Below are 57,377 nucleotides of genomic sequence, written 5' to 3'. Positions count from 1 at the left end.
AAAGCTTTTTTAATTGTTTTTTATCTGTTGCTTTGATTTCGAAATCAAAGTTAGATAAGTATTCTTCAAAGCTAAGTGGCTTCATGTAAGGATTAATCATTTCATTGAAGTCATTCCATAGCTTTTCAGATAATTGATCATTTTTATCTGCATCTGCTTTTTGAGCATCTTTATAAAGTGTTTTTAGTTTAGGCATTGCTTCAGCTGGAATATCTAATTCCATATCTGAAATGTATTCTTCAAATGTTACTGGTGGATATAGTGCATCTAAATAAGGTTGAAGAATCTTCTGGAATTCATCGAATTTTTCTTGTGCTTTTTCTTCTTTACTAGATTTTTCTAGTTTTACCCACTGTTGATAAATATCTTTCAGCTGCTTTTTATCTTTTTCTTTAATAACTATATTTTTTTCACTAAATCCATACTCTTCAATGAATTCTTCAAAGGATACAGGTACCCAGCTAGCTAAAATATATGGCTTTGTGATTTTATCCATTTCACGATTGATTTTATCTAACTCATCATATTTCTCTTCTTTTTCTAACTGCTTCGTTTTATTAAACAATTTTTCTAATTTAGCTAGATCTGCTTTTGTGATTTCTTTAGGTAAGTCTTTTTTATAGACGTCAAACGTGTAGAAATCTGAATAATCTTGTACTAAGCTACCTTCTACAGAGATTTCCTGACCTTCAACTAACTTCATTTTTGCTATTTGCTCATCTGAAAATTTTTGGATTCCAATGTAGTAGTTTTTACCGTCTTTCCCTTTGATTGTCACACTATCTCCGTTAATGCTTTTAACAGTTCCTTTAATTTGTTGCTCAACTTTAATAGTTATTTCATTTGTTGGTTTTACCGATGTAGCTCCAGCTTGATGTGGAGCGAAGACAGCCATTCCAATTGTTAGTGCTGATGCAATCATCCAAGCTTGCTTAGTTGTTTTTTTCATAATCAATTCTCCTCTTTTTTTATGACTCATATTGCTTACACTTAATAAGATAGTGGTTTGTTATGACGACCTTATGAATTCGATATGACTTTTTTGTGACTATTGGAAAAGTTTATCGGTGCATGCAAAAGCAAGCAAATGCGCTTGAATGTTACATACTTTTTGTATTGTCATATAACGTTTACTACATAGACATTTCAAAGAAATTTTCAGATACTATCCAAATGATGATAAAATTGCAAAAAAAAATAATTTAGTGCAACTTTTCCTATTGCTGAAACGAGGATAAGGTGAAAGGTGGGAAGAGATGGACATTGAACAGCTTTATTTGCGTTATATAAACGATATCTATCGTTATTTATATTCCTTATGCAAAAACCCAACATTAGCAGAGGATTTAATGCAGGATACTTTTTATAAAGCGCACATTACATTACTTTCTAATACGGTCCAAGACATTAAACCATGGTTATTTAAAGTAGCTTATTATACCCATATCGATTACATACGAAAAGAGCACCGTGTGGACCTTACGAATAATCTTGAACGATCAACACATATGACACCTGAAACCATTGCGGTAAATGAGGAATCCTTCCATTCGTTAATTTTTTTACTCGATCAGCTATCGCCTTATGAAAAGCAGGCAATTATGTTGTGTGATCTGCACGATTGTACTTATGAGCAAGCGTCAAATATTTTGGATTTAAAATTAAATACGCTCAAAAGTCATTTATTGCGTGGTCGAAAAAAGATGAGAATTTTAATAGAAAAGGAGAGACAACAAAATGGATGATTATGAAAAGTTAATAGCGAACTCAAAAGCAGAAATTGCAAATTCAAATGATCAAAGTAAATATCAAAAAGTCATTAGAAAAACAATTTTCACGTCAAAATGGAAGCTGATTTGTGCAACATTAACGATGATATTATTGTTTGTACCAACGAGCTTTATGATCACATTTATGTATTATGCATTTGGAACAAGTTCTACAACATTAATGGATGTGGCAAGTAAAACGCTTTATGTTACCGAGCCTAATACATCACTGGAAGAAATAGAGTTTGATATGTCTTTCACGCCATTTTCAATGAAGCTTGCATTTGAGCAATATAAACGTATCGGAGAGGAAGACTATAAAGCGAATACGTATGATTTACGTTTTATCCTTGGTAGCTTATCTAAAAAAGAAGTGACAACATCTTTAGAAAGAGTAGCGCCAAAACATCCAACAGAAACTAATCCTTGGTTAATACATCCTGAAAACAAGAATTTGGAGCTGGATACTGGTCGAGAATGGAGGGTGCTTGACGGTTTGCCTGATGAAACTGTTGTGGAAGCTTATATTTCATTTTATGATCTTATGACAGTTAAAGAAGCTAAAGATGCAATGCCTAATGTCGATGTTGTGTGGGCTGCTGTCGATACCGGTGTAGATAAAACAAATTTAAGCAAAGATGGCGACGTTGTTTCACCAATTGGCTACCCTGTGCAACCTGATAATTCTACTTGGTCACCATTTCGAGATGCATCATCAAATGAAGAAGTGTTTATGGATATTTTAAAAAATATCGAGAATCACGAAGAGCTTGCGACAGAGATTTCTAGCGCCAAAAATTTAGCATTGCCAGAACGTATTGCTTATATAGAGAAAAATGGTGTGAAAACATATGGGGTTGTTGTAACAGGGCCGAAAAATGATGTCCTTGCATTAGAAAAAATGAACATTGTACGTACATTAAAAGTAGGAGAGGTGAAATTATGGAACTGGTCACGTTAAAACGTTTTGAGAAAGGGTTCGTCACAGCTGGATGGTTTGGGATGATTGGTGGCTTATGTCTACTTTTATTACTTAATATTTCGATAGTAACGAATACTGATATAACGGATAATAGCTTCTATTTGTTGGTTTATCTGACAGCTCCTTTTAACGTCCTTGCTTTATGTTCTAAAAAAAGTCGTTCATTAGGGCTTTGGGGATTAAGTATTTTATTATTTATCATGATATTTACAGCAACTATTTTCTTATTAGGATGGATGGTAATACCATTCCCTTAAAAGCTTTGTTTCATAATAGGTTTGATTGAATGGGATGAGTAAATAAATATAGAGGTTAAAGTGATGAAGTTATGAGTTGAAAAAGCGTTAAAAGAGAAGGTGAAATGATTGGTCTACCAACATGTTCACCTTCTCTTTAAGTTTCAAGCTAACCATTCGTTTTAGCTATCGCTTTATAGAATGCTCAATTCTATACTGTTTTGGTGTGGTACCAGTGAATTTTTTAAAAATCTTAATGAAGTAGCTTTGATCAGTAAAGTTTAGCAATGATCCAATATCTGAGATTGGATAATTTGTGAAAGTTAATAGCCTCTTTGCTTCATCGATACGTTGCTGTTGAATATATTCACTGATTGAAATGCCGACTTCCTTTTTAAATAGAGATGATAGATAATTGGGGCTTAAATGGCAAATTTCAGCAAGCTGATCCAATGTAACTTCACGATAGATGTGATTATCAATATAATGTTGACAGGTTGTAATTGTCGCAGAGTATTTATCTTTATTTGATTTAGACACGCGATCGGTAAAGTCGTAAATGGCTTCCTCCATTAAGGAAAGTATTGATAATAAGTTACCCTGATCCTCAAGTTTTTGGATATAAAAATCACTTAACGTAAATGCGGTTTCTTCATTTAAACCACCTTCAATGGCTGCACGACAAATAAGAGCAATTCCTGTTATCATCAGATTCTGTACACTTCTAATGTGACTCTGTTTAGACAGTACGCCAAGTTCCGTTTCTCCGACAATTGAGTAGTTAATCAGCTCGTTTAATTTCTCCTTACGTCCATTTTTAACATAGTCTAACAATATTTTTTCATAATAGAGATTTGTATGGACACTAAAATTTCTTCTTGCATTTGAAAGTTCCAGAATCGAATTTTCTTCTTGGGTAATAATCGGTTTTAATTCTTGGTTGTTATGTATAACCATCGATTTGTTTAATTTTTCTCGATATATAAGATAGTAAACGAATAAACTAATCGATAAAAATTGTTGGTAATGGAGAAAAGGGATGGGTTGATCTCCATCATAGAAATATATTTTATCATCAGACATTTCTGAGGAAAGTGAAGGTCCTACTATGATTGAACCTAAAAATTGCTGATCCATTTTCAAATTAATATAGAAAAAATTAAAATCATTGTTAGAGAAAAAAATCGGGAAATCATGTGGCGTAGTATGAAATGGATATGCTCGAATGTGATCTTTTAAGGAAGAAAAATGAGAGCTTTGTTGGAAATGTTTCGAAGTATACTCAAAAGCAATTTCTTCAAATTGGTTGATATAAAAAACAGAAAGATTATGTGTTTCGTATATTAGCTGACATATATATTGAAGATCGGTTGAAGAGATTTTCATCTTTCTAACTCCATTTCTATTTTTGATAATAAAAATGAAAACAGTAATATTTTTGACTAAATACAATGAGAAAATACTATTTTGTGTAGAATAATACAATAAAAATCGTTAATTTGGCAATAAAATAGACACTGTATTAATTATTTCAAGGGGGAATCGAGTATGGATCTTTTAAATAAAATTGCAGTAGTAACTGAAGCTGGAAGTGGTATTGGCAGAGCCAGCAGTATTAAACTTGCTAATAATGGCGCAAAAGTTGTAGTTGTTGATTTCAACAAAGAAACAGGTGAAGAAACTTTAAGCCTGATTAAAGAGCAGGGTGGCGAAGGGATCTTCGTTCAAGCCGATGTATCGAAAAGTGAAGATGTACAGAACTATGTAAATACTGCGATTGAAACATTTGGGCGCATCGATGTATTTTTCAATAATGCAGGAGTTATTCAAAAAATTTCACCACTTACAGAGATTGATGATGCTGAATATGATCGTATTATGTCCATTAATGTAAAAGGTGTATTCCTTGGCTTAAAACATGTTTTAAGAATAATGGAAGGTCAAGGAAGCGGTTCAATCATTAATACAGCCTCAACAGCAGGTATTCGAAGCGAACACAGTATGGCTGTTTATTCAGCAAGTAAACATGCAGTCGTTGGTTTGACTAAATCGGCTTCGTTAGAATACGTTAAAAAAGGTATTCGCATTAATGCTATATGTCCAGGAGGTGTTCAAACAGCGTTAACAAATAGCGTTACGGAAATGTTTGAAACAAATGGCTATGTTCCAGATGAACTCCCAAATATGAGAATGGGCCGTTATGCAGCACCAGAAGAGTTAGCGGAGATGGTTGCTTTCTTAGCATCTGAACGCGCTAGCTATATGACAGGATCAATAGTTCTAGTTGATGGTGGTTTAACTTTATAATAGTTCAATAAGAATAATCCCGAATAATGTCCGTTATTCGGGATTTTTTTTCTTATCTGGTGTTTTTAATTTATCCTAAAGCCTTCTAAGCAATTAATAGATTAATAATTTTAATCAGTTTTCGGTTTAGATATAGGAACAGATCGATTTAAAATACTATTGGCAATCATTCCAATCATGATAATGATCATACCAATTAAAGATAATCCAATAGGCCAAGAACCGTTTAAAAAAACGATTTCACCAAGAACAGTAAATACCATTGTTCCAGCTTGTGTTGCCTCTACTGCCCCTAACAAAGAAAGGTTATTTTTCGCTAAGTCAGTAGCGAAGAAAAATGTCATTGTGGCGATAACACCCGAACATAATGCTAATAAGAAACCTTGTGAGATTTGCCCAGATGTTGGTATGCCAGTTGTAGTCCAACCATAAATCGCTAATATAATACTGACAGGGAGGCTTCCAATTGCCATGCCTAACACGCGTTGAAATGTATCTAAGCGACCATCAACGACTTCCATCATTTTTCTATTACCGAAAGGATATAAGAATGCAGCGATGACTACAGGGAGGAAACCGGTTAAAAATTGAGAAACAGTAATATCTCCAGCTTCAGTTAATTGCATACAAATGACACCTGTTAAAATGAATAAGGAAACGAGTAAGCTTCGCATTGGAATTTTACCGCGAACTCGTTTAACTCCTGACTTTGTCTCCAATGTAATAAAAAATAACGGAGATAATAGCAAACCAGCTAAAATGGTTATTTGCCATGTACCTGCTACGAGCCATGCAGGACTAAATACAGCAGCATAGCTTAATAAGGAATAAAATCCAACCCCGGCTATTGTGCCATAACCAAGCCATGCTAAAGGATGTTTACGCATTTCTACCCATAGTGGACGAAGGTTTTTGCGAAATAGGACGATAAAGAATAAAATGGGTAAAGCGAATAAAAATCGGAAGGAAGCAGTCCAAGCCCAGCTTGTTCCTGATACGTTCATAACTCGATTTATAATAAATGTGGCTGAAAAAAACGCAGATGATAAAATACCTAATAAGATAGCACGCATTTCGTTCGCTCCTTTCTGAATATATATTATAATATAATTATTTATATAAAAAGTAAACTATAATATACCGAAAACGGAGGTTCCTATGAAAGAACAAGAGGATATGCAAACAAAAGAAGTAATACTGCAAGTTGGTCAATTGTTACGACAAATACGCAATGAACAAAAATTAAGTTTAGAAGAGTTAGCAAAAAAAACAGGTGTTAGTAAATTAACGTTAGGGAAAATCGAAAGAGGAGAAACGAATCCTACATTAGGCGTCATTTGGAAGATTACAAAAGGATTATCTATTCCGTTGTCACGGCTTATGGTTATAGAAGATATCGTAAATGTTGCACGCTGCGGAGAAGGATTTATTATAGAAGAAAATCAAATGTGGCGATTAGAAACTATATTTCGATACAAAAAAGAAACAGGATTGGAAATGCATCGTGCTTGTTTGCAACCGAATAGCATATATGAGGCAGAACCTCATCATGAAGGAGCTATCGAATATGTCACAGTAATGAAAGGGACAATTTCGATTCAAGTTGGACAAGAAATATATACATTAAACGAATTTGATTCTATTCAATTTGAAGCAAATAGAAAGCATAGCTATGAAAACACCGGAAATGAAGTTGCAGTTCTCCATTTAACAATGAAATATCTATCTTGAAATAAGTAATTACTCTAGTAGTTTTATCTTTGGATGCTATGTGGGGGGCTTGAGCTGGAAGCGGCCTTGGCGAGCCAAAAGTGGACAGACTCAACAATAATAAAAATCCCGAATAATGTCCGTTATTCGGGATTTTGTTTTTCTAACTTTTTGTTATTAATTTATCCTAAATCAGTATTTATCATGATAATGTGAATTTTTTTAGCTCTACAGTCAACGTATTTGTCATTTCTTGAAGTTCTGAAACCTTTTCACTAATTTTTTCGAATGATCCTAACTGTGCTTGAGTAGAAGCGGATATTTCTTCTGTTCCTGCAGCGGTTTCTTCCGTAATAGCTGAAATGTTTTCAATGGCACTGTTCATTTGCTGGCTCATTTCGCTTGTTTGCTCCATATCCTTCGTAAGGTGCTGTAACTGATCATTCATGTCTAAAACATGAGTTGCAATTGCCTCGAATGACTTTTCTGTATCGGTCATCGATTGTAATTGCTCTGTTGAAAGCTGATGTCCGTGCTCTGCCGTAGAAAGAATGAGCGAAATGCCATCTTGTATATGTGTAACCATAGAAGAGATTAAAGAAGTCGCTTTTTCTGTTTCATGAGATAATTTTTTGACTTCCTCCGCTACAATCGCGAATCCTTTTCCGGCTTCTCCAGCCCGTGCCGCTTCGATTGCTGCATTTAATGCTAAAAGATTTGTTTGATCAGCAATCGTGTGAACTGCATTAGCAGCACCTTCAATTTCTGTTGTGAATTGAGAGAATTGAGTAACTGCCTCTTTGATGTTAATCGAAGTGGATGAAATATCCTGCGCGATAGTGGATTGCTTTTCTAATGAACTACGACCAGTTTGAACAGCAGATAGTGCCTGGTTTCCGTTTACTGCTGATTGTTCACTTGTCTGCTGAACAGTAGTAAATTGATCTGCCATCGTATTCATAAGAATAACAGTTGACTGGATATCTTCTGAAATAGTTAAGCTTCCCTTTGCCAATTCGTCGGTTGATGTAGCAATTTGTTTGCTGCCTTCGTTAACGCTTTCAATATAGCTTGTGACATCTTTTGTAAATAGGCCAACATTTTTACCTACATTATCAATGGATTGTACAGTGCTTTTTAAACTAACAATCATTTTGGAAAAGTTCTCAGTCAGTTGATCAACTTCATTTCGACTGTCTTTCTTATAGGGAAGGGAAGCAGTGTCAATTGTCAAATTCCCAGCAGCCACCAATTGTGCACAATCTACGATACGGTTAATCGGATTTGTAATTCTCTTCGTTGCGACATAAGAAAAAATGATGGTAGCAATAATTAGAAGGATACTTCCTATTATTGTTGTTGTAGTAATAAAAGAAATTTTTTGCTTCGCTAAATCATTCATTTCTTTATACCATTCATTTGTTTCTTTTTTCAGTAGATACATATCGTTTAATATACCGGATATTCTTATTGCTTGTTTTTTTATCTCAGCGCGATTGTAAGCAAGAAATCCTGCCTCTGAAGCTTTTGCTAACTCGTCGTATTTACCCTCAATTTTTTTGATGATTGCTTTATGCTCAGATATTTTTGCAATTGTTGAGAGTTTTTCTAAATTTGCTTTCGTTTCTTTTAAAATTGAAAGAGCTTCATTTTTATTGGCCTCACTATCTAAATAAGTGTAATTATTTAATGATTGGCTCGCTACAACTAAACTTTGTTCAAGTTCTTTCACTGCCAGTAATAGTTCTGTATCATCTTGTGCAGTTGTTTGTAAATCAAATGTTTGAACGATAATAAAAACAATCATAGCCATTGCGAGGACAATTGGAATAAGTATGTTAGTAAATAATTTTTTTCGTAGTGTCACTGGCTGTTCCCCTTTTCTGCAGTAACTTTTATTTTACCCGAGACAATATCTTCTTTTGCTTTTTCAATGGCCTTCTGTTGCTCAGGCGTAAGTTTAATAATACGTATATCCGCAAGGCCCACACCATTATCAGCTAGACCGAATGACAACGATTTGTCTGAAATTTTTCCGTCCTCAACTAATGTTTTAGCAATTTTAAAAACAGCTTGGTCGACATTTTTTAACATAGATGTCACGACAGTTTTTTCTGCAATGTAAAATTGATCAATATCAACTCCGGCCGCATAAATGCCCAATTCTTCTGCTTTCTTAATGGCACCAAAGCCTGTGAAGCCCGCTGCGTGATAAATGAAATCTACTTTGTTCTTTATGTAACGTTCTGCGATTGCGGCACCTGCCTCGGTATCATCAAATGAGCCAACATATTCACTAATAATTTCGATATTTGGATTATAATATTTAGCTCCCTCAATAAAGCCGTTTTCAAAGTGATGGATAACCGGAACATCTGCACCACCAATAAATCCTATTTTTCCAGTTTTACTCGTCATTGCAGCAACCATTCCAAGTAAAAAGCTCCCTTCCTGCTCTTTAAAGGTTATGGAAGTGATATTGGCAACATCTGATTGCCCATCAATCAGGACGAATTGTTGATCAGGATATTTCTTCGCAGTCTTTTCCAATGCTTCCTGTACAGAGAAGCCAAGACCAATAATGACGTTATACTTTTCTGCGACTAGTTCTTCTAGCTTCTCTTCGTACTTACCATCAGGCGCCTCTTTATAATCAAACAAAATACCTAGCTCATCTCGTGCTTTCTCAAGCCCTTTAAAAGCTGAGTCATTAAATGATTCATCACCAAGCCCTGCGTCGGAGAGTAAGATACCAATTTTATAATTATCTTTCGCTTTTTCTGGTGGAGCTGTTGAACAGCCTGCTATTAATAAAACGATTAAACAAAAGCCAATCATTAATTTTTTCAATATGAGTACCTCCAATTGTATGTATTATTTATATCGGTAAAAGTTTTTCTAAGTCAGATGTCAGACGACGTTTTTTGTTTTACCATTAAATATTATCAAACTTTTTACAATTTACTACAGGGAAATGGGTTCAAATCATCCTCGCAAATTTTAAATCACTAGTTATTTAGTTGGTTATCCGATGAATTATCTCTATATTTATAGTGAAAAAGATGGAAATATCGCGATATAAGTACTATTGGCATATTAAAAAAGCCTCGCAAAGAGTTTGCGAGACCCATAGTTTAAATTAAACTGCACCAAATAATTTCAATACATTTATTATAATAATTCCTACAATGCCGAAGTCTGAATCGCCAAATGTAGTTCCCTCGTAGCCGATATCACCCATAAAGATAAGTAGGATCGCGGGGATAAAGCTAATAATTAATCCGTTGGCAAATGCTCCTACCATGGCACCGATTCTACCACCAGTTGCATTACCAAATACTCCTGCAGCCGCACCCGTGAAGAAATGTGGTACAAGCCCAGGAACAATCACTTTTAGCCCTATGAGGGGAAGTATAAACATGGATACTAGGCCTGCCACAAAGCTAAACAGGAAACCGATAATCACTGCATTTGGAGCGAATGGAAAAATTGTTGGGCAGTCTAATGCAGGCTTTGTGTTTGGCACGAGCTTATCTGCAATCCCTTTAAAAGCAGGAATTATTTCGGCGATCAGCATCCGCACTCCAGCCAAAATGATATAGACACCAGCGGCAAAGGTAATAGCTTGAATAATGGCAAAGACGATAAAGTTTGAACCGCCAGATAATTGTGCCTCAATATAGGATTGACCTGCGAATAGAGCAACGATAATAAAAAATAGACTCATAGTTAAGGAAACAGCTACAGATGTATCTCTTAAAAAACCTAGGGATTTTGGAACTTTTATGTCTTCCGTTGATTTAGCTTTGTTTCCAAAGAGCTTTCCAATTTTAGCAGATACATAATATCCAACACTGCCAAAATGACCAACAGCAAAATCATCACTGCCGGTTATTTGCCGAACAGTTGGTTGTAAAATGGCAGGGAATACGACCATACATAGACCAAGTATAATGGAGCCAACGATTATAAGAGGTGTGCCACTCATACCACCGACTGAAAGTGATGCTGCTATTAAACACGCCATAAATAATGTATGATGACCAGTTAAAAATATATATTTTAAGGGTGTAAATCGAGCAAATAAAATGTTCATAATCATACCGAAAACCATGATCATAGCAGTAGCTGTTCCGAAACTAGTTTGGGCGGCTGCTACAATCGCTTCATTATTGGGGATAACCCCTTGGACATTAAATGCATGATCAAACATTTTACTAAAGTGATTTAAAGAACCAATTAAAACGGTTGCACCTGCACCGAGAATAACAAAGCCCATAACGGTTTTTAGCGTACCAGAAAGAACTGTTGAAGCTGACTTTTTTTGGATTAATAATCCGACAAATGCGAATAGGCCGACTAATATAGCTGGTGTTCCTAAAATGTCATTCATAATAACATCTAACATATTAACACCTCATCCTATCCAATTTTTAATGAAGTTCAATTCAATCCTTTATAGCAGAGATTTAAGCTTTAATTTAATTTCTGAAATACTCATCATATTAACTATACTAACGATGTGACCTCTTTCTTCGGGTAATTGATTGACAATATCCTCTGCACCAATATAAATATCCGCTTTTTCTGCCTTGGCAGATGCTAAATCTGTATGAGTTACTTCTGCAACTTTTCCAAGTTCAGTTAACGCTTTTTTTACATTCAATTCCATAATAAAGCTACTACCTAAGCCATTCCCGCACACTACTAAAATTTTCATCAAGATTACTCCTTCGCCACAATTTGTTGAATTTCTTTAATAATATTGTCTTTATGCTGGCAGGCGATGATGCTGTCAATTTGATTTGGTTCTTGCAAAATCTTTGTTAAGTCAGCTAATGCCTGCAGATGCGACACACTATCGGTCGCAGCTAAGACAATAATTAAGAAAACAGGCTTTTCTGGTCCAAACATAACAGGCTTTTGTAAGCTTAATAGGCTCATGGCTAGTTCGTTAACTCCTTCTGTGTGCCGAGCATGTGGAATCGCTACTTTTGGTGTAATGACTACATAAGGTCCGTGTTTTTCAATGGAATGAATCATTGCCTCAATATAGCGTTTTTCGATTTTATTATCCTTTAATAGTGGACTAGCAGCTAAATGAATAGCTTCCTGCCAAGTATTTACAAAATTTGCGAGTTGTATAGTATCTTTTGTCAGTAACTCAGTTAGCAAGTACAACCCTCCCTTCGTAGGGATAAACAGTCCCCATTCCATGTTATTATTGCTGACTATGGAATTATGTCATATGAGGATATTTTTTGTTTGGAAAAATCAAAAAATGAAGTTTTTACATTAAAATTCATTTTGCTGTTTAGACAAGATTTAGGATGAAAATGCCGAATCTTTCTTTCTTAAGTGTCGCACGGTGGAAGTTCTATTTGATCAAAAGTTCAATATGATGAGCAATTACTTTAAAATTCATTAGCAAAGCTTTGGGAAACTTTAGCGCATTGTTCTTTTTGGTGTGAAGTAGAATAGAAGGTAAATAAAACAAAGAAAAATTTGTTCTAACTTTTTTAATTTAGCTTACACTTACTATAGGACGAACTTAGTGTTGAACAAGGGAGGAAATGACATAGCGAAAAAAATGGGAATTGTCGCGCTACTTTTATTCGGTGTTTATGTGCTGTGTATGTATTGGTATATATTCCACAGCGGTGGTGGTACAATACCACGAGCGATGCAGGGGACAGCTGCAGATCCAGTGATGTTTATGTCTGAAAAGGAACTATACTTAAGTGGTGAATATTCTAAAATACGGAACTTCCTATTCTTTGTTGCTACACCTTTGGAATGGCTAATCTATTTCATGATATTAATTATGGGTGTATCACGTTATTTCGAAAAAGTTGCGACATCACAAACAAAATGGAAGCTGTTACAAAATGCAAGTTACCTATTCTTATTATCACTTTTACTATATGTTGTACTATTTCCACTCAATTATTATCGTTACAATTTAAGCAAAACGTACGGTATTAGTACACAAGGGTTCTCGTCATGGATGCGAGATGGCATTCTTGATTTTTGGGTCAACTTTGGCATGAGTTTTATTATCGTGACTGTCCTTTATTGGCTCATCAAAAAAAGTGCCAAAAGATGGTGGCTATATGCATGGTTTCTAACGATTCCATTTACAATATTTGTTATGTTCATTCAACCTGTAGTCATTGATCCTTTATATAATGATTTTTATCCGTTAAAAAATAAAGAGCTAGAGGCGAAAATTTTGTCAATTGCTTCACAGGCGAATATACCAGCAGAGCACGTATATGAAGTCAATATGGCAGAAAAAACAAATGCCTTAAATGCCTATGTAACGGGTATTGGCAGTAATTCGAGAATTGTGCTATGGGATACAACTTTAAACCGTTTAACGGATAATGAAATATTATTTATCATGGCACATGAAATGGGACACTATGTTGAAAAGCATATTTATTTTGGCATTGCTGGATATCTTCTGTTGACATTAATAGGCTTATGGCTCACAGCGAAATGTTTGAGGTGGTTGATTGGACGTTACGGACAGGTATTAAAAATTAAAAAGGTCGGTGACATAGGTTCTTATCCATTGTTTTTACTCCTAACATCTGTTTTATTATTTGCTTCAAGCCCTCTGTCGAACTATGTTTCAAGGTATCAAGAAACGAGAGCTGATCAATATGCGATTTCACTGACGGGTGATCGAGAGTCTGCAGTTACTGCATTCCAGAAGCTAACGATATCTGGTTTAAGTGAGGTAAATCCACAGTTACTCGTAAAGTGGTTCCGTTATACACATCCGCCTATGCTTGAACGTATTTATAAGGTAGCAGATAAAGTAGAAGAGAATAAAGATGAGCCGTTAAAAGAAGTGCCGATAAAAGAAGAGCAGAAAAAAGAATATCAGAAGAAATAAATATCGTTGTTTTAACTACGTTAGTGCAATACTCTAGGTTTTTTGAACGAATAACTTGGGTATTCTAAGGGGAAGAAGTATAAAACTCGTTCGTAAATGATAGGGGAATTGTTATGCGAAATATTGTCGTTATTACACTTTCATCGATATTAGTCGCCCTTGCCTATAATCTTTTGTTAATTCCACATGAGATTTTAAGTGGAGGATTAAGCGGGATTGCTATCATGCTTGGTATTATTACACCCTTGAATACAGGGGTTTTAAATTTACTATTGAATTTGCCTCTGCTTATTATAGGGGTCTTGAAGCTAGGGAAGCGGTTCATTGGATATACCATTCTTTCAGTAGTTGTCTTGTCAGTAAGCTTGTATATTATTCCGGTTTATAAAGCTACACAAGATCCAATTCTTGCCTCATTATTTGGTGGTGTTATTGTGGGCTTAGGGTTGGGTATGATTTTTCGTGCGGCAGGTTCTTCTGGTGGTTTTGATATTATAGCGATGCTGCTAAGTCGCAAACGAGATTTTCCACTTGGTACATTAATCTCTGCGATGAATGGTATCGTTGTAGCTATCTCCGGATTCGTTTTTAGCTGGGATGCGGCATTACTGACGCTCGTATCAATTTATGCTACTGGGAAGGTTGTCGACACTATTCATACGAGTCATATTAAATTGACAATGATGATTATTACGAGCAAGGGCGAGGAAGTAAAACAGCAGTTACTGGAAAAGCTTCATAGAGGTGTAACTATTATGGATGCGAAGGGTGCTTATTCAGGCGAAGGGCGAAAAGTTTTAATTACCGTCATTACACGCTATCAGCTTGCCGATGTTAAAGCAATGATCAAGGAAGCGGATGCCAAAGCTTTTGTCAATATATTACAAACTACCGAGGTCATCGGCGTATTTGATAGAGGTATAAAGTAATGGATGTCCTTTAATAACGAGTTATGGTTGACGCTTAGCTCTCTCATTGTTGCTAAGAGGCTCAGTAGACGATTTAAAATAAATATATATTTCCTCTTCACACGTTATTGATTATAATTAAAATAATCGAACGTGTGTTTTTTTATTTTGATATGAAATGGGGTTAAATAATGAACAAAGAAACAATTCACGCATTTTGCCTAAAGCTTCATGGAACAACGCATGATTACAAAGAAGAGTGGGGAGCGGATCGCTATCATATTGGTGGTAAAATGTATGGAATGATGGGCGGAGACGCGACTGGAAGACCGGTACTTACATTAAAATGTGAACCTAATCGGGCTGAAGAGTTGAGAGAAGCCTATGAAGGTATTATTCCAGGCTACTATATGAATAAAACACATTGGAACTCAATCTATATGGATGTAGATGACGTGCCTATTGATTTAGTCGAAAATTTAATCAAGCATTCGTATGAGCTAGTTTTCGGAAAGCTAACAAAAAAAGCTCAACAGGAAATTAAGAAATGAAGTGAGAGGACGAACCCACGCAAAGAAGTGGGGTTGGCCAACGAAGAAATACTCGGGTGCAACTGCTCGAGTTAACCAAAGAACTGCTCTGGTGCAACTGGTTTTGTTCTACCTACGAAAAGGAATACCTTAGAAGCAGTGAATCCCTACGCGAAACAACACAATATATGAAATTAAAAAAGAATCTGCAAGTTTCTCCATCTAAATCGCGGAGAAAACAGATTCTTTTTTTGTAGCTCTCATGCTTTACCTAGTTATATCCACGTTCACCAAATGGCTGAAGCTTGTCGAGCCATTTTTGTTCCAGCTTTTCTAGCTCTTTTTTGGCATCGAAATAGCCTTCTTCTTTTTTCTTCAAATATTCCACAACTTCAATATCGAAGGCATCCTTGCCGAATGTGTTGTAATCGGCTTGTAGCTTTTTATTAGTATGTGTATCTGTTTTTAATGAAAATTGAAAGCCGTTTAAGCGTTTTAAATTATTGAAGCTGCCAACAAACACTTTACCATTTTGTTGATTGGTCATTGTAAAAACACCAGCTTCGATTTTTATTTCTTTATACATTTCTTTTAATTCTTTTTTATGGTCCATCGGAAATCCTTCTTTCTTATTTTTTTATCCAGTAAGCACTGCCATCCTCTTGTCGATCCATGAAGCCGTATTCGATTAAATAGCGACGTATTTGCACATAGTCCTCATATATCGGCTGAATCATTTCGTTTAATTCTTTTTCTGAATACTGTTTTGTTTCATCGAAAAGCTTTGTGATTGCACGGAGTACCACAATTTTATGTTTCTCACGTATTGGGAAGCGGACAAGCTCTTTCCCAATACCGTTTGGAAAGTACTTTTCAAGTAATTGCTGCTCTTCAGAAATCGTAATATTATAGCGATCGTCGACCATCGTAGCTGTTTTGTGAATGGGTACAAAGTTATCTTTCTTTTGGTCCTGTTCTTTTAATAGCTCCATCATCGCAAGAAAAGTTTTCGCTTGTCGTTCCTTTTCTTTAAGGGTAAAGCGATGGTGACGTATCGTTGTTGCACTACCAATTTCCAGCTCTTCTTTAATTTCTTGATCGGTTTTTCCTTCATAAAATAAGCTTAAAATATGACTTTGATGATCAGTTAGTCCTGTCATTTTTTTATTAAGGCCATTTAAATAATGAAATACAGATTGATGAGCAGCAGTAATATGATGTTGCATAAATTTTTCTGCCTCGTAGAGAACGCCTTCATGTGGATAAATAATTCCTTTTTCAATCTTTTCTCCACAAAGTAGACAAGTGAAGTGTGTTGCTTCATCGTTGTAACCCTTTTTTATGTCATGGATTGACGCTTGCCAGAATAATTCATTTACATCCATTGGATATCCTCCTGAAAAACAAACGATAAAACATTTTGTTTGCTTATTTATTATTAAAATAACAAATTGTTTGGATAAAATCAATAAAAAACACATCGTTTTATAAACGATGTGCGAAAGTGTTTATTTACTTTTCTTTTTAAAAATAATGATAGATAAGATTGATAGCACAATAATAGTTACGACAATAATGATAATGCTTGTTGAGGAACTTAGTATATTTCCATGAAGGTCATAGACAATACCATACATTTTTTTGTATTCTTCTACCTGTGAAGCAGGCGCACCTTCGAAAACCTTGGAAATTGAGCTCTCCATAAAAGCATTGCGTAATAGTAAAGTTGTATGACTGATAGGGAAATACATAATAAGGTTTTGAGCAAAACTTGGAAGTGCACCAACAGGTACATAAACGCCACATAAGAAACCGAGTGCTGTACCGACGATTGTACTGAGAGTTGAAAATGAATGTTGGCTGTTAGCAAGTAACACAAGGAAGAGATTAAAAACACTGGCAAGTAACACAGATAAAAATAATAAGCCTACTACTTTCATGAAATCCCCAAAGCTTAGTAGTTGACCGCCAGTTGATGCGATAAAAATTTCACAGCCAATAAGGGCGATAAAGGAAAAAATACAGCCAATGATAAAGGCATTTAATACATAGCTAAATTGAATAGTTGCTCTCGAGATGGGCGCAGTTAGAAAATCAGCTTGCGCTTTTGATTCAAGATCCCTAACAGCAATGCCATACGCAGCAAGTGTAGAAGAAACAGCGATCATAGAGAGTAAACCAGCGACAATCCATTCATTGACCATTGTTATCACAGCTGGAGTAGCCTTTGTCACTTCTTCAATGGCATTGACCTGCATTTTTTGAAGAAATACTGCGTAAAGGACAATGACAATAATGACAGCAAGCAGTGAGTAGAAGACTTGTGTTTTATCACGTCTAAAAACCTTGTTATTTCGCTGTACTAAACTAAATAATGCTTCCATAAGCTGCGCCTCCCTCGGCCATAATATGAAGAAAGACATCATCCATCGTACCTTTGATGACTTCAAACGAAGCAATAAGCGGCTCCGCTTTTTTTAATAGCGTTAAAGCATGAAGTGTCGAGTCGACTCGGATGGAGAAAATGCCTAGATTTTCTGTATAGGAGATGGCATTTTCCTCGAGCCACTGTATCCCTTCAGAACTATTATGAAAAACAATTGCCATTGAATCATAAGCGTATTTTGTTTTAAGAGCATCTGGTGTCCCTTCAGCAACAATTTCTCCTTCTTTTAAGACGATGACTTGATGAGCGACTGCCGCTTCCTCCATATAATGAGTTGTTAAAAAAACAGTCATGTTTGTCTCTAGCTGAAGTTGTTTAATGGCTTGCCAAACGAATTGACGCGTTTGTGGATCAAGCCCAGTTGTCGGTTCATCTAAAAACAATATATTTGGTCGATGGATAAGGGCTCGAGCAATATCAGCACGCCTTTTTTGACCACCTGATAACGTTCCATATTTGCGCTTTTCTATATCAGCTAAATGCAAGTATGTTGAAACGAATTGATAATTATCGGTCAATTGTTTTTTCGATAAGCCATATGTTTTACCACGGTGAAGTATATTTTCCCGCACCGTTAATCGTTCATCTAGTAAACTTTGCTGGAATACGACACCAATGGATTTTCGAATTTCCGCATTGTCATTGCTTGCATCAAGTGTATAGCCATTAATTTTTACAGTACCGCTTGATTTTTTTAATAATGTACAGAGTATTTCAATGGTCGTTGATTTCCCTGCACCATTCGCACCTAAAAAGGCGAAGAGGGAGCCTTGCTCAACCGTAAATGAAATACCCTTTACGGCCTGATGATCGCCATATTGCTTACATAGATTTTCAACTTGTATAGCAAAAGTCATATTGTTTATTCCTTTCTTTTTTGAATTTCATAATTTATTTTTTCAATATCATTTTTTTGAAGTACATAAAGGATGCACCAAACTATTAAGTAAATAATAGCTTCACTTATAAGAACATACTTAATGCCGGAATGTTCAAACCAACGCCCGAAATAGCCTGCAATCATAACACACAGAGTAACTGCAATTAAATGTAGAATAAGCTGAATAATAAAAGGTAAACGCTCGATATCAAAAATGATGGACAGCAAACCAATTACAGCTCCAAGTATGGCTGCGATGATAATTTGTTCAAGTAATTCCGATCCTGACATTACAGCGTTATTAGATATGACGCTTAATGTCACTAAAACGTAGGAAGAGCTAAGTGATATGAGTAGTCCGATAATCATCATGCGAATAAATTTCATATTATGAGTCCCTCCCAATACCTAAGTGGTGTTTTAATTCTTTTAAATATTTGCGACTAACATGGATGGACACATCGTTTTCTAAAATCAGTTCTGTTGTACCGATTTTACCCATTTGAATAGAGGCAATTTTGTTAATATTGACTAGTGTCGATTTGCTGACTCGGGCAAAGTCTTTCGCTAATTGTGCTTCCAGCTCATATAATTTACGTTTCGTTTCGAATTCCTGTTCCTCGGTCTGCAAAAATACTTTTGCACCCTCTGCGTAAATGGAGTAAATATCTGAAATTTTTAGCATATGAATTTCCTGTTGAAAGTAGCCATCTAACATTGTCGTTTGTGAAGTTTGTAGTTGCTTCATCAGTCGCTCAATTTGCTCGTTATATTCCTTTGCATGTATATGAACCTCAGTTTCTTCTAATGCACTATTGATTGTTAAATGAATTTTCATTTCATAGGAGGCCTCCTTTACATATCTCCGCTATGGAGAAACACTGAATCAGGTAATAATAATGTAGCATAGAAAATTTTGGCTTGGAGAAAATCTTGGATAAGAGGTTAAATTTTATAGATAAGAGGTTAAATTTTAGCGATATATGACCTTGCAAAAAAGTGATGAAGTAGAAAAACAAGGAGGTTCACGGCATAATAGAATCATACAGTCACGAGGGGTTGCTTCTATGTTTATTTTTGACAAGCACATGTTAATTACATTATGTATTGGTTTAACAGGTGCGATTTTATTTAATGTATTACATATTCCAATGCCGTGGTTACTTGGAGCTATAGCAGCGGTGCTTATTGTTCAATTATCGACGAAAGTACAATTGAAATGGCATAAATATTTCCGTAATTTTGGTTTAATCGTTGCGGGTTATTCCATTGGTTTTGCGTTTACACCTGAAGCGGTGCAGGATATTAAACAATTTATAGGAAGTATGATTGTTATAAACGTATTATTTATTGTATTGTTTTTTGGTATTAGTTATTTAGTTGCAAAACGTGCAGATTTAGATTTTGCGACCGCATTGACATGCTGTGTACCTGGTGGCATGTCACAGGTTATTGCCTTTGCCGAGGAGCAGGGGGATATGGATATGGTCGTCATTACGTTCTTCCAAATATTACGGGTTCTTTTAATTGTCGGTTTTGTGCCATTAATGGTGTCAAGCTCTGGAGGAACGGGTGCAGTTGTCAACGGAGCGTATACATGGAGTCTAATAGGGTTACTTACTGTGTGTGGAGCAGCAGGGTGGCTAGCGCAAAAGGCAAAAATTCCGACAGGCTATATGCTTGGTCCAGTGTTTTTATTGATGGGCATAAATATAGCAGGGATTGATGTTCCGAAATTGCCATTGTCACTACTTCATATTGCGCAACTAATGCTTGGCATTTACATCGGACTATTATTGAAAAAAGAGGATTTACATTTATCGAAGAAGCATGTATTTTACGCTTTTGTATCAGCGGGTATCTTTGTTGGCGCAGCTTATGGGTTAACATTTGTGATGAAGAATTTTTACAGCCTTGATTTCCGAACAGGCTTTTTAAGTATCGTACCAGGCGGGCTTGATCAAATGGGGATTATCGCCGCTTCTGTTCATGCAAATGTGACAATCGTTACTGCATTTCAGTTATTCAGAGTGCTAGTCGTATCTATTTTCCTCGTACCGTTTGTTAAAATGTTTGTGAGAAAAGTGAAAACATAAAGAGGCTGATGATTTTATCAGCCTCTTTAAATTAGGAAATAAAATGATATGAACAAGCTTTAATATTTAAACTGATGGATTAAATCTTGTAGTGTCTCTGCATTATAAGTAAGCTGTGAGGCTGCTGTTTTGATATCCTCCATGGATTCAAGATTTGCTTCTGCAATTTGTGTAACTACTTTTGATTGCTCTCGTGCGTCTACTGCAATTTCAGCCATAATTTGTGTGGAAGCATTAGCTTGTTCGATTCGTGCATAGAGCTCTTCGGCAATACTTGAAACCTCTTGAATTTTATTTGTTACTTGTAAAACCTTGGATGTAATGTCTTCAAAAGCGATACTTGTTGTATGAACAATTTCTGCACTTGAAGCGGCTTCTTGTTCACTTTGTTGCATATGCTCACTTGCTTCCTTTGTTAGCTGCTGCATCGTATGAATGGTGTCGGTAATTTCTGCCGCTGATGTTTTCGATTGCTCCGCTAGTTTACGAACTTCTTCAGCTACAACCGCAAAGCCTTTACCATGTTCTCCAGCACGTGCTGCCTCTATGGATGCATTCAGCGCAAGTAAATTAGTTTGGTCAGCTATTGCGTGAATAACCTCAACAATATCGCCAATTTTGTTGGCATATGAATCAAGAGACGTGATAGAATTTGCACTGTCCTGCACGGCCGCTGTCATAGCACGCATTTGTACTTGCATCTTCTGCGCCGTTTCCTCACCGTGCTTAGCGGTAACAAAGGCATCAGATGCATAAGATGAAACCTCGCTATTTGTTTCAGTTACTAGTTGAATACCTCCTGCTATATCCTGCATAGCTTCCACATTTTCATTAGCACTATGTTTTTGTGTGCTTGCTCCACTCGCTAGTTCTTGCATATTGGCCGTTAAATTTTCAGTTGTTGATGTTGTAGAGCCCGCTGTTGCAGATAATTCAGCTGATGAGGCAGATACTTGATTCGCTGTTTTATCCACTTGCTGCATCATTTTACGTAATGTGGCGAGCATAGCATTGAAGGAATTTGCGAGTTCACCGATTTCATCCTTAGACTTGACAACAAGCTCCTGTGTTAAATCACCCTTCCCAGCTGAAATTGTTTCGAGCTGAGTGTTTAAATGCTTTAAAGGCTTAACAATCCCTCGTACGAATAAAATACCTGCAAAAACAGCGATAATGGCTGCGATAATTGTAAGGAAACCCATTTTAAGTAGCATTTTTTGAGCCACTGCATCAATTTCAGAAGAAGGCACTCCTGCAAATATCATACCAATTGTTTCCCCACCCGCATTTTTAATTGGCTCATATTTTGTTAAATAGGGTTCGCCGACAACTTCAGCAGTACCTGTATAACTTTTTCCTTGCGTTAACACAGTTTCTGCTACTATAGGATCAGCGGTTGTCCCAATCGCACGCTTTCCATCCACTACAATATTTGTATTAATGCGTGTATCATGAGCAAAAATAGTGATTGCTGCTTGAGATAATTCACCTAATTTATCAATGATAGCTGTTTCGTTAGCTACTTTAGCATCTCCCTTGTAAAGATCTCCATTTTTTAAATGCCATTTGCCTGGCAATGTTTGATCCAAATTATGTACGCTTAAATCAAAAATTTGAGTGAGACGAGTATTATATTCTGCTTGCAATGTTGTTTTCATTTCGTTTGTATTGACTAGACCGATTGCAATAATTACGAATGCAATGATTGCGACAATTAATAAGCTCATTTTGTTTTGCATACTTAATTTTTTCATAAATGTTCCTCCGTATTTTTACCCTCATAATATAAAGTAAGACTAATATACCATGAAAATTTTTCGTATATCCGCGAGAAAATGACTAATTAACGAAATTATTTATGAAAATATTTCTATTTTTATATTAGTTTATAGCTAGTACGAGTTTTGTATATTCATAAAAATTTGAAAGTGAAAAATTTTCCCTTTTCCAAATTCACTGAATTATGGTAATATAAATTTAACTATATTGAACGGAGGTGAAAAGGAATGAATAAAAACGCTACGAAAACATGTGTAAAAGTGGATACAGCTATGTATTTTGCACGTGTGATTACTTTCGATTTTGCGAACAACGGGATAGGTCTGTCCATTTTTAAGCAAAATCAAATAACAAACGTAGCGAATTAACCATTCTTTTTCACAAACTAATGAGGAAAAGACTGCTTGTTAATCGAGCAGTCTTTTTTGTGTCTATAGATGTTTTTCGCACGTTTCATTGGAGGAAAAAACGATGCAAATTAAGGCTGAACAAATACAAAAAATTATTGGTGGAAGCGTATTATTTGAAGGGCTTCAATTAGAAGTAAATACAGGCGAGCATGTTGCCATTGTTGGCGTGAATGGCAGTGGGAAAACGACTTTATTACAGTTACTAGCTGGGTTGGATACGCCAGATAAGGGACGAATCATAAAAAGTAAAGAAGCAACGATTGGTTATTTACATCAAATTCCGGATTATCCTATGCTCTCAGTAAAGGAAGTGCTGGAGGAAGCATTTGCGGAAATCTATGCACTAAAGGCAACAATGACAAAGCTTGAGCAAGAGATGCAGTTGGCTGTAACAGATAAAATACTTCAGCAATATGGTCATGTGCAGGAACAGTTTATGCTCCAGGGTGGCTATGAAATTGATGCGCAATTAGCGATGATTGCCAATGGTTTAGGTATTACGCCATTGCTTGAGCAACCATTTACTAGTTTAAGTGGTGGGGAGAAAACAAAGGTGATGCTTGGGCAAATTCTTTTAAGTAATCCTTCAATTTTACTATTAGATGAACCAACGAATCATTTAGATATGCAGGCAATTGAATGGTTAGAAAACTATGTCCGAAACTTTGCAGGAATTGTTATTGTCGTATCACATGATCGTCATTTTATGAATCAAATGGCTCAAAAAATAATTGAAATTGAAGATGGAGAAGCATTTGCGTATAGTGGCAATTACGATGCATTTGTTGAACAAAAAGAAGTTAAGGTTGAACAACAATTTACTCAATACGAAGAACAGCAAAAGAAAATTAAAAAAATGCAGGAAACAATAAAGCGCCTAAAGCAATGGGCAAATGAAGCGAATCCGCCAAATGCTGGCTTACATCGACGTGCTAAAAGTATGGAAAAAGCACTAGCACGGATAGAGCGTGTGAAGAAGCCTTTAACGAAAAAGAAAATGAATTTAGCCTTAATGATGGCTGAACGTAGTGGTAAAGAGGTTGTGCAAATGAAGGGTATTAGCCATGCATTTGAGAAACCATTATTTAAGGAAAGTAATTTAGCGGTTTACTTCGGAGAACGACTAGCGATTGTGGGTGGTAATGGAAGTGGAAAATCAACGTTATTAAAAATGATGTTAGGTGAGGTTGAACCTAATGAAGGTGCTTGCCATGTCGGCAACAGTGTAGAAATTGGCTATCTTTCGCAGCAATTTGAGCATAAAAATCCTGCTATTCGTTTAATAGATGCCTTCCGTGAGAGTGTCTCTGTGTCAGAGGCTGAGGCACGCCATATTCTTGCTCAGTTTTTATTTTATGGCTATGACGTTTTCAAAAAAGTGAAGGATTTAAGTGGAGGTGAAAAAATGCGCTTACGTCTAGCACAGTTAATGCATGAGGATATTAATTTATTAATGCTAGATGAGCCGACCAATCATTTAGACATTGAAGCGAGAGAGGTATTGGAGGATACACTGGAATCCTTTGAAGGAACCATTATTGGTGTCTCACATGACCGTTATTTTTTACAAAAGATATTTACAAAAGTTGCATGGATTGAGCATGAATCGATTCAAGTATTTGAAGGTGATTATGAATGGGCAAGACAAAAACGCTTAGAAATAGTAAAAGAACCAGTTATAAAAGAAGTGCCTGAAAAGTCCTATACTGCTAAAAAAGAGATTCCGATTGAAGAACAAATTGAAAAGCTCGAAATGAAATTAAAAGAGCCTGCACTTGCCAAAGAGCAACGTCAAAAGTTTGAACAGCAGCTAGAGGATTTATATGAAAAATGGATTGAGGGAGGAACAGAGCATGCATAAAATAGAGCACATCATGCAGTTAGATATTGATTATATTAAAAGTTTTAGTGAGATGGAAACATGTCACGAAGGAGTATTATTTTATAATAAGGAAATGCCAACATATTACGACGCTAATCATGCACACATTTGGAAGAAGATTACCGAGCCAGATATGTTTTTAAAGAAAATCAAGGATTTCTATCAATCAAAATCTCTCATCCCAAGATTGTATTTATACAATGTGGAGGAAAATCAGTCATGTATAGAAGTATTAGAGAATCATGGCTTTCAATTTGAAAGTTTTACTGATGATGTACAGTGTTGGAATGGTGAATACTCGCAAATATCACATAATCCAGCCATACAAATTGAACTTGTAACAGATGCCAATATGGAGGAAGCATTAGCTGTAGAAATGAGCATTTCTACATTTGGGGAGCCTGCATTAATTAAACAAGCTTTTGAGCAAACATATCATTCACCACAGTTTACGTATTATTTATTAAGATTAGATGGCAAAGCCTGCTGTACTGCCAATATTTTTGTCTCAGGAAATCAAGGGAGAGTTGAGAGTGTAGCCACACTTGAAAGCCATCGAGGACGAGGATTGATTGGATATATTCTGCAGCATATTCAGCAAGAGTCGGTAAAGCAGGGGTTAGAATATCTCTGGATTTTACCTATCAATGAACAGGTTGCCAAGGTCTATGACAAGGCAAATTTCAAATCAGTAGGTAAAATAAAATCAATTCATGCCTTTACTGAAGGAAAAAGCATAAATCAAATACGACAAGATTCCTAATTAGGATGAAAGATAAAAAATTTCGCTATACTCCAGAGGGACAGCAATCCTTATAGGAGCATAACGAAATTTTTTTTATTAAAAGCTAGAACGTTATTTGCCAATTGTTATTACATGTTGCATGAATGGATGGATGTTTTAAAATATAATCGGCAATAAGCTCCGTCATATCAATTTGTATTTCCTTTACAACAGGACGACTTGTTAAAAAGTCAAAATTTCCTGCCCCAGTTGCACGATAACTACTCATAACGACTTCAAATTCTTCATCCATTTTCATAGGTACATTATTAATAGTAAGCTTAGTTACACGCTCACCATTAGGCTTTGAAATATCGAGAATATATTCGATACCCTCCCACATGTCATAATTATAAGGTTGCGCCTTTGGATAAAGAAAAGACTCGGCAACGTTCAGCTCGCCCGCCTCTACAGTAAAATAGGTTGCCGATTGTTCAAGGGCGAGTAAGATGTCAAGACCTGTTAGACGAAGCACTTTTAATGTATTTGCGTAAATATAGTTTGTTACGATATCACGCATCGTTACCTCATGTTTTAAGCCGCCACGCTCATCGTGAAAGATCGCTGTACAAGAAATAGAAGCTCCAGATACTTCCATTTGAATACGATTAATAAATTCGATATATGGATGCTCTTGAACGCGGGCTAGAAATGAATCCTCAATTTGCATATTTCCATGAATGATTCCAATCGCTTCATCTAACCATACATCTGTTTTTTCAAAAGTAGCCGAGATGATGTTGGAAACGGATGTCTTAGATGTAGTATCTTCCGTAACATATATTAGTGATGGTGTATGGGTAATAGAGTGAATATTCTCTTGGTTGTCCATAATAATTTTTAGTTCAATACTAGCTAAACAAGTCCCTTTAGTACCAGGCTGAACTACTGATTTCCCCATGATTGTTGTGCTAATTTCACGATGTTGATGGCCGGAAATGACAATATCCACTTCTTCAATTTCTGTACACATACGATATCCTTGATTTTCCCCGTCCTCTGTTTCGAGTAATTCTCCAGTTTCAAGGCTTCGCTCAAATCCTCCGTGGTAGCAAAGAATAAGGACATCAATTTGTTCATTTGCACGTATCCATTTAGCCCAATAGCTTGCACTCGAAAAAGCATCTTCAAAACGAAGCCCATGAATATGCTTTGGCTCCTCCCATTTTGTTACAAAATGTGTCGTCACACCTAATATAGCTATGCGAATATCTTCTATTTCTTTGATGATATAGGGCTTCGTAAAATGCTTGCCATCATCCGTTAAAATGTTAGCGCCAAGCCATAGGAATTGGGACTGACTTATAACAGATTGTAACGCAGGAAGCCCGTAATTAAATTCGTGATTGCCAAATACCATCGCATCATATTGAAGATTATTGGCAACTTGTATTAATGGATTAGGCTTCTGAGCTTGAAATTTTTGATGATAAAAGGTCATCGGACTTCCTTGAATAAAATCTCCGTTATCAATTAAAATTGTTGGCCCTTCAAGTCGTTTTTCCTGGATGATTGTTGCTAGTTTGGCTAAACCAAGTGCTTCATTTCGGTCGTTCCGGAAAGTGGTTGGCATAATATATCCATGAATATCACTAGTAGCAAGTATTTGTATCGTTTTTTCATTCATAAGAGGTCCTCCGTTAGTTAGTATATCCATAGTATATAAAGTTATTTTTGATAATTTAACGAGTTTACGATATCAAAATATTGTTTTACAAAATAGAAACATATATTTACCAGTTATTAACACCAGGAAAATATTTACTGTTTATACTGAGGAAGCATTTCAAAAATGAGGAGGAAAACAACTTGAAGAAATTACTATTTTTTGGTCTAACATTCATGCTTTCAATGCTCTTAATGGCATGTGGAAATGAGGCTTCCAAAACATCTAAAGATGATACAGCTGTTGAAGTGTCCTCAGAAGCAAGTGGCAATGAATCTATAAAAAAATTAACGATTGGCTTCGTGCCCTCACGTGATCCTAATGAAATTATAACGGCGACGGAGCCTTTAAAAGGTTTACTGAAGGACGAGCTTGCAAGTTTAGGCTTTGATGTAGGCGAAATCGATATTACAGTAGGTACAAACTTTGAAGCAGTTGGCGAAGCATTATCTGCAGGCACAACCGATATTGGTCTAATTCCAGGGGGGACATATGTCCTTTATGATGATGGTGCCGAAGTAATTTTAACGGCTACACGCGCAGGTTTAAATAATGATTCAGATAATCCAGTCGATTGGAATAAAAACAAGCCGACAGCACCAACAACAACACAAACGACATCTTATCGAGCGATTTTAGTTGCGGGGCCATCGGAAAAAGGAAAAGCATTAGCGGCGAAAGTAAATAACGGAGAGGAATTAACTTTCGAGGATTTAAATAATGTCACTTGGAATGTTATGTCTTCCTCCTCACCAGCAGGTTATATTTACCCAATATTATGGTTACATGAGAAATTTAATAAAACAATTCCAGATTTAGCACAGGTTGTCCAGGCTGATTCCTACGGTAATGCCTTTGCACGATTAGCTGCTGGCCAAACGGATGTATTGGTTACGTATGCAGATGCACGTAGAGATTATGAGGAGAGCTGGCAAGGTGAATTTAATCGCTCTGCTTCTATTTGGGAGGAAACAGATTTAATCGGTGTTATGCCAGCGATTTATAACGACACAATAAGCGTAAGTAAGAATTCAAAGGTTATGAATGACGATTTAAAAAAGGCTATCCAACAAGCATTTATTAATATTGGCAACTCTGAAAAGGGTAAGGAAGTTATTGCTATCTATAGCCATGAAGGCTATCAACCGGCAAAGGATAGTGATTATGACAATGAACGTAAGGCACAGGAGCTAGTGCAAAATCTTGGTTCTAAGTAAATAAAACGTACTAAAAGTTGGTCATGTAAAGAGGTTAGTAAAGAATCTGCGAGGCTTGCGGCTTATCCGCAGAAAGCTTGCAGATTCTTGTTTTTTATACAGACTCATTTTCAGAAATGGAGCGGTTCAATGATTGAGTTTAAAGAGGTAGAGAAACGATATCCGAATGGATTTCTTGCATTAAATCATATTAACCTACAAATTGAGCAAGGCGAGTTTGTTGCCATCATAGGCTTGTCAGGTGCAGGGAAATCAACCTTACTGCGCTGCATTAATAAAATGCATGATATTACAGAAGGATCATTACATGTAAATTCAGTTGACGTACACCAGTTAAAGGGAAAGGGAATAAGATATCTACGCCGTAATATTGGCATGATTTTTCAATCATTTAACCTTGTAACACGTGTCTCTGTATTGAAAAATGTCCTCGTTTCTTTTGTGCCCAATATGCCGTTTTGGAGAAAAATGCTCGGCATCTTTACGAAAGAAGAGAAGCTTAAAGCATTAATGGCACTCGATCAGGTAGGCATTTTAGATAAAGCATATGTACGTGTAGATCAGTTATCTGGTGGTCAACAACAGCGTGTAGCTTTAGCGCGTACCCTTGCGCAAAATCCACAAATTATTTTAGCGGATGAGCCTGTTGCTTCACTTGATCCCGTAACTGCGAAGCAAGTCATGGACGATTTTAAACGTATAAATCGGGAATTAAATATGACGATCATTATCAATATCCATCACGTCGATTTAGCATTGACTTATGCAACACGAGTTATTGGTGTAAGAAGCGGTGAAATTGTTTTTGATGGGCGAGCAAACGAGGTAGATGAGGAAATTCTCTCGTACATCTATAACAATGCGAATGAAGGGAATGGGGCGACTAATCATGCAATGGAATCTGCTATCCCAGAAAAAAATAGTATTGCCTAATGGTAAAGAAGTGCAGGAGAAACGCTCGATAATGCCAATGATATGGATTATCCTGCTTCTATTGGCTTTCCTTTCATTTCGCATAACGGGCTTTAGCCTAGAGGTTATCATCCGTCGAATCAGTCAGTTTTTTGTCATCGTACAACAAATGATTCCTCCAAATTGGACATATTTATCGAAGCTTTGGCAGCCGTTATTCGATACGATTAAAATGTCATTGTTCGGTTCAATACTAGGTGCTATTTGTGCCTTACCAATTGCAATGCTTGCTGCGACAAATATTACAAAAAATAAATGGATCGCGATGTCGAGCAAAATTATTTTAAGCTTGCTTCGGACATTGCCTACTTTGATTGTCGCACTTATAGCAACATTTATATTTGGGTTAGGTACGATGGCTGGCACGGTTGCTATTTTTTTATTTACGATTGCGTATGTAGGGAAGTTGTTATATGAGCAAATTGAAAATGTCGATATGGGGGCATATGAGGCAATGCATTCGATGGGACTAACAACGATTCAAGCATTTCGTTATGCGATTATGCCACAGATTCTTCCTAATTACTTATCGACATCTTTATTTTGCTTTGAAGGAAATGTTCGTTATGCGTCTATTCTAGGTTATGTAGGTGCTGGTGGGATTGGTTTGCTTCTTAACGAAAGTCTTGGTTGGAGAAGCTATGCGAATGTGGGCATGATTTTACTAATGCTTGTTTGTACTGTATTTATCATTGAATCTTCTAGCGAATATCTTCGCAAGAAATTAAAATAGGGGTGATGCTATGAATGCTATAGAAAAGCAATTGCAATTACAACCAAATAGACGCATGTCATACATCATAACAATCTTCATTTTAAGTATGTTATTTGTGTGGTCTGTGTCAACGATCCATTTCGAAAATGTATCGTTGAATGGTACGAAGATTGCTAAAAATATATTCGTAGGGTTGCTGAATCCTGATTGGTCATTAATCTTTAATGTTACTACAGGTGGTATCCCTTATTTATTAATTGAAACAATGGCAATTGCCTTTCTTGGTACGATTTTAGGTGCGTTGTTGGCAATACCTTTAGCCTTTTTATCGGCTTCAAACATTGTACCAACGCCTATTGCATTTATAGTTCGTTTGCTGTTAATCGTTATTCGCACTATTCCGGCCATTGTTTACGGACTTATGTTCATAAGGGTAACAGGTCCTGGTCCATTTGCTGGTGTACTGACAATGTCGTTGACGTCCATCGGGATGCTATCAAAGCTATATGTAGATGTTATTGAGGATTTAGATAAAAGTGTACTAGAGTCAATGGAGGCTATCGGCTGCACTTTAATGGAGAAAATCCGATTTGGAATATTGCCACAGCTAACGGCTTTATTTTTATCGATTGTGATCTATCGTTTTGATATGAATTTGCGTGATGCAACAGTACTTGGTCTAGTTGGAGCTGGTGGAATAGGAGCGCCACTTATTTTTGCTATGAATGGCTATAAGTGGTCAGAGGTAGGAGCAATTTTATTGGGTCTAATATTGCTTATTTTAGTCGTAGAGTATGTTTCAAACCGTATACGAACAAAGCTTGTCAGAGGATAAAGTGGTAAAAATCTTTATTATGATAAAAGAGACAATCCTGAATAGTATCGACTATTCGGGATTTTTGAATTATTGTTCAAAAGAAGGATTTTCAATCTTTAAAAGTTTTTTACTTGAAAAAATTGCGTATTCGATTTATTGTCTTTAGAGATACTTGTTTAATGGACTTGGAGGATATGGAATGCACGGAATTTATATACGCTATAATGTCACAGATGAAACCCCAGTAGCACAATGGCCCAAAAAAATGGATGCATTTGCGTATGTTCAACGAGGAAAGCCACAACAAGACAATGACAACTTGCTGTCGATGGAAGAGCTAAAAAGCCATGCCATTCGCTATATTAAAAGTTTAAAAGACAATGCAAGTGATCATTTAGTAGAGCAACGCAATGGTGAAATTGAGCACTTTGATCGACGCTATATGGAATCTTTAAAGCTAAAGGAAAGCATCGATTCACAGCTTATTAATCTAGAAGAAATTCGTTTACTTTTACAGTTAATGAATGTATTGAATTTATCGCATGGTTTCGGAGAAAATGCTGGCAAGCTACTACGTCAAATTACCCCATATGCAAAAGAGGTAGAGCACCCAACATTCCAAACAACTCGTGTTGAGCGACACTTTTATTCTGAACTAATTGAACAAATTGAAGTAGTATATGCACGAATTATGCGTCAACACAACCCATCAACAACTGAAATGCAGCAATCAGAAAAAATATGGACAGCAGTTTGTGAGCAAGCCATTGAAAAGGTAGAATCGCGCATTGAACGCTTGTCTTCTATCAAATTAAAGCATGAGAAAAATTTGCTAGAGTTTAGTCAATTAAAACAGCAAAATATGGATGCAAAGGAACGCCTAGATATTGCTGTCAATGATCTTGATGTAATTTTAAATGTACTAGAATCTTAAAGGCTATGTTAAAGCCTATATAATGCGCTTTGAGTGGGGTTTAGCTATGAGCTAGCCCCACTTTTAGCCCCATTTCCAATAGCGCGGTCAAATATGTCGATAATTTTATCTTCCATTTCTCTCAATACATGCCCGTATGTTGTATGGATTATTTCGGGGGTATTCCCTAATCGTTCGGCAATGGCTTTCACAGGAATATCATTATTCATCAAAATTGTAGCGTGTGTGTGCCGTAAACCGTGTATAGTGGTAGCTGGCAACCCAACTGCAGCTACAATACGATTAAAAGTGGCATTTAATCCTGTAGAAGCAAAAGGTTCGATAGTATTAGGTGATATAAAAATAAAGGAATCATCTTTCGTAATATCGTCATGTAATTTCCGACCATGCGACAGCAACAGCGCTTTAACAGCTGTTCGATAACTCTTCAACTGCAGCAAAACAACTTCATCTATTTTTATGGTACGCTCACTATTCTTTGTTTTCGTGGAGTCTACACCATTACTACCTCTATGACGCTCAATGGTAATCGTTTGATTGGTAAAGTCGATATTCTGCCATTGAAGCCCCAATGCCTCACCTTTACGCATACCAGTATAAGCAATCGTTAAAAATAAACTGTAATAGGCAATATCTTCGTGTTGTTTGATATGATTTAGTAATAAACTTAACTGCTCAGGTGTAAGATAATTTTTATCTGCTTCTTTTCCTCTTAGAGAAGGCAAGACAGTTCCATGAAATTTATTCCGTGTTAAGATTTCTTCTTCTACCGCTGCATTGATAGCAATTTTAAATAAATCGTGAAGTAATCTGACCGTACTAGGTTTATATTTCTTTTCTAATTCATTAATGTAATGTTTTTGATAGATCGCTTTTGTTAGTTGTTGTAGTTTAAAATGACCGATTAATGGCTTCATTTGTAAACGAATAGCCATTTCGCGTTGTTTCTGTGAAGCAATTTTCCATTTTTTTAGATTGGTTTCATACCACATATCTAGCCATTGTCCGACAGTTAGGTTATCATTTTCTATATGTTTAGTTTCACCTCGCAGCGTTGAAGCCTTCAATTCCAGTAGGGCTTTCAATGCTGCTTTTTCTGTTTTAAAGCCACTTTTCTTCTTCTCTTTTCGTTTTCCGGTAGCATCATAATACTTATGTCGAAACATCCACAATTTTTCTTTATTTGCATTGAAATAGTGATATATTTCAGGTTCTTTTGCTGATTTATATAATTTCACCTTGTCCATTCCTTTCATGCTTGGGCGAAGCGTGTGTACAGGAATAGGTAGGTGATTTGAAAAGGTTTAGTGATTATTCACATTCTTTTCTAAATTTCTGATTTCATCTTTTGCATTCTCGATTATAAAAGTTATTTTTTCATATAACTCATAGTTTAAACCTTCTTTAATATTGTCGTCTTTCAGATAATAAAAGTAGTTTACAGGAAGATCTTCAACCCTAAAATAGTCTGTGATTTGGTTTTTGTAAAGAGAATTCAATGCATCATAAGCAAAATTAATTGCATTCTCATTAGAGTAAGGTTTGTACTTGTGTTCTAATTGCGTTTTATCTAGATATACTTCTAACAATTCCTTTGTATAACTTTTAATTCCAATATCAGTTAAACCATCAAAGTTATAATGTTTTACTAAATACTCTACAGTTTGTTTTTTAAACGTAGGATCATATAACAACTTATACTTTTGTGACTGATGTTCTCTTATTTCTAGCGTCATTATTTCATCTGTATATAATGTGACCTTTTCTTTTAACTCCTCATTTAGTCTGTTTAATACCTCCCTGGTCATATCCTCATAGCCAGCTTTAATCAAAAGTTCACCTAATGGTATCTCTAATTCGGAACTAATTTTTTTTAGCACTTCAGGAGATGGGTTTTTCTTTCGATTATTTTCTAAATGAGAAATATAGCCTTGAGATAAATCAACAATTTCCGCTAATTGCGTTGTTGTTAATCCCTTCTTTTGTCTAGCTATTCTTATCAATTCGCCTAATTGTGTCAACATTTCACATCCTAAAAATTCATCTATATATTCACAAAAATAATACCAATAGAATTAAAAACTTGCAAATTATTTAATAATGGTTTAAATTAATTCTATCGGTATTAATACTGACAGGCATATTCAGGAGGTGTTAATTTTATGGAAAAAGTGACTTTATCAGTAAATGAAGTTGCTGAATTAATCGGTGTAAGTGCAGCAACTATTTATACGATGGTTCGATTGAATGAAATTCCCTGTAAAAAAATTCGTGGTCGTATCATTTTCCATCGTGAAACTATTGATAAATGGCTAGCAATACCAACTGTAAAATAAGGGGGCTATGAGATGTTACCAGCAAATATCGAATTGCAATTGGACAAACAAGCCATTCGGCAATACATAGAGAAACGGCTTGATGAGGAAATAAGAGAACTATTGTGGTGGATTGATTTAAACAAAATGGCAGAACTAACGAACATGTCACCAAGATTTTTAGAAAGTGAACTTGTATGTGATGTACGTATGCGAGCCATTGAGGTTAAGAAAAATCGTAAACGCTGGTGGCCAGCGAGACAGGCTTTTGAAGTAATAAGTGAAATTACAAGTGAATGGTAATTAAAAATATGCTTGGGCGAAGCGTGTGTACAGGATTGAGTGTCAGATTGACACATATAAAATTCAAGGTGGGGAAATAGATGAATGAAGAATATTTAATTGGACGTATAACTGTGCATTTTGGCATTGATATTGTTTCCTTATTGCACAAAGTAAATGGCCGTTTTTCGTACATGGATTTAGTGGAAGGTGATCATATCGAAGTAAAAGAGGATGACCAATACAAAGCTATTACTATTAAAGATATATTAGATACACTTGTTGAACACGATTCAAGTCAGGTATGGAATCGTGGTTCATCAGTTTATGAAGGTGCTCAAGTAAGGGTGAAGCTAGACCCTCAAGGAAACAAACTAGCAGTTTTAACGGAAAAAAGCCTAAAAATAAGTAAAGTAATGTTTGCCCTTAAACAAGGGTTCATAACTCATGAGCAAGCTACACAAGCATTTTTGCAGCTTGAATTAGAAAATGAAGAATAAAAGAGCAGCTGCACAGTTTAAGCAACATAGGCATTGACAAGGTGGTGGTGACGATGTCTGATAATTTCTTTTTTCCAGTTTTCACGGGTCTACTCGAGCCAGAACATGTCGAAAAAATTGGTTCGGCTTTATGGGAGTTTTTGTGGTTAATATCTAAAGTTACAAAAGAAGTCGTCGAAAATGATGAAACTATCGGCATTGTTCTTGGTGGTAGGCCTGTTAAAAATATTGAAATGTCCGAATCGTTAGGTTACAGTCTGGCGAAAGTTGAAAGAAATATTTCAACTTTAAAAAAACACGGATATATAACCACAAAGCGAACCCCCTATGGAAATATTTTTAAAGTGAAAAACTCAAAGAAATTCTATAAAAATAGAACCCTCAAAAATGACGGTTCTGAAAGTAGAGAACCCTCAGATTTGGAGAGAGAACCCTCAAATTTGGTGGAGAGAACCCTCAGATTTGAGGGATGTAATAAAGATATAAAAGATATAAAAGATATAAATACTACTCGTCAAAAAAAATATGACGAGGATAACACCTATTTCAAAATGGCAATGTACTTTCATGAGAAAGTTTCAGCAGTTGCAAATGAAGCTGGAATATCTCATTTGATTAAAAAGTCCAATATGCAAACCTGGGCTGATGATATGCGTAAATTAATCGAGCTTGATGGAGTAGATAAACATCTAGCGAAGCAAGTAATGGATTGGGTAACACAAGATTCATTTTGGAAAACAAATGTACTATCATCCAAAAAGCTTCGTGAGAGATTTATGGAGCTAGCTATCAAAATGAATGCAGATAAAAAACCTTCTCAACCAAAACAAAAACCGCAATATGATCCTAGAGATAAAGAAATAGAGTTCCAACGCTGGATACAAGACGGGAGTGATCCAAATGATTTTGATTGGAGTGATTGAAATATAGGTTGTCAAAAGTAAGGAGCGAGGATGATACCAATGGAACTATTAAAACACTTAACTAGAGTAGAGAAAGTGAAAATTCGTAAAGCTGTTGTAGAGGAATTGGCACGATATCGAATTTCTAAAATTACTGATCCAGATAATGATAATGTTGCCTTTCACCAAATGATTGAACGAGCTATTGAGAGATTACCGACACCAGAACGCTTTCTAATTGAAGCAAGGTATTTGTCAGCTAATAGTGAATACTTGACAGATTATCACGTCTACAATTTAAAGTTTGATCCACCAATAAGTGCAATGACATATACAAAGATTAGAGATGCAGCCATGATAAAGATTTCATTGTATTTAAATCTTGATACAGGTGTGAAAATTGAGTATTTAATTCAAACAAACTATCCGGTTAGGTTTAGTTGAAAGGAGGATGTGCTGCATGAATCAAACCACAATTTCAGAAGACTTCGGTGAACAATTAGCACTTATTACAGCTGACACACCTTATGAAATTGAAAGTGATTCAGATACTTTTGTTTCAGAACTAGAACAAAAAGTAAGGAAGTATATGTATTCATTGTGGATGGATGCCCAGGCCAACAAACTAGCAAACTATTTGGAGAAAAGACAAGCAGCACACTTTGCTCAGCTGTACGAATTTAGTTATGGCGTGTCTATTTATGATAATGAACAATCTATTTCGAGTAGGTCGGATATTCTAGCATTTATGATTATTGACGAGAAGGCATCTTACAAGAAACGGCTAGAACGTATTAGGCTTCAATACAAGCGATTCAAGGAGATATGCGAACTAATTAGTGTGGAAGATAAAGAACTGTTTATACGCTATTTTGAGCAGTCTCAGAAGGTAGACTATGAGACTTTAAGGAATGCTGTCATAAACAATCTAACATTAATTGGTGAACGTTATTGGCGTGATGAAAAAATGAAAGAGCAGCACACGCGTAATTCTCTTAATACTTAAAAGATAATGAGGTGACTTTATGAAAGAACTACGATGCACAAAATGCGGAAAGTTATTATTAAAAGCTTCGAGTGAATATGAAGCTGGTGCTACACTTACCCAGTGTGTTTTAGAAGTACAATGCACACGATGTAAAGCAATCAATCGTTACAAGTTAAATAATAATAGAGACTCATGAAGTCCAGTAACTGCACAGCGATGTGTATGTTATTGGGCTTTTCTTTATTAGGGGGTGTGGTTTTTGATTTCAATCCGGAGTCCAGCCAGTTTGCGTAGGTTCTTATAGGACTCTTGTTGCATGCGGGGCTTGCGAGCCCCAAAAGTCATCTATTTTTATTCCAAAAATTTTACTTTCGCTTTCGCTTGTGGGAGTTGAAAGTTACAACTTTGAAAAAAATCCTTCATCTTATGTTTTGGAAAATGAAGCAAGGATATAAGCCTGAAAGCGAAAGTGAGGTGTGTATACAAAACGAAAGTAAAGAAAGGATTTGAGAACAAATGAATATTAATATACGTGGTCCAATAATTTCAGATAGCGAGCAACAGATTTACGATTATTTCAATATACCTGCGACTAGTCCAGGTAATATCAACAAACAATTAGATTCTGCTAAAAAAACAAAGTCTACGAAAGTGAACGTTTTAATAAACAGTGGAGGTGGCTCTGTTTTTAGTGCCTCTGAAATATATACAGCACTAAAATCATTTTCTGGAGAAGTAACCGTTCAAATTGTGGGTTTAGCTGCATCAGCAGCAAGTGTAATTGCCATGGCCGGTAGCCGCGTTGAAATGTCTCCTACAGCTCAATTAATGATTCATAACGCAAGCGTTTCTGCACAGGGCGATTATCGCACAATGAATCATAGAAGTGAATTTCTTCAAAACATTAACAAGTCTATTGTGAATGCTTATACTGCCAAAACTGGTTTGAGTGAAACAAAACTAAAGGACATGATGGATAAAGAAACCTGGATGAACGCACAGAAAGCTAAAGAGTTAGGTTTTATCGATACAATCATGTTTGAACAGGAAGTAGCCGCTGTTGCGAGTTTTGATATTCCATTGTTAACAAATGGCGCTTTGCCACAGGCTGTAATTGATAAGATGCGTCAGGAGTTAGCGCAAAAGAGTAATCAGGTAGGAACAAATAGCAGTGCCATTCCGCCACAAAATAGAGATTTGCAATTATTGAAAGCGCATGAAAAGCAGCTAGAAAGTACCGCAATATTTAAACGTGGTAATTCTTCACCTTCGTTTACAAAAGAGGAGGGAGAGTATGCAATCAACGTTGTTAAAGCGATGAAAAATTTGAATGCAAGAGGGATCGATACTAATAATCTTTCTACAGATGAAGTTTTAGAAGTACAAGGACTTATTGAAGCATTTGTAACTCAAAGTTAACTGAGATGTATCATAAAAAATTATTTCTTTAAAAAGAAAGGTGATTATTCATGTCTAAAAAAACAGAAGCAATAGAGGTTGTAAAAAGCACATTAAACAATTTTTTTGATGGAACTATGAACACAATAACTGCAGAAAAACAGCGTTATAGAAATGCTGAAAATAAAGTTATTAATGAAATTAAAGATTTATTAAAGAATGCGACGGCTGCTACGTTTCATCTTAGAAATAAAGTAGATGATATTAAGGAGAATATTGAAGTATTATCAGAGCAACAGCAATCGTTAGCACAGGATTTAGCTATACAAGAAATTGAGGGAGATCATAAGAGAGCCGCTGATTTAGAAGAGGAGTTAACAAATGTTACTGCAAAGAAAATGGCCATTCAAATGAAACTAGACGTTTTAGCAAAACAAGAAACAGATATCAGTGTGGATGAAAAACAAAAGCTTTTAACATTAGTCAATTCATTTAATAATATTGTGTTCGATTCTACATCAATACAAAATGGATTAGATATGTTGGACAGCTTAATTCAACAGTTAACGTCTTACAAAGAAAAAGTCTCACATGAAATGTACATGAACACACAACAACCAGACTTAGAATCCATACTAAAACGTGTGAATACAGATACACAGCTGGTAAATGCCATCGTTACTTATGAAGCTCGTCAATATATTAGAGAGGCTAAACAACGTAATCTTAACAATCATTCAGAAACACGATTTGTAGCAATGTGGTTAAATGATGAACAGAGCGGTACATTCACAGAATTCTGTCGGAAATATCATAACATAGTATCAAATCTAAGTAATGAATTAATTTATTATGTAAATCGAGATCTACGACACAATGGTGATCAATATAAAAAAGACAATGTGTTAACAGCATATGAATTAAAATGGTTCAAATCGGAAGAGGTTGAGAGATTAGTAAAAATGGGTGTCCTTAGCTTACAAGAATAGTAAGAAGTATATTGCTCTCTATTAGAAATAAGCTATAACTCTATTTTGTTTGACAGGGCCACTCTTTATGAGTGGTCTTTTCACTGGTGGAAGGCAGTGAAAAATAGACCGTTTAGAGAGGTCGTACGAGCGTTTTTCTTCTTATAATCTAAACAAGCTGTAGAAGTGCTTTAAAGAGCGAGAAAAGGTGGATTATGAGCTATTATGTGGGGGAGTGAAAAAGCATCATAAATTCATTGAGGCATACTATGATACGGACACAGAAGCTGCAGAGCAACGTTCCCAAAAAATCTCTTATGAAATTGAAGGACCAGCACCAAAAGTTAAGCAAATAACGGTGCAACAACTAGAGAAGAATAAGAAAAGAGCAATGAAGCAATTGAATAAACTGTTTATATAAACACTTACTTCGGTAGGTGTTTTTATTTTCAAGGATTAATTACATATATTTATCTTTTAGTTTAGAATAAAGTTAATAGAAAATGTTACCACGATTCTAATGTAAAGAGGTATGTAATTATGACGATTGACATAGCAAAACACTTAACTGTACCAGAAATAAGTGAATGGGAAAGTAATATTGGAGAATTAAAAGATGTTTTTGATAGTTTATTTTTTGAACAAGAAAATCATATTAGTTTCAACATACTAAAAAAAGATGCCGACCGAGAAATTGAAATTAACTTTTTAAAAGATGAGTTTAATAATCGTGTAATAGATTTAATATCCAATTATGTTTTAGTTAAACATTTTTATAACAAAGGTATTCCTGATGATGAATGGTATAGAAAAGAGAAAGGCAAAGTAATATATTATCCTAATTTTCAACCTGAACACTTTGGTTATCAATATTGGTATAATTTCTATATTGAAAGTTTGTATTCAAGGTTCATTGCTTTAATAGATTCTCTTTTTCACATTGTTAACATTAAATATAAAATTGACGAAGAAACAAAACCTGGTTTTAGAGGAAAAGTAATAAAAATATTACTTCAACTTGAAGAATATGATGTATATAAAATTTTGAATGACATTAATAATAAAAAAATTATAAAAAAATTAAATACTATTCGCAATAATTTTATTCACAACCAAAAGCCAAATGAAATTAGTTCAGGAGTAAAAAGGTTTAAGGAAGGTAATATAAAAACAAAAGTCGGGTTAGGGGATTATACAACATCTACAGAATTGTTAAACATATTTCAAGATTCTATAAAATATTTAAAAACTGAATTCGAGAGGTTTAAATTAATTACTAAGATATAAAATGTTAGTTTTTGTTTAAAAGCTACTTCTAAATAGATGTGACTTTTTATTATGCTAAAGCAAAATAATCATTATGTATTTCTTTATTTAAAGTATGACAACACTTGTTTGAAGTGCCGTCATCTTCTTAATTATTTAATTTATAAGAAGAGGATTTTTACCAAAAGCAAAAGAATTATTAGCTGGTTGAAGGTAGGTTTTATTATAAATATAAATTTCATTTTACTCACCTCCTTTTTATTTAGTAAAAAATATTCTGTGCGAAAACGGTGAAGTATATTCCAACTTGGTTTTGGATAGAGGTAATCGATTTTCTGGAACTATGATAAGTAGCGAATATGAAGGATTAAAAATTAAATTTTCCAATGATAAACAGTAAATGACCAGGCGCTCGTTAAATTGAGTACCTGGTCATTTTGTGACTATTCACCTTGTAATTCCTTTTCTCGAGCTGCCATTAGCTGCTTTAATTCAGCTAGATCAACTAGATCACAATATTTATTAATGTAAGTTTTAGCTGCACTCTTTGCCGACTGCTTACGTGTCTTTTCTCTATTTTTTTCTCGGTACGCTTGAGTAGCACGTTTCTGTGCTTCAGATGTTTTTTGCTCAGTCAACGTTTATCCTCTCCTTTTCATAAAATATACTACGATGTTTAAAATCACTAATATTAAGCAGATTGAGTAAATGACAATCATGGAGTAGTCAAAAAGCTTTGGTTCTTTCCAATTAACCATATCTGTTAATACGTACAAGGCAAATGCCAGTGCAACAACATATCCTATATTTTTCATAATGGGATGAATGTGATAAGATTATAGGGAAGGAGGGGTTAACCTCCTTCTTTCAGTGGTTAGCGACGTTTCTTCTTTGCGGGAGTGCGTCGCTTTTCTTTTTTCTTACTTTTTATATCGCTTATGTTTTTCGCTGAACTTGTAAGTAAGTTTGCGATTGTTGCGATAGCTACTAGGTAAGCTAGAATCTTATCATAATCCACTTTGTTCACCTCCTTTCTATACTCTTATTATATACCTTGGTATATATAAAATCAATGGTTTTTATTCATTTATTTAACTATTTTTACAAAAGTTATAATAAAAAAGCCACTCAGTTTGAGTGACTACATTTTGAGGACTTAATTATAACGAATATCTATTTGCACACCTAATGATAGATTAGAGTTAGTTACAACCTTCTCCTTGTCTTTTTCAAAATCATATTCAATTTCTTTGATTTTCCCACCAACATAATGAGCCGCTATATTAGATATCTCTTTATTCTTTAATATATTTTTAAGTTTTTTTGTACACTTTTTCGGAACATAACCAACATGGATTACATCACCGTTACCGTAATCAATCAATACTTTTATAGCATTTTCGTCATATTCGTTAGTTGGTTCTGGGATGAATTGTATTTCATCATTGGCAAACTCCAAATCTTCAAATTCACGAATTTCAAATACATAATCTAGAATATCTTTATTAGAATATCCGCCATAAAGGTCTATACTATTTTCTTCACAATACAATTTCCCATACCGTGTTAATGATCGCTGTATATCTTTATTTTTATCGTTTTTCATTGTGACACCAGCAACATTAAAGGTAAATAAGGTGTGTTCAACTGACGCTTGATTATGGTTGATTGTAGGTGCAGGCTCTTCAATAGTATTCAACTTTACATTAGATTCATTAGTAGATACGCCTACTTCTAACTTAACAGCTGAATCTTTTCTTTCAGATTCTTGTTTTTCTTCAGGTGTATCGATTGTTTGTTTTCTAGAGAATAATTTTTTAAACCAAGTCATAATAACAACCTCCATTTATATCCCATTTTAGGGAATTAGGAGTAAAAAGTACATAAGAAAAATACAACTCTTCTCATAAATCTGTGGATGACAAAGCCTGTAGAAAGCGTTCTATATCCTTTCTACAATCTATAAGTAGTTGACCTAATCTCGAAAATTGGCTTGTCTCAGGTAATTGATTTTATATGAAAAATTATCTATCTATCTATTTTTTTAATAAGTAGGAATAAAATATGCAAGAATGGTTAATACTAATTTAAGAGTACAATATATTAATAGGCAAAGGAATGATTAAATGGCTTCTAAACCTAAATCGTTACAATATTATAGAATCGTAAATGATGATTCTATAAATAATTATCGATATTTATTGAGTTTTGAATCAAGAAATAATCCTATTTCTGAGAGTGTAAGTATTATTTTAATGAACCCGTCCAAGGCTGGGTTATATAATAATGTTGAGAAGGTTGATAGGACAATTGGTAAAGTACTTTGTTGGTGTAATTCAAATGGATATAATAAAGTAGATATTTTAAACTTATTTCCATATCGGGAACCAGATCCTGAAAACTTAATTGAATTAAATTCCAATATTTTATTGGGTGATTATCAGAAATGTAACCAAATAATTAAAGATACATGTGATACTGTAGATAAAATTATAATCGCATGGGGAAATTGTGAAGGTATTGTTCCTAGTATAGTAAAAGAGAGAGTGGAATACATTTTTAGTATTATAGACATTAACAAAGTTTATCATGTAGGTGAAAAAACAGAAACTGGTAATCCTCGACATGGACGTATGTGGAATGGAAATCCAACTTTGAATAAATGGTAAAAACTAATAGTATAAAAATAATCAAAACCACTCCGTGATGAATTGAATAAATGGTCTTTTCAAAACACTTACTTCGGTAGGTGTTTTGATTTTTTGTCAGATTTGTATTATTGGAATGTAATTTCAAACAAACTATGATTAATAAAGAAAGGAGGGATAGAATGAAATACACTGTAGAAAATGCACAAAAAGATATAAATATTTTAAAGGAAGCAATTCGGAAAATAGAAGATTTTGTAAAATCTGCTGAATCATATCCTGAAAATACTCCAGAGCAAAAAGCAATAAAATACTACTCACACTGTGGAAGAGTTGTTGAAGTTGCAAATAGATTAAACGAAGAAGGGTATCGTATAGGAAATAGAAAGTGGACTTCGAATGATGTTTCAGATATTATTGACCAACCTTCCAAGGACGATTTCTTAAAAATACTTAGAAAGAATCATACAGAACGTGAAAGATTTCAAAAAGTAGTATGGAAATAAATTATTAGTCACATCTAATAAGGTGTGGCTTCTATTTCTTTATCAATAATTAAAGTAAGTATAAAATTGGAGAACTGTTATGAAAAGAAGAGCTATGATATTTAAAAACATACGTATTCAGAAAATGGCGGAATTTTTAATACTGTTAGGACTATCTATTGTTTTTGCTTTAGTATCAGCAAAATTGTGGATTGAAAATAATAGAATTATCTCAGAAATTTTTAATTATTTTAGTGCAGGTGAGATGACGATATTTATAGGTGCTTTAGTGATGCTTATTGAAGGCATTTATATTTACAGTAAACCTGAAATTATTAGCTTTAGTTCATTTAAAATAATACGTTTCTTTTTTCCTTTTGCAATTATTTTTACTATTATATTAGAATTTCATAAATTTATTAATAGTGGTGGACAATTAATTGAGCTAAATAACTATATTTTAGTGTTTTTGTTCACTATCTTTTGGATTCCAATTTTATATGAATTTACAAAATTAATAAGAGCTTTTAAAAATATATTGAAAAATAACGTTCAAGAAAGTAAAGATAGACTTTCAATAATCATAACTATTGTTGGAACTATTATTTCTGCTATAGCATTAATTAAATAGTACATATTTAATTAGTCACACCCAACCTTATGTGGCTTTTTATTATGTATTGTTGCTTAAAGGTAATATGGAAAATTGTTAATGACTTACATAAATCTGTAGATCATAATAGAGTAAAGGAAGGTGATAATATATGGGAAATCCATTAAAACAATTAGCAAGGGATACCGTAATACTAAAAAAACAAAATGGTGAGGTTTACTCTGACATTAAGGCAAATGTACAAAAGAACAAAATATTCATTCATGATAATACCTTACCAATTGAAGAAGGTGATCGTTTAATACGAACACTTTCTAATGGATTAGAAGAGAGTTACATTGTTGTAGATAGGGGGTATTACGAGAAATTTCATTCTATAGATGCCCACTACCAATGTGATGTCCAAAAAGAATCATCTATGCAATATAAAGAATGGGCATCCAACATAACAAATCACTTCTATGGAGCTAACTCAAGAGTAAATATAGGATCTACAGATAATTCTTCAAATATTGTTAACATTAATCAGGAAAATATTTTTGATGAATTAAGAGCAGTTATTAATAAAAATATTTCTTCTGAAAGCGATTTGATGATTCTATTAGGTTTAGTAGATAGCATGGAGGAAACAAAGGGAACACCATCTTTTATTGAAAAATATAAAAGTTTCATGGAATCAGCAGCAAATCATATGTCAGTATTTTCACCATTACTCCCTGCTTTAGCACAAGTACTTGCTTAGCTTGTAGTTAATATTCTTCTTTTTAAAGCTTACTCAATAAGTAGGCTTTTTATTATGCCCTGAGAGGTCTGATACATAGTGAATCAGGACTAGAAGTATATAACTGTGAGGGACTAACTTCCAAAGAAATCTATAGAACTGACAATGGCAAGCACATTAAGAACTGTATTTGTCGGGGCTTATAGTAAGTACCGTTTTAAACTAGCTTAATGAGAGTAAATGTTGTTCAGAATATGAATCACATAAAGAAGTTTTTTTTTTGTGGATGTATATTACTGGTTTTGGTATCATATACTGAAGGTGACGTAAAAAAATTACGGGAGTGGAGTTAATGCTAAAAAGGTTTACTATATCTAATTATAGAATTTTTAATGAGCCTACTACGATTGATTTCTCTAATGTCAGAGACTATAAATTTAATGAGGAATGTATTAAGGATGGGCTAATCAATAAAGCAATAATGTATGGGAAGAATGCTGTAGGGAAAACTAGTCTAGGTCAAGCTTTAATAGATGTTAGGTATACAATTCTTCCTAATGAAAGGCGTCAACATGAAGATATTGGATTTTTGAATGCGAATAGTAATGAAAAGTCGGCTAGATTTGAATATATTTTTCTTATTAAAGACAAGGAAATTGAGTATATTTATGAAAAAACTTCGAACACAACAATCAAATTTGAAAGCCTAAAAATCGATAATGAAGTTCTTTATAATTATGATTTTGAATCTCAAGAAGGAAATCTTGAAAATTTGAAAAATCATAGTGAACTAAAACATCTAAATTTTGATGAATGGGATAATGAGATAACAATTCTAAGATATATTTTAACAAACTCTAAATTAAATGATTTAATTATCTTAAAAGAATTAAGTAATTTCATTGAAGGCATGGCAATATTAAAACCTTCGGATAACATTGTTCAATTTAGAGGCCCTAAATTTATTGGTAATGGACTAATTCGAACTATTATTGATTCGGGATTAGTTGAAGATTTTGAGAAATTTTTAAATGAATGTGGATTAAATATTAGCCTAAAAATTGATATAACTCCTGAAGGAGAAAAATTATTATATTTTGACCATAAACGACCAATAGAATTCATTAGTAATGCTTCAAGTGGAACAAAAGCGTTGACACCGATGTATTTGATTATTAAGAATCTAAGTAAGATTAAATTCTTATTTATAGACGAATTTGATGCAAATTTTCATTTCGAACTAGCAGAGAAAATGCTACATGAACTAAAGGAACAAAGTGATTGTCAAATACTTGTTACTACACATAACACAGACCTAATGAATAATAAGTTTATGCGCCCAGATTGCTATTTATTAATGATGCCCAATAAGATAATATCAGTTGCAGATGCAACGTTAAGAGAATTAAGACAAGGTCATAATTTAGAGAAGTTATATCAAAGTGGAGAATTTAATTGAGGTGAAGGCTACTGTGGAGAAGTCCAAAGTTTTGCTCTTGGTTGAAGGAGAAAAAGTAGAGAAAGAGCTGTTCCAGCATTTCTATTATTTATATGGGATAGAAAATGTAGAGATTGTTGCATACAAGACACACATTTATGCTTTTTATAATAGATTAAAAAAAGATTATTCTGATGAGGAAGGTAACATAGATTTTGAATTTATTGACCTTCCTTTGTTTTTAAATGACTACCTTGAATTAGATGGGGCAGATTTGTTAAATGAGGCAGACTTTAGAGACATAATTTTAGTATTTGATTTTGATCCACATGATTCGCAATTTGACCAAAATAAGCTGGATATTTTATTGGATAATTTCTCTGATTCAACAGGAAGAGGTAAACTCTATTTAAATTATCCTATGATTGAATCCTTTAAAAATATCGAATCATTAGAAGATCCGCTTTTTAATAAAACTACTGTACATATAGATGATTTGAAAAAAAGATATAAAGGAACTAGTGGCTATAAACAAATCGTAGAGTCTACAACTTGTATTTGTAATATTGAAGATATAGATACTAGTATAGCTAACGCACTATTAAAGCTTCACAATAATAAATTAAATTATCTACTAAAGAATTTATCTTATGAAGAAGAGAGTAAATATAAATTATTCTGTACTGTACAATGCGATAAATTAGAAAAAGAAAGTTTAATCTGGGTACTTAATACAAGCTTACTACATATGTTAGAAGAGTATGGATATGTTAAATAAAACTATTTTGCAAATTGATATAACATATTATTAGTATGTGATAAGTGAGCGTAATAGCTCCATATTTATACATTGAGATAGAGAACAAATTCTTATATTAAAGCTTAAACAAGTTGTATAAATGTGTAATTTAAAATAAGACCTCTTCAATTTGGGGTGGTCTTAATTGTTAATAGGCTATAAATGTCTCACCGTAATGTCCTACCGTTGAAATGCTGAAATCCATTGGGGGAGTAAGTCTTAAACGATGCAATTTGGAACTTAATCATTTATTCTTTTAATCTTTTAAAACATGCTCTTAATAATTAATATATTATAATCAAGCAGCTACAGAAATGTGGTTGCTTTTTATTATGACCAAAAGAATAACACTTTCAGCTGCACGATGAGCCGGAAGTGTTATTTGTTGTGTGGATGTTAAATTTTATCCCCATTCTCCAAGAAGAAGAAACCTTCAAATTTAATTTCCAATACATTTGCTATTTCCACAAGTTCTTTTTCACTAAAGTTATCTCTTTTGAATTTCTTGTATAGATTTTGTGGAGTTGTCCCTAGCAATTCCGCTAATTGTACAACATTCATTCCCTTTTTAACCAAAACCATTTTGATTTTAGTTCCCATCATAAAATATCACCTCTTAAAAATTATATACCTAAAGAGAACATTAATAAACCTTTTGGTTACAAAATGAAATCAAAAGTACTGTTTGATGTTGACTTTTAAATATATTGGTTTTATTATGTAACTAATAAGGAACATTTAACAACCGTCAAAGGTTAGTCGGTGAATGGACTAGAAATAGCCGACATTCAGAAAGGAGAGGGGTATCAATGTGTGGACGTGGCCAATCGAAAACCACCCAACAACGTAATGAGTACATCCACAATAAAATGATTCAGCTGGATATGGTAACTGATGCTCGAAAGCATACAAAACGACTGGCTCGCATTATGAAGTATCACGAATTATTAACAGTGTTGGAAGTAAAACAGATACGTGGAAATTTACGTAAGGCATTTAAGTAAAGGTATACCAGTGATAGAAAGTGAGGTGAAAACGATGGCATTTGAATACTTAGCACAATACGTAACATTTGAATCAGTATCAGATATGGACACAGCTGTAGAAAATCACATGGTAGCATACTACTACGATTTAACGGAATCAGAGCGTGCCATCGTTTTCAAACTTACTAGTCACGCTTTGGAATATCCAGGAGCGTGTCATTTGAAAGCTGCTACAATTGCTGCAGCATTGGAGATTAGTACAAAGACAGTTTATCGAGCTATTTCAAAATTGGAATCACTAGGAATCATCAAGAAACATTCAACTACGAAGGTAAAGGGAGGACGTGGTGCAAACATCTATATTATTTTGCCTAGCCAATCTGAAACATGCGAAGATCCTGCCGAGCCTATCGAGGAATGTGAGGTTGTCCCATTACAAGAAGCTTATAATCGAGCTAATGCTGAAAAAGAAGCATGCAAAGAGTTTATGAATGAGTATCAACAAATGCTATTTGATTTTATGCATTCATTACCTATCCCCGATAACTTTAAGGATGAGATGCATAAAGTGGTACTAGCATCCAATGTAAGTAACGTCCAGGAATTCATATTGGCCAAGAACGTTATTTTTAAAATGGCCAACGATATTAGAGACGGTGTGCTGACGGTCACTAAAACAATACGTGCCATATTCGTAGGGGCTCATAAGAAGGCATTACAACGTAGATATAAGCATCCCATAATAAAAACATCACCTGTGAAGGATAAGCCTGTGAATGTGCGCGCAGTGCCCTTTTACAACTGGTTAACTGAATGAAATAGACCAACAGAAGTATTTTAATAGGAAAGGAAGTAAGGACACATGAAAGTAACAGCTAGAGAATGGCGGGTTATGTCTGATAGGAATAAACAATTACTTTTAAAAGCAGTAGCAAACAAAAAACACATATATTTAATAGAAGGGAAATGAAGAGCATGGAACAACAAACACAACACTCATTACAATCAGTCGTACAAGAAAATAGTGGCAATGTATATAACTTAACAGCACAGATGATTCAGATGGAGGTTGTAAAGAACGCAGTATCAAAGCTAATGGAAAGGATTGATGAAATCACTTATAAAGGTTGGGATAAAGATCCTGGCATGTCATATCTATCTATAAATGAAATACGTGATACTGTTCGTTTAATTGATATGGGATTCTATCCATTGTTTAAAGAAATGGCAAAAGAAGTTGAAGCAATTAACATTCATTCAGAAGAACTATTCAACACAGTAGTTAAATGCGATTCAGAGCAATCTATCGATGTAGCTACTAAGCTTGATATAAACAGCGCAGAAGGTTGGAGCTACTTTACTATGGAAAACAATATAAAGACATTTATCAAGGAATTTGGTAGAGACCCGAAAAGTTTTGAGGAAGTGTTAACGTATATAAATGAAGCAGTAGCTAAAGTTGTGGATAGAAGCCAAGAAAAAAGCCGATGCGCTAACAACGACTAAAGAAAACAATGTAAATTGACTAAATCAAAACCTGTGAGCAGTCTCAACCATTATTGTGGCTACTTCAAATATTTAATTATGTATGTGCAGCATGAGAAGCCAGTTGAAGCTCAACAAGAAACAGCACCTTAAAATTGTTAAATAGATCAAGAAGGCATCCACAATAAATAGTTTGGGTGCTTTTATTTTGGCCAAACAAAAAAGATTGAGGCATAAAGCTTCAATCTTTTGTAAATGTCTGCCCTGTATCCTTGTTTTTAGATTTAAGTCCTTTGTATGGTATAGTGGTCATTATTGAGGTCTAAAAATATTTAGTTTTAGTGTAACCAAAGGCTCATTTGTACTTTGAGTTCTTCGTAATTGTCCACCTGCTATTATTTTTATTGATTTCTCGTTAAATTTTCTGAATTCTAGAGGATTGAAAATAATGTTATTGGCATTCTTAATAAGAATGTTGGATAAAATAATTTCTTGTTGATGTACATTTGAATTTTTAATAACATTGATAATTCTTTCTAGATAGGTTGAATGTGTTTTTAAATAACTAATTAAAACTTTTGTAGTATCACCAACAGGGAGTACTGAAAGGAATAAAGGATATTTTAAATTCTTATTAAATAATTTCCCTTGAAAATCAGTAGCAATATCAATCATAGAAGAACAAGCTAGAATATTTTTTGCACTAAATTCTAACTCTAGAGTTTGTATTTTAAAATACCTTTGCTTTTCTAAATTAGTATTAAAAATAAATTTAAGTTGTTCATTTTTTTTTAATAACTTATTAAATTCTTCCATTCTTTTAACTTGCCTTTTATTCGTATATGTTTTTTTGTGTTCACGTATTTCTTTTCTTTGGATAGGTATATCTGCATGTTTTTCTATTACTCCTTCTAACTTCTCCGAGTCAACAAAATCAGAAAAGCGTTTCGAATAATAATTATAACTTGACTTTGAGTCTATGTATCTTTTACAGAATGCACGGTAGGCAAAAAGATAGTTCTGTAATTCTTTATTATAACCATATTCTATATCTTCAATTGGGCGAAATACTTCATCATGCTTTTTGCAGAAACCTCTAAAAATTGTTGCTTCATTTTTACCGAGTAATAATTTTTCAATATCAATATTAAAAAGTTCAGTAAAATTATCTAGCGGTAATACGTAGTTGTTCTCTGAAAGTTTATCTAAAATCCCACTATTTTGTATTGAATGCGCATTTATTATTCCATTACAACTTCCTAAAAAGGAGTCTTTGAGTATGCATTCAGAATGTATGGATTTTTTTCTATTTTGATTATGTGTGTCTACAATAATTCTTGTGACTTTATTATTGCTATTCGTATACGAAGTATTATCAATCATTTTGTCATATAGAGAGGGAATGAACTCTTCTGAACTATTGCTCATATTTATAAGCCTCCTGTTTGTAGATTTAGATTTTTGATAACGATCGATGAATTTACTTTCTATGTTTACTGATATCTTATCTGAACTAAAATTTTAATGCAAAATAAAAAGGATATTAAAAAAGATTGAAGCGGTTAGCCCCAATCTAAATAACTCACACATTCCTGTACACACGCTCGCCATATTTTATTAGCCCCAATCTAGCCCCAATTAGCCCCAAAACTATACTTTTATATGCTTTAGTTTGCATAGCTTAAAATTACACGAAATTCACAGATGTATTGATATACCAATGTTTATAGGTGTTTTTAGATATTGCATGCATTCAATCCACATTAAATGTACTAGAATCTTAAGAAAAGCATGTCTGCCGATTGGAGCTTCCAAGTAAAGCCCATTCGGTGACATGCTTTTTATTTTCCTAGATAGAAATAAAGGGATGGTATCATAACGTGGGGTTGATTTCCGTTCCGTCTGGGCGCTAATCCCCAAGGCGTCGCCCAGCCTCCACCCAATCAACTAATATTATGGTAAATGTTTTAACAAATGGCATCCCAACTTTTGGTGATGAGCCGTATTTATTGTTTTGCTTTTTCCTCTGACCGCTCTTGCTTTGATTGACGATAGACACGTAGTAAATCAAACGCAAGAAATAGTACGATAATATAAAAAATAGGACTATTAAAGGAAAGACCTAATTGTGACTGGCCACCAAGCAATGTTAGTACAACCCAAAGACCGACTGTATATACTGTTAAGCCAACATAGGCTTTTTTTGAAAGCTTTTTATATCTACCCTTGTCTGTCGCAATTTGCACGATCACAAGAGCTATTAATATAAGTAGGATGATTTTTTTAGACAATGTTCCAGCTATTGTAGTGTGTGGGAAAAAATCATTGACGAATAGTAAGGTGAAAAATACAAGAATACAAAAATTTAAAATGGTTGAAAGCCTCATGTAATATCTCCTTAGTTGCCATTATTCCCTTTATTGTAACATGGCTAATAATACTTTAAGAAGTTTACTATTTCAAAACCTATCATTTGAAAATTAAGAAAATGTTAAAAATTACGAAACTTTTTGTAGGCTGCATCCGTATAGTAGGTAATACAATGAAAAGGGGTGAACAACTTGACGCTATTTGGCTATTCACTCGAGCAAATCTTTTTAGTGGGATTAATATTTGGGGGCCTTGTAACTCTTTTATTCACGTTTTTTAGTGATGCTGTCGAGGGCATTGGAGAGGGGCTACCGATATTAAATCCAAGTGTCATTCTATCTTTCATTACGTTGATGTCAGCAACAGGATTTATTCTAGAAAAATTAGCCTTCTTCCCTAGCGTTTGGAACATTGTTGCTGCTTGTATCATCGGAGCTATTTTAAGTGCACTATTTTATTTATTCGTTCTTGTTCCGCTACGATCGGCCGATGTTTCTTTAGCCTATACGGAAGAATCGCTTGGTGGACAGTTAGGAAAGGTTATTGTACCTATCCCGACAGACGGTTTTGGAGAGGTAGTTATTGAAACGACTAGTGGTATGATTTCGAAGCGAGCAACAGGTTATGACAATGAGGCTATTGATTACGATACGACGGTACTTGTTGTAGAAGTGAAGGAAGGAACACTGTTTGTAAGGTCTTATGATAAGAAATTTTTATAAAGGAGCGATATTTATATGTCAACGGAAATTTTAATTGTTATAGGGATTGTAGCATTTGTTTTAATCGCACTAGTTGGACTTTATGTGACTAAGTATCGTACAGCGGGTCCTGATGAAGCATTGATTGTGACAGGTAGTTATCTTGGCTCAAAAAATGTACATAAAGATGAGTCAGGAAATCGTATAAAAATTATACGTGGTGGCGGTACATTTGTATTCCCGATTTTCCAGCAGGCACATCCATTAAGCTTATTGTCAAGTAAGCTTGATGTAACAACACCTGAAGTGTATACGGAACAAGGTGTACCCGTTATGGCCGATGGAACAGCTATCATTAAAATTGGTGGTTCCATTTCTGAAATTGCAACGGCAGCGGAGCAGTTTTTAGGGAAGCAAAAGGAAGAGCGTGAAAATGAGGCGCGTGAAGTGTTAGAAGGTCATTTACGTTCAATCTTAGGTTCAATGACGGTTGAGGAAATTTATAAAAACCGTGATAAATTCTCTCAGGAAGTACAACGTGTTGCATCTCAGGACTTGGCGAAGATGGGTCTGACAATCGTTTCCTTTACGATTAAAGATGTACGTGATAAAAATGGTTACTTAGAATCGCTTGGTAAGCCTCGTATTGCACAAGTTAAACGTGATGCGGATATTGCTACTGCAGATGCTGAAAAGGAGACGCGTATTAAGCGTGCCGAAGCATCGAAAGAAGCACAAAAGGCAGAGCTTGAACGTGCAACTGAAATTGCAGAAGCAGAAAAAGAAAATCAATTAAAAGTGGCTGAATATCGCCGTGAGCAAGATATTGCAAAAGCTCGTGCAGACCAAGCGTATGAGTTAGAAACAGCACGTGCAAAGCAGGAAGTAACAGAGCAGGAAATGCAAATTCGCATTATTGAACGTCAAAAGCAAATTGAGTTAGAAGAAAAAGAGATTTTACGTCGTGAGAAGCAATACGATTCAGAAGTTAAGAAAAAGGCTGATGCTGATCGTTATGCTATCGAGCAAAATGCAGCAGCAGCAAAAATGCGTGAGCTAGCGCAGGCAGATGCGGAGAAATACCGTATCGAATCATTAGCACAAGCCGAAGCGGAGAAAATTCGTTTGGATGGTCTTGCGAAAGCAGATGCTGAGCGTGCAAAAGGGGAAACAGATGCGGATATTATTCGACTTCGAGGTCTGGCAGAAGCCGAGGCAAAACGTAAAATTGCGGAAGCCTTCGAATACTATGGTCAAGCAGCTGTCCTCGATATGATTGTACGTATGATGCCAGAATATGCGAAAGAGCTTGCGAGTCCACTTGGCAATATCGATAAGATTACGGTTGTTGATACTGGTGGTGGGGAAGGAGGAGGCGGTGCTAATAAAGTAACTGCCTACGCAACGAATTTAATGTCAACATTACAGGAATCGTTGAAGGAGACTTCAGGGATTGATGTTAAGGAACTCATCGAAAGCTATGCAGGTAAGCATACATTGCGTCCTGAGCTAGAGCAAATAGCAGTAGGCTTAGGAAAGCAAGCACCAGCTACAGTCAATGAAACGCGAGATGAAATAAAAGAAACTGTAGAACAATAATAGAGATAGCCGCCTGATATGTGATATCAGGCGGCTATTTTTGAGTACCCTCTATTTTTCCTTAATTTGTTTCCACTCGCTAGCGAGCATACCATAAGCAACATGGTCAACATAATGATCGTAAAGCCATTCTGCTGCGCGAATCGTTCCTTCTTTTGTAAAGCCTAATCGCTCAGGGATGGCACGGCTCTTTGCGTTACCTACAGCTGCACGAATTTCTATCTTATTGAGCTGTAAATCCTCAAAAGCATATTGTAATAATGCTTGTACTGTCTTCGTCATAATACCATGTCCTTGAGCGCCTTCACTAAGCCAATAGCCAATAGCAGCAATTTTATTGCTATGATTGATCGTATTAAAGCCAGCAATGCCTACTATTTCATTTCGAAAAATGATGACAAGAGAGAGGCTACTTTTAGCTTCGTATCCTTTTATACAGCCTTCTATATAGGCCGTTGTATCGGCTACTTCTTTTGTGAAATCCAGCCAAGGCAACCATTCACGTAGATATACTCGTGATGTATCTGTTAAGGCAAAAACAGCATTAGCATCTTCTAATTCGATAGTACGTAAGGATAATTCCGAATTAATTGTAATTTGCAATGTTTTTCACCTCTTTATTATTTTAAGGCATCATGCATAAAGCCCTTCATTTCATGACTAAGAACTGTTAACTCCTCAATAATTTCACTAAAATCTTGAACGAGTTGAGCCTGTTCGTTTGTTGCGTCATTGATTTGACCCATATTTTGCTTCAGGTTTTCAAGGTTTCTATTTATATTTCGTAGTGATGCTTCAATGTTCTCAGTGGCGCTGGATGTTTCGAAGGAGAGCTTTCTTACTTCCTGCGCTACGATGTTAAAGCCAGCGCCATGCTGACCCGCACGAGCCGCCTCAATAGATGCGTTTAAGCCGAGTAAATTCGTTTGGCGAGAAATACTTTTTATTAAATCTGTTACTTCATTTGTTTTCTCTGAATCTTCAAGAGCGTGCTGTGCCTGTTTGTTGATTTCCTCACTTGTTGCTGCTAATTCCTCTGAATGTGAGGCAATATTATGTACTTTGTCCTGTAAGCTGTTTACAATGCTATCCATTGTACTCATATAATCCTCGAGTTTAAGCTCATTGTCGATTGGCAGTCCAAATGCTAGGGCACCTACGACTTTACCATTTTCGCGGATTGGAAATGAAAAAGCATTGATGGCAACTCCGTATACATCCTTTGGTATAATGACATCAGCATTTTTTCCATTAAAGGCAATGAAAACATTTTGATCATTAGCATTTACTTTTTGTCCATCGTGATAGCCTGAATCTACACTGTTGCCAGCTAAATATTTTACAACTGTTTCATTTTCCTTCTCAATGACAGCCACAATTGCCTCTTCCTTTAATGCAAGGTGGATATAGGGTGCTGAAAGGGCTAAAGCTTCAATAATTTTCATGAACATTCCTCCAAGTCTGTGCAACGAAAAATAGTTTAGTCATCGGAGCTTAGATTGACAATGATTGCTAGATGATTACTTTCACTGTAACACAATAATTGCCAACTCAAAATAGATAAAAAATAAATTTATATATGGATAATTAGTCTAATATGTAATAATAGTCGCTGTAAAATTGTCAAATAAAATAATGTGCGTGACTCTAGAAACAGAGATAAATTTGTCCATTTTTTGACGGAGTATCGTGTGTTTTGAAGAATATTGTATTAGAATAATAGTAGAATTGGAAGAACGTTAAGGAGAGAGAGAAATGGATTACATTCAAAAGGGGACTAAGACGTTTTATAAAGCAAACTGGGCTTTATTTTTAGCGGGCTTTATTACCTTCGCCAACTTATATGTTTCACAGCCATTATTACCAACATTTGCGAAGGAGTTTCATGTATCACCTGCAGTTGCGAGTTTAACGCTTTCTGTGACAACCTTTGCGTTATCTATCAGTATGATTATTGTTGGTTCATTATCAGAGGCATGGGGCAGGAAATCTTTGATGACGATTTCTATTTTTGCAGCATCTATTATTACACTTGCACTTGCCTTTTCTCCTAATTTTGAAACGATATTAGTGTTACGTGTTATACAGGGCGTTGTATTTGCAGGATTGCCAGCAATTGCGATGGCTTATTTAGGTGAGGAAATGGATCCAGCTAGTTTAGGTATTGCGATGGGCTTATACATAAGTGGTAATTCGGTAGGTGGCCTTAGTGGACGAGTTATTATAGGGACATTAACGGATCTTTACAATTGGCGGGTGGGGATGATTGTACTGGGTGTCATCAGTCTTATAATTAGCGTGTTATTTATCTGGATGCTACCTAACTCCAAGCATTTTACAGCACGTCCATTGCAGTTCAAATCATTGGCTACATCTCTTTTGCAGCATTTGAAGGATCCATCTATGCTTTGTCTTTTTGGTATTAGCTTTGTATTAATGGGAAGCTTTGTGACCCTTTATAACTACATTGGCTTTAAATTGATGGCACCACCTTATAATTTAAGTGCCACAATTGTTGGTTGGATTTTTGTGATTTACTTAGTAGGTACCTTTAGCTCTGCTTGGTTTGGTAGTCTAGCTGATCAATATGGTCGTCAAAAGATGCTGTTATTGTCCATTGCAATTATGTTTACAGGGGCAATTTTTACATTAAATGGGCTACTTAGTTTGAAAATTTTAGGGATTACAATCTTTACATTTGGTTTCTTCGCGGCACACTCGATTGCCAGTGGCTGGGTAAGTAAACGAGCCACTCATGATAAAGCGCAAGCGTCTTCACTCTATTTATTTTTCTATTACTTTGGTTCAAGTGTTGGAGGAACAGTAGGAGGGATATTTTGGATGCATTACGGCTGGGGAGGCGTTATTGTAATGATTGCTGTATTTTTAGTTGTTGCATGCCTATTATCCTTTTTACTGAGGGGTATTATTGCTAAACAGCGCATTGCAGTAGGGCAATAGAGATTGTT

65 protein-coding genes (1 of these 65 cut by a window edge) are annotated in these 57,377 nt (G+C 35.0%); 39 read left to right on the top strand and 26 right to left on the bottom strand.

Annotated elements, in window-relative coordinates; translation table 11 throughout:
* On the bottom strand, positions 1–949 hold the 5' portion of the coding sequence (locus ACQKMV_RS09660) for a hypothetical protein (protein ID WP_427503635.1). 161 nt of this gene lie to the left of the window's left edge; 949 of the gene's 1,110 nt are visible here — the first part of the coding sequence; its start codon is at positions 947–949; its stop codon lies beyond the left edge, outside the window.
* Positions 950–1,256: 307 nt separating this feature from the next.
* Here ACQKMV_RS09660 and ACQKMV_RS09655 point away from each other — a divergent pair, with 307 nt between their 5' ends.
* The 3 genes from ACQKMV_RS09655 to ACQKMV_RS09645 are packed head-to-tail and all read left to right on the top strand — an operon-like array spanning position 1,257 to position 3,008.
* Complete coding sequence (locus tag ACQKMV_RS09655) at positions 1,257–1,745, top strand: sigma-70 family RNA polymerase sigma factor (RefSeq protein ID WP_427503634.1); 489 nt, start codon at positions 1,257–1,259, stop codon at positions 1,743–1,745.
* Entirely contained in the window at positions 1,738–2,730 is a 993-nt protein-coding gene (locus ACQKMV_RS09650; protein ID WP_427503632.1) for an anti sigma factor C-terminal domain-containing protein, read from the top strand. The genes ACQKMV_RS09655 and ACQKMV_RS09650 overlap by 8 nt, the downstream gene beginning before the upstream one ends.
* On the top strand, positions 2,712–3,008 hold the full coding sequence (locus tag ACQKMV_RS09645) for a hypothetical protein (RefSeq protein WP_427503631.1): 297 nt from the start codon (positions 2,712–2,714) through the stop codon (positions 3,006–3,008). The genes ACQKMV_RS09650 and ACQKMV_RS09645 overlap by 19 nt, the downstream gene beginning before the upstream one ends.
* Positions 3,009–3,173: 165 nt before the next feature.
* Here ACQKMV_RS09645 and ACQKMV_RS09640 read toward each other — a convergent pair whose 3' ends face one another.
* Positions 3,174–4,373, bottom strand: a complete 1,200-nt coding sequence (locus tag ACQKMV_RS09640; protein WP_427503629.1) for a helix-turn-helix domain-containing protein — start codon at positions 4,371–4,373, stop codon at positions 3,174–3,176.
* Between the two features lie 162 nt (positions 4,374–4,535).
* Between ACQKMV_RS09640 and ACQKMV_RS09635 the strand changes: the two genes are divergently transcribed.
* Positions 4,536–5,294 (top strand): SDR family NAD(P)-dependent oxidoreductase, encoded by a 759-nt coding sequence (locus ACQKMV_RS09635; protein WP_427503628.1) that lies wholly within the window; start codon positions 4,536–4,538, stop codon positions 5,292–5,294.
* A gap of 110 nt (positions 5,295–5,404) precedes the next feature.
* Here ACQKMV_RS09635 and ACQKMV_RS09630 read toward each other — a convergent pair whose 3' ends face one another.
* Positions 5,405–6,367, bottom strand: coding sequence for a DMT family transporter (locus ACQKMV_RS09630; protein WP_427503626.1), 963 nt, complete (start codon positions 6,365–6,367; stop codon positions 5,405–5,407).
* An 85-nt stretch (positions 6,368–6,452) separates the two neighbouring features.
* Here ACQKMV_RS09630 and ACQKMV_RS09625 point away from each other — a divergent pair, with 85 nt between their 5' ends.
* The gene (locus ACQKMV_RS09625) at positions 6,453–7,025 is read left to right on the top strand and encodes a helix-turn-helix domain-containing protein (RefSeq protein ID WP_328009168.1); all 573 of its coding nucleotides are present in this window, start codon (positions 6,453–6,455) and stop codon (positions 7,023–7,025) included.
* A gap of 181 nt (positions 7,026–7,206) precedes the next feature.
* Here ACQKMV_RS09625 and ACQKMV_RS09620 read toward each other — a convergent pair whose 3' ends face one another.
* The 5 genes from ACQKMV_RS09620 to ACQKMV_RS09600 form a co-directional block, all read right to left on the bottom strand.
* A complete protein-coding gene (locus ACQKMV_RS09620; RefSeq protein WP_427503625.1) occupies positions 7,207–8,871 on the bottom strand; it encodes a methyl-accepting chemotaxis protein in 1,665 nt (554 codons plus the stop codon).
* On the bottom strand, positions 8,868–9,854 hold the full coding sequence (locus tag ACQKMV_RS09615; RefSeq protein WP_427503624.1) for a BMP family lipoprotein: 987 nt from the start codon (positions 9,852–9,854) through the stop codon (positions 8,868–8,870). The genes ACQKMV_RS09620 and ACQKMV_RS09615 overlap by 4 nt, the downstream gene beginning before the upstream one ends.
* A gap of 289 nt (positions 9,855–10,143) precedes the next feature.
* Entirely contained in the window at positions 10,144–11,412 is a 1,269-nt protein-coding gene (locus tag ACQKMV_RS09610; protein ID WP_427503622.1) for a PTS ascorbate transporter subunit IIC, read from the bottom strand.
* 48 nt (positions 11,413–11,460) lie between these two features.
* A complete protein-coding gene (locus ACQKMV_RS09605; RefSeq protein ID WP_427425399.1) occupies positions 11,461–11,724 on the bottom strand; it encodes a PTS sugar transporter subunit IIB in 264 nt (87 codons plus the stop codon).
* A 5-nt stretch (positions 11,725–11,729) separates the two neighbouring features.
* Complete coding sequence (locus ACQKMV_RS09600) at positions 11,730–12,179, bottom strand: PTS sugar transporter subunit IIA (protein ID WP_427503621.1); 450 nt, start codon at positions 12,177–12,179, stop codon at positions 11,730–11,732.
* Between the two features lie 403 nt (positions 12,180–12,582).
* On the opposite strand from ACQKMV_RS09600, the gene ACQKMV_RS09595 reads away from it, so the two are divergent.
* From ACQKMV_RS09595 to ACQKMV_RS09585, 3 genes are all read left to right on the top strand, one after another.
* Positions 12,583–13,908, top strand: coding sequence for a M48 family metallopeptidase (locus ACQKMV_RS09595; protein ID WP_427503698.1), 1,326 nt, complete (start codon positions 12,583–12,585; stop codon positions 13,906–13,908).
* 113 nt (positions 13,909–14,021) lie between these two features.
* Complete coding sequence (locus ACQKMV_RS09590) at positions 14,022–14,837, top strand: YitT family protein (RefSeq protein WP_427503620.1); 816 nt, start codon at positions 14,022–14,024, stop codon at positions 14,835–14,837.
* 170 nt (positions 14,838–15,007) lie between these two features.
* Positions 15,008–15,367 carry an MmcQ/YjbR family DNA-binding protein gene (locus tag ACQKMV_RS09585; protein ID WP_427503619.1) on the top strand — a complete coding sequence of 120 codons (360 nt, stop codon included), beginning with the start codon at positions 15,008–15,010 and terminating at the stop codon, positions 15,365–15,367.
* A gap of 250 nt (positions 15,368–15,617) precedes the next feature.
* Here the strand turns inward: ACQKMV_RS09585 and ACQKMV_RS09580 are convergent, their stop codons facing one another.
* The 6 genes from ACQKMV_RS09580 to ACQKMV_RS09555 form a co-directional block, all read right to left on the bottom strand.
* The gene (locus tag ACQKMV_RS09580; RefSeq protein ID WP_427503618.1) at positions 15,618–15,959 is read right to left on the bottom strand and encodes a GIY-YIG nuclease family protein; all 342 of its coding nucleotides are present in this window, start codon (positions 15,957–15,959) and stop codon (positions 15,618–15,620) included.
* A gap of 16 nt (positions 15,960–15,975) precedes the next feature.
* Positions 15,976–16,731: a DUF2087 domain-containing protein gene (locus tag ACQKMV_RS09575; RefSeq protein ID WP_427503616.1), complete on the bottom strand. Its 756-nt coding sequence runs from the start codon at positions 16,729–16,731 to the stop codon at positions 15,976–15,978.
* 123 nt (positions 16,732–16,854) lie between these two features.
* The gene (locus tag ACQKMV_RS09570) at positions 16,855–17,730 is read right to left on the bottom strand and encodes an ABC transporter permease (RefSeq protein ID WP_427503614.1); all 876 of its coding nucleotides are present in this window, start codon (positions 17,728–17,730) and stop codon (positions 16,855–16,857) included.
* Positions 17,714–18,649 carry an ATP-binding cassette domain-containing protein gene (locus tag ACQKMV_RS09565; RefSeq protein ID WP_427503613.1) on the bottom strand — a complete coding sequence of 312 codons (936 nt, stop codon included), beginning with the start codon at positions 18,647–18,649 and terminating at the stop codon, positions 17,714–17,716. Before ACQKMV_RS09565 ends, ACQKMV_RS09570 begins: the two co-directional genes overlap by 17 nt.
* A 5-nt stretch (positions 18,650–18,654) precedes the next feature.
* On the bottom strand, positions 18,655–19,059 hold the full coding sequence (locus tag ACQKMV_RS09560; protein ID WP_427425407.1) for a DUF3021 domain-containing protein: 405 nt from the start codon (positions 19,057–19,059) through the stop codon (positions 18,655–18,657).
* 1 nt (position 19,060) lies between these two features.
* Entirely contained in the window at positions 19,061–19,510 is a 450-nt protein-coding gene (locus ACQKMV_RS09555; RefSeq protein ID WP_427503612.1) for a LytTR family DNA-binding domain-containing protein, read from the bottom strand.
* A 229-nt stretch (positions 19,511–19,739) separates the two neighbouring features.
* Between ACQKMV_RS09555 and ACQKMV_RS09550 the strand changes: the two genes are divergently transcribed.
* Entirely contained in the window at positions 19,740–20,768 is a 1,029-nt protein-coding gene (locus ACQKMV_RS09550; RefSeq protein WP_427503611.1) for an AbrB family transcriptional regulator, read from the top strand.
* Positions 20,769–20,827: 59 nt separating this feature from the next.
* On the opposite strand, the gene ACQKMV_RS09545 is transcribed toward ACQKMV_RS09550, so the two are convergent.
* The gene (locus ACQKMV_RS09545; protein WP_427503610.1) at positions 20,828–22,522 is read right to left on the bottom strand and encodes a methyl-accepting chemotaxis protein; all 1,695 of its coding nucleotides are present in this window, start codon (positions 22,520–22,522) and stop codon (positions 20,828–20,830) included.
* Positions 22,523–22,774: 252 nt separating this feature from the next.
* Between ACQKMV_RS09545 and ACQKMV_RS09540 the strand changes: the two genes are divergently transcribed.
* From ACQKMV_RS09540 to ACQKMV_RS09530, 3 genes are all read left to right on the top strand, one after another.
* Positions 22,775–22,915, top strand: a complete 141-nt coding sequence (locus ACQKMV_RS09540; protein ID WP_004232534.1) for an RAxF-45 family protein — start codon at positions 22,775–22,777, stop codon at positions 22,913–22,915.
* 103 nt (positions 22,916–23,018) lie between these two features.
* Positions 23,019–24,818, top strand: a complete 1,800-nt coding sequence (abc-f, locus tag ACQKMV_RS09535; RefSeq protein ID WP_427503608.1) for a ribosomal protection-like ABC-F family protein — start codon at positions 23,019–23,021, stop codon at positions 24,816–24,818.
* Entirely contained in the window at positions 24,811–25,602 is a 792-nt protein-coding gene (locus ACQKMV_RS09530; protein ID WP_427503607.1) for a GNAT family N-acetyltransferase, read from the top strand. Before abc-f ends, ACQKMV_RS09530 begins: the two co-directional genes overlap by 8 nt.
* An 85-nt stretch (positions 25,603–25,687) precedes the next feature.
* Here the strand turns inward: ACQKMV_RS09530 and ACQKMV_RS09525 are convergent, their stop codons facing one another.
* Positions 25,688–27,250 (bottom strand): bifunctional metallophosphatase/5'-nucleotidase, encoded by a 1,563-nt coding sequence (locus tag ACQKMV_RS09525; protein WP_427503606.1) that lies wholly within the window; start codon positions 27,248–27,250, stop codon positions 25,688–25,690.
* 182 nt (positions 27,251–27,432) lie between these two features.
* On the opposite strand from ACQKMV_RS09525, the gene ACQKMV_RS09520 reads away from it, so the two are divergent.
* From ACQKMV_RS09520 to ACQKMV_RS09500, 5 genes are all read left to right on the top strand, one after another.
* A complete protein-coding gene (locus ACQKMV_RS09520) occupies positions 27,433–28,506 on the top strand; it encodes a phosphate/phosphite/phosphonate ABC transporter substrate-binding protein (protein ID WP_427503605.1) in 1,074 nt (357 codons plus the stop codon).
* A gap of 129 nt (positions 28,507–28,635) precedes the next feature.
* Complete coding sequence (gene phnC, locus ACQKMV_RS09515; RefSeq protein ID WP_427503603.1) at positions 28,636–29,439, top strand: phosphonate ABC transporter ATP-binding protein; 804 nt, start codon at positions 28,636–28,638, stop codon at positions 29,437–29,439.
* Entirely contained in the window at positions 29,396–30,211 is an 816-nt protein-coding gene (gene phnE / locus ACQKMV_RS09510) for a phosphonate ABC transporter, permease protein PhnE (RefSeq protein WP_427503601.1), read from the top strand. Before phnC ends, phnE (ACQKMV_RS09510) begins: the two co-directional genes overlap by 44 nt.
* Positions 30,212–30,221: 10 nt before the next feature.
* Entirely contained in the window at positions 30,222–31,028 is an 807-nt protein-coding gene (gene phnE / locus ACQKMV_RS09505; protein WP_427503599.1) for a phosphonate ABC transporter, permease protein PhnE, read from the top strand.
* A gap of 181 nt (positions 31,029–31,209) precedes the next feature.
* Positions 31,210–31,944, top strand: a complete 735-nt coding sequence (locus ACQKMV_RS09500) for a hypothetical protein (RefSeq protein ID WP_427503598.1) — start codon at positions 31,210–31,212, stop codon at positions 31,942–31,944.
* Positions 31,945–31,988: 44 nt separating this feature from the next.
* On the opposite strand, the gene ACQKMV_RS09495 is transcribed toward ACQKMV_RS09500, so the two are convergent.
* On the bottom strand, positions 31,989–33,191 hold the full coding sequence (locus tag ACQKMV_RS09495; RefSeq protein ID WP_427503597.1) for a tyrosine-type recombinase/integrase: 1,203 nt from the start codon (positions 33,189–33,191) through the stop codon (positions 31,989–31,991).
* A 57-nt stretch (positions 33,192–33,248) separates the two neighbouring features.
* On the bottom strand, positions 33,249–33,965 hold the full coding sequence (locus ACQKMV_RS09490; protein ID WP_427503596.1) for a helix-turn-helix domain-containing protein: 717 nt from the start codon (positions 33,963–33,965) through the stop codon (positions 33,249–33,251).
* 141 nt (positions 33,966–34,106) lie between these two features.
* Between ACQKMV_RS09490 and ACQKMV_RS09485 the strand changes: the two genes are divergently transcribed.
* From ACQKMV_RS09485 to ACQKMV_RS09440, 10 genes are all read left to right on the top strand, one after another.
* The gene (locus ACQKMV_RS09485) at positions 34,107–34,280 is read left to right on the top strand and encodes a helix-turn-helix domain-containing protein (RefSeq protein ID WP_427503594.1); all 174 of its coding nucleotides are present in this window, start codon (positions 34,107–34,109) and stop codon (positions 34,278–34,280) included.
* Positions 34,281–34,292: 12 nt separating this feature from the next.
* Positions 34,293–34,562, top strand: a complete 270-nt coding sequence (locus ACQKMV_RS09480; RefSeq protein ID WP_427503592.1) for a hypothetical protein — start codon at positions 34,293–34,295, stop codon at positions 34,560–34,562.
* Between the two features lie 80 nt (positions 34,563–34,642).
* Complete coding sequence (locus tag ACQKMV_RS09475) at positions 34,643–35,041, top strand: hypothetical protein (RefSeq protein WP_427503591.1); 399 nt, start codon at positions 34,643–34,645, stop codon at positions 35,039–35,041.
* A 53-nt stretch (positions 35,042–35,094) separates the two neighbouring features.
* Complete coding sequence (locus ACQKMV_RS09470) at positions 35,095–35,964, top strand: hypothetical protein (RefSeq protein ID WP_427503590.1); 870 nt, start codon at positions 35,095–35,097, stop codon at positions 35,962–35,964.
* A 39-nt stretch (positions 35,965–36,003) separates the two neighbouring features.
* Positions 36,004–36,387: a hypothetical protein gene (locus ACQKMV_RS09465; RefSeq protein WP_427503589.1), complete on the top strand. Its 384-nt coding sequence runs from the start codon at positions 36,004–36,006 to the stop codon at positions 36,385–36,387.
* Between the two features lie 16 nt (positions 36,388–36,403).
* Positions 36,404–36,949, top strand: coding sequence for a hypothetical protein (locus ACQKMV_RS09460; protein ID WP_427503588.1), 546 nt, complete (start codon positions 36,404–36,406; stop codon positions 36,947–36,949).
* 498 nt (positions 36,950–37,447) lie between these two features.
* Positions 37,448–38,350, top strand: a complete 903-nt coding sequence (locus ACQKMV_RS09455) for a head maturation protease, ClpP-related (RefSeq protein ID WP_427503586.1) — start codon at positions 37,448–37,450, stop codon at positions 38,348–38,350.
* Between the two features lie 50 nt (positions 38,351–38,400).
* Positions 38,401–39,318 (top strand): hypothetical protein, encoded by a 918-nt coding sequence (locus ACQKMV_RS09450; RefSeq protein WP_427503585.1) that lies wholly within the window; start codon positions 38,401–38,403, stop codon positions 39,316–39,318.
* A 187-nt stretch (positions 39,319–39,505) separates the two neighbouring features.
* Positions 39,506–39,718, top strand: a complete 213-nt coding sequence (locus ACQKMV_RS09445; protein WP_427503584.1) for a hypothetical protein — start codon at positions 39,506–39,508, stop codon at positions 39,716–39,718.
* A 119-nt stretch (positions 39,719–39,837) separates the two neighbouring features.
* Positions 39,838–40,584, top strand: a complete 747-nt coding sequence (locus tag ACQKMV_RS09440) for a Cthe_2314 family HEPN domain-containing protein (protein ID WP_427503583.1) — start codon at positions 39,838–39,840, stop codon at positions 40,582–40,584.
* 422 nt (positions 40,585–41,006) lie between these two features.
* Here ACQKMV_RS09440 and ACQKMV_RS09435 read toward each other — a convergent pair whose 3' ends face one another.
* The 3 genes from ACQKMV_RS09435 to ACQKMV_RS09425 all read right to left on the bottom strand — a co-directional run bounded on the left by ACQKMV_RS09435 (position 41,007) and on the right by ACQKMV_RS09425 (position 42,394).
* Positions 41,007–41,201 carry a hypothetical protein gene (locus ACQKMV_RS09435; protein WP_427503581.1) on the bottom strand — a complete coding sequence of 65 codons (195 nt, stop codon included), beginning with the start codon at positions 41,199–41,201 and terminating at the stop codon, positions 41,007–41,009.
* A gap of 236 nt (positions 41,202–41,437) precedes the next feature.
* The gene (locus tag ACQKMV_RS09430; protein ID WP_427503580.1) at positions 41,438–41,581 is read right to left on the bottom strand and encodes a hypothetical protein; all 144 of its coding nucleotides are present in this window, start codon (positions 41,579–41,581) and stop codon (positions 41,438–41,440) included.
* A gap of 138 nt (positions 41,582–41,719) precedes the next feature.
* Complete coding sequence (locus ACQKMV_RS09425; protein WP_427503579.1) at positions 41,720–42,394, bottom strand: HIRAN domain-containing protein; 675 nt, start codon at positions 42,392–42,394, stop codon at positions 41,720–41,722.
* A gap of 295 nt (positions 42,395–42,689) precedes the next feature.
* Here ACQKMV_RS09425 and ACQKMV_RS09420 point away from each other — a divergent pair, with 295 nt between their 5' ends.
* From ACQKMV_RS09420 to ACQKMV_RS09395, 6 genes are all read left to right on the top strand, one after another.
* A complete protein-coding gene (locus ACQKMV_RS09420) occupies positions 42,690–43,232 on the top strand; it encodes a DUF1643 domain-containing protein (RefSeq protein ID WP_427503578.1) in 543 nt (180 codons plus the stop codon).
* Between the two features lie 161 nt (positions 43,233–43,393).
* Entirely contained in the window at positions 43,394–43,717 is a 324-nt protein-coding gene (locus tag ACQKMV_RS09415; protein ID WP_427503577.1) for a hypothetical protein, read from the top strand.
* Positions 43,718–43,796: 79 nt separating this feature from the next.
* Positions 43,797–44,327, top strand: coding sequence for a hypothetical protein (locus tag ACQKMV_RS09410; RefSeq protein ID WP_427503576.1), 531 nt, complete (start codon positions 43,797–43,799; stop codon positions 44,325–44,327).
* A gap of 133 nt (positions 44,328–44,460) precedes the next feature.
* The gene (locus tag ACQKMV_RS09405) at positions 44,461–45,051 is read left to right on the top strand and encodes a hypothetical protein (protein ID WP_427503574.1); all 591 of its coding nucleotides are present in this window, start codon (positions 44,461–44,463) and stop codon (positions 45,049–45,051) included.
* 331 nt (positions 45,052–45,382) lie between these two features.
* Entirely contained in the window at positions 45,383–46,489 is a 1,107-nt protein-coding gene (locus ACQKMV_RS09400; RefSeq protein WP_427503573.1) for an AAA family ATPase, read from the top strand.
* On the top strand, positions 46,473–47,246 hold the full coding sequence (locus ACQKMV_RS09395; RefSeq protein ID WP_427503572.1) for a hypothetical protein: 774 nt from the start codon (positions 46,473–46,475) through the stop codon (positions 47,244–47,246). Before ACQKMV_RS09400 ends, ACQKMV_RS09395 begins: the two co-directional genes overlap by 17 nt.
* A gap of 417 nt (positions 47,247–47,663) precedes the next feature.
* Here ACQKMV_RS09395 and ACQKMV_RS09390 read toward each other — a convergent pair whose 3' ends face one another.
* Positions 47,664–47,870 carry a helix-turn-helix transcriptional regulator gene (locus ACQKMV_RS09390; protein WP_402758515.1) on the bottom strand — a complete coding sequence of 69 codons (207 nt, stop codon included), beginning with the start codon at positions 47,868–47,870 and terminating at the stop codon, positions 47,664–47,666.
* Positions 47,871–48,076: 206 nt separating this feature from the next.
* Between ACQKMV_RS09390 and ACQKMV_RS09385 the strand changes: the two genes are divergently transcribed.
* From ACQKMV_RS09385 to ACQKMV_RS09375, 3 genes are all read left to right on the top strand, one after another.
* On the top strand, positions 48,077–48,271 hold the full coding sequence (locus ACQKMV_RS09385) for a hypothetical protein (protein WP_427503571.1): 195 nt from the start codon (positions 48,077–48,079) through the stop codon (positions 48,269–48,271).
* Between the two features lie 34 nt (positions 48,272–48,305).
* The gene (locus tag ACQKMV_RS09380; RefSeq protein WP_427503570.1) at positions 48,306–49,070 is read left to right on the top strand and encodes a helix-turn-helix transcriptional regulator; all 765 of its coding nucleotides are present in this window, start codon (positions 48,306–48,308) and stop codon (positions 49,068–49,070) included.
* A 158-nt stretch (positions 49,071–49,228) separates the two neighbouring features.
* Positions 49,229–49,759 carry a hypothetical protein gene (locus tag ACQKMV_RS09375; RefSeq protein ID WP_427503568.1) on the top strand — a complete coding sequence of 177 codons (531 nt, stop codon included), beginning with the start codon at positions 49,229–49,231 and terminating at the stop codon, positions 49,757–49,759.
* Positions 49,760–50,050: 291 nt separating this feature from the next.
* On the opposite strand, the gene ACQKMV_RS09370 is transcribed toward ACQKMV_RS09375, so the two are convergent.
* Both ACQKMV_RS09370 and ACQKMV_RS09365 read right to left on the bottom strand, forming a co-directional pair.
* Positions 50,051–51,166, bottom strand: coding sequence for a hypothetical protein (locus ACQKMV_RS09370; protein ID WP_427503567.1), 1,116 nt, complete (start codon positions 51,164–51,166; stop codon positions 50,051–50,053).
* Positions 51,167–51,744: 578 nt separating this feature from the next.
* Positions 51,745–52,125, bottom strand: coding sequence for a hypothetical protein (locus ACQKMV_RS09365; RefSeq protein WP_427503566.1), 381 nt, complete (start codon positions 52,123–52,125; stop codon positions 51,745–51,747).
* Positions 52,126–52,299: 174 nt separating this feature from the next.
* Between ACQKMV_RS09365 and ACQKMV_RS09360 the strand changes: the two genes are divergently transcribed.
* Together ACQKMV_RS09360 and ACQKMV_RS09355 are read left to right on the top strand one after the other, a co-directional pair.
* A complete protein-coding gene (locus ACQKMV_RS09360; RefSeq protein WP_427503565.1) occupies positions 52,300–52,830 on the top strand; it encodes a hypothetical protein in 531 nt (176 codons plus the stop codon).
* A gap of 15 nt (positions 52,831–52,845) precedes the next feature.
* Entirely contained in the window at positions 52,846–54,408 is a 1,563-nt protein-coding gene (locus ACQKMV_RS09355) for an SPFH domain-containing protein (protein WP_427503563.1), read from the top strand.
* Positions 54,409–54,459: 51 nt separating this feature from the next.
* On the opposite strand, the gene ACQKMV_RS09350 is transcribed toward ACQKMV_RS09355, so the two are convergent.
* Both ACQKMV_RS09350 and ACQKMV_RS09345 read right to left on the bottom strand, forming a co-directional pair.
* Positions 54,460–55,011 carry a GNAT family N-acetyltransferase gene (locus ACQKMV_RS09350; RefSeq protein ID WP_427503562.1) on the bottom strand — a complete coding sequence of 184 codons (552 nt, stop codon included), beginning with the start codon at positions 55,009–55,011 and terminating at the stop codon, positions 54,460–54,462.
* Positions 55,012–55,028: 17 nt separating this feature from the next.
* Positions 55,029–55,853: a methyl-accepting chemotaxis protein gene (locus ACQKMV_RS09345; protein WP_427503561.1), complete on the bottom strand. Its 825-nt coding sequence runs from the start codon at positions 55,851–55,853 to the stop codon at positions 55,029–55,031.
* A 310-nt stretch (positions 55,854–56,163) separates the two neighbouring features.
* Between ACQKMV_RS09345 and ACQKMV_RS09340 the strand changes: the two genes are divergently transcribed.
* Positions 56,164–57,369, top strand: a complete 1,206-nt coding sequence (locus tag ACQKMV_RS09340; protein ID WP_427503560.1) for an MFS transporter — start codon at positions 56,164–56,166, stop codon at positions 57,367–57,369.
* Positions 57,370–57,377 lie beyond the last annotated feature (8 nt).

The organism is Lysinibacillus sp. NPDC094403, assembly GCF_050278745.1.
Lineage (GTDB): Bacteria > Bacillota > Bacilli > Bacillales_A > Planococcaceae > Lysinibacillus.
Note: the sequence above shows the minus strand (reverse complement) of the source record. Positions and strands in the feature narration are given on the sequence as shown.

Bases quoted from the DNA above. Each gene is read 5' to 3' on its own strand.
- ACQKMV_RS09655 (WP_427503634.1), top strand. From the start codon at position 1,257: ATGGACATTGAACAGCTTTATTTGCGTTATATAAACGATATCTATCGT.
- ACQKMV_RS09650 (WP_427503632.1), top strand. From the start codon at position 1,738: ATGGATGATTATGAAAAGTTAATAGCGAACTCAAAAGCAGAAATTGCA.
- ACQKMV_RS09645 (WP_427503631.1), top strand. From the start codon at position 2,712: ATGGAACTGGTCACGTTAAAACGTTTTGAGAAAGGGTTCGTCACAGCT.
- ACQKMV_RS09640 (WP_427503629.1), bottom strand. From the start codon at position 4,373: ATGAAAATCTCTTCAACCGATCTTCAATATATATGTCAGCTAATATAC.
- ACQKMV_RS09635 (WP_427503628.1), top strand. From the start codon at position 4,536: ATGGATCTTTTAAATAAAATTGCAGTAGTAACTGAAGCTGGAAGTGGT.
- ACQKMV_RS09630 (WP_427503626.1), bottom strand. From the start codon at position 6,367: ATGCGTGCTATCTTATTAGGTATTTTATCATCTGCGTTTTTTTCAGCC.
- ACQKMV_RS09625 (WP_328009168.1), top strand. From the start codon at position 6,453: ATGAAAGAACAAGAGGATATGCAAACAAAAGAAGTAATACTGCAAGTT.
- ACQKMV_RS09610 (WP_427503622.1), bottom strand. From the start codon at position 11,412: ATGTTAGATGTTATTATGAATGACATTTTAGGAACACCAGCTATATTA.
- ACQKMV_RS09605 (WP_427425399.1), bottom strand. From the start codon at position 11,724: ATGAAAATTTTAGTAGTGTGCGGGAATGGCTTAGGTAGTAGCTTTATT.
- ACQKMV_RS09590 (WP_427503620.1), top strand. From the start codon at position 14,022: ATGCGAAATATTGTCGTTATTACACTTTCATCGATATTAGTCGCCCTT.
- ACQKMV_RS09585 (WP_427503619.1), top strand. From the start codon at position 15,008: ATGAACAAAGAAACAATTCACGCATTTTGCCTAAAGCTTCATGGAACA.
- ACQKMV_RS09580 (WP_427503618.1), bottom strand. From the start codon at position 15,959: ATGGACCATAAAAAAGAATTAAAAGAAATGTATAAAGAAATAAAAATC.
- ACQKMV_RS09575 (WP_427503616.1), bottom strand. From the start codon at position 16,731: ATGGATGTAAATGAATTATTCTGGCAAGCGTCAATCCATGACATAAAA.
- ACQKMV_RS09570 (WP_427503614.1), bottom strand. From the start codon at position 17,730: ATGGAAGCATTATTTAGTTTAGTACAGCGAAATAACAAGGTTTTTAGA.
- ACQKMV_RS09565 (WP_427503613.1), bottom strand. From the start codon at position 18,649: ATGACTTTTGCTATACAAGTTGAAAATCTATGTAAGCAATATGGCGAT.
- ACQKMV_RS09560 (WP_427425407.1), bottom strand. From the start codon at position 19,059: ATGAAATTTATTCGCATGATGATTATCGGACTACTCATATCACTTAGC.
- ACQKMV_RS09555 (WP_427503612.1), bottom strand. From the start codon at position 19,510: ATGAAAATTCATTTAACAATCAATAGTGCATTAGAAGAAACTGAGGTT.
- ACQKMV_RS09550 (WP_427503611.1), top strand. From the start codon at position 19,740: ATGTTTATTTTTGACAAGCACATGTTAATTACATTATGTATTGGTTTA.
- ACQKMV_RS09545 (WP_427503610.1), bottom strand. From the start codon at position 22,522: ATGAAAAAATTAAGTATGCAAAACAAAATGAGCTTATTAATTGTCGCA.
- ACQKMV_RS09540 (WP_004232534.1), top strand. From the start codon at position 22,775: ATGAATAAAAACGCTACGAAAACATGTGTAAAAGTGGATACAGCTATG.
- abc-f (WP_427503608.1), top strand. From the start codon at position 23,019: ATGCAAATTAAGGCTGAACAAATACAAAAAATTATTGGTGGAAGCGTA.
- ACQKMV_RS09530 (WP_427503607.1), top strand. From the start codon at position 24,811: ATGCATAAAATAGAGCACATCATGCAGTTAGATATTGATTATATTAAA.
- ACQKMV_RS09525 (WP_427503606.1), bottom strand. From the start codon at position 27,250: ATGAATGAAAAAACGATACAAATACTTGCTACTAGTGATATTCATGGA.
- phnC (WP_427503603.1), top strand. From the start codon at position 28,636: ATGATTGAGTTTAAAGAGGTAGAGAAACGATATCCGAATGGATTTCTT.
- phnE (WP_427503601.1), top strand. From the start codon at position 29,396: ATGCAATGGAATCTGCTATCCCAGAAAAAAATAGTATTGCCTAATGGT.
- phnE (WP_427503599.1), top strand. From the start codon at position 30,222: ATGAATGCTATAGAAAAGCAATTGCAATTACAACCAAATAGACGCATG.
- ACQKMV_RS09500 (WP_427503598.1), top strand. From the start codon at position 31,210: ATGCACGGAATTTATATACGCTATAATGTCACAGATGAAACCCCAGTA.
- ACQKMV_RS09495 (WP_427503597.1), bottom strand. From the start codon at position 33,191: ATGGACAAGGTGAAATTATATAAATCAGCAAAAGAACCTGAAATATAT.
- ACQKMV_RS09485 (WP_427503594.1), top strand. From the start codon at position 34,107: ATGGAAAAAGTGACTTTATCAGTAAATGAAGTTGCTGAATTAATCGGT.
- ACQKMV_RS09480 (WP_427503592.1), top strand. From the start codon at position 34,293: ATGTTACCAGCAAATATCGAATTGCAATTGGACAAACAAGCCATTCGG.
- ACQKMV_RS09475 (WP_427503591.1), top strand. From the start codon at position 34,643: ATGAATGAAGAATATTTAATTGGACGTATAACTGTGCATTTTGGCATT.
- ACQKMV_RS09470 (WP_427503590.1), top strand. From the start codon at position 35,095: ATGTCTGATAATTTCTTTTTTCCAGTTTTCACGGGTCTACTCGAGCCA.
- ACQKMV_RS09465 (WP_427503589.1), top strand. From the start codon at position 36,004: ATGGAACTATTAAAACACTTAACTAGAGTAGAGAAAGTGAAAATTCGT.
- ACQKMV_RS09460 (WP_427503588.1), top strand. From the start codon at position 36,404: ATGAATCAAACCACAATTTCAGAAGACTTCGGTGAACAATTAGCACTT.
- ACQKMV_RS09455 (WP_427503586.1), top strand. From the start codon at position 37,448: ATGAATATTAATATACGTGGTCCAATAATTTCAGATAGCGAGCAACAG.
- ACQKMV_RS09450 (WP_427503585.1), top strand. From the start codon at position 38,401: ATGTCTAAAAAAACAGAAGCAATAGAGGTTGTAAAAAGCACATTAAAC.
- ACQKMV_RS09440 (WP_427503583.1), top strand. From the start codon at position 39,838: ATGACGATTGACATAGCAAAACACTTAACTGTACCAGAAATAAGTGAA.
- ACQKMV_RS09425 (WP_427503579.1), bottom strand. From the start codon at position 42,394: ATGACTTGGTTTAAAAAATTATTCTCTAGAAAACAAACAATCGATACA.
- ACQKMV_RS09420 (WP_427503578.1), top strand. From the start codon at position 42,690: ATGGCTTCTAAACCTAAATCGTTACAATATTATAGAATCGTAAATGAT.
- ACQKMV_RS09415 (WP_427503577.1), top strand. From the start codon at position 43,394: ATGAAATACACTGTAGAAAATGCACAAAAAGATATAAATATTTTAAAG.
- ACQKMV_RS09410 (WP_427503576.1), top strand. From the start codon at position 43,797: ATGAAAAGAAGAGCTATGATATTTAAAAACATACGTATTCAGAAAATG.
- ACQKMV_RS09405 (WP_427503574.1), top strand. From the start codon at position 44,461: ATGGGAAATCCATTAAAACAATTAGCAAGGGATACCGTAATACTAAAA.
- ACQKMV_RS09400 (WP_427503573.1), top strand. From the start codon at position 45,383: ATGCTAAAAAGGTTTACTATATCTAATTATAGAATTTTTAATGAGCCT.
- ACQKMV_RS09390 (WP_402758515.1), bottom strand. From the start codon at position 47,870: ATGATGGGAACTAAAATCAAAATGGTTTTGGTTAAAAAGGGAATGAAT.
- ACQKMV_RS09385 (WP_427503571.1), top strand. From the start codon at position 48,077: ATGTGTGGACGTGGCCAATCGAAAACCACCCAACAACGTAATGAGTAC.
- ACQKMV_RS09380 (WP_427503570.1), top strand. From the start codon at position 48,306: ATGGCATTTGAATACTTAGCACAATACGTAACATTTGAATCAGTATCA.
- ACQKMV_RS09375 (WP_427503568.1), top strand. From the start codon at position 49,229: ATGGAACAACAAACACAACACTCATTACAATCAGTCGTACAAGAAAAT.
- ACQKMV_RS09370 (WP_427503567.1), bottom strand. From the start codon at position 51,166: ATGAGCAATAGTTCAGAAGAGTTCATTCCCTCTCTATATGACAAAATG.
- ACQKMV_RS09365 (WP_427503566.1), bottom strand. From the start codon at position 52,125: ATGAGGCTTTCAACCATTTTAAATTTTTGTATTCTTGTATTTTTCACC.
- ACQKMV_RS09355 (WP_427503563.1), top strand. From the start codon at position 52,846: ATGTCAACGGAAATTTTAATTGTTATAGGGATTGTAGCATTTGTTTTA.
- ACQKMV_RS09345 (WP_427503561.1), bottom strand. From the start codon at position 55,853: ATGAAAATTATTGAAGCTTTAGCCCTTTCAGCACCCTATATCCACCTT.
- ACQKMV_RS09340 (WP_427503560.1), top strand. From the start codon at position 56,164: ATGGATTACATTCAAAAGGGGACTAAGACGTTTTATAAAGCAAACTGG.